The organism is Candidatus Nomurabacteria bacterium (genome assembly GCA_020631905.1).
Lineage (GTDB): Bacteria > Patescibacteriota > Saccharimonadia > Saccharimonadales > VXPC01 > JACKGQ01.
Window position 1 is genome coordinate 687267 of record JACKGQ010000001.1, and the last position, 57671, is coordinate 744937.

The 57671-nt window shown below is 44.2% G+C and carries 56 protein-coding genes and 3 tRNA genes (2 of these 59 cut by a window edge); 6 read left to right on the forward strand and 53 right to left on the reverse strand.

All coding sequences use genetic code 11. The features are described from left to right. A protein-coding gene (locus H6798_03610; protein ID MCB9821595.1) for an ATP-dependent DNA helicase RecG crosses the window boundary here: on the reverse strand, positions 1–864 show its 5' portion. Its footprint begins 1170 nt before the window's first position; only the first 864 of its 2034 coding nucleotides appear in the window; it begins with the start codon at positions 862–864; its stop codon lies beyond the left edge, outside the window. Positions 865–903: 39 nt separating this feature from the next. Here H6798_03610 and H6798_03615 point away from each other — a divergent pair, with 39 nt between their 5' ends. Together H6798_03615 and H6798_03620 are read left to right on the forward strand one after the other, a co-directional pair. After that, positions 904–1902, forward strand: a complete 999-nt coding sequence (locus H6798_03615) for a peptidoglycan bridge formation glycyltransferase FemA/FemB family protein (GenBank protein ID MCB9821596.1) — start codon at positions 904–906, stop codon at positions 1900–1902. Positions 1903–1935: 33 nt separating this feature from the next. Continuing rightward, the gene (locus H6798_03620) at positions 1936–4884 is read left to right on the forward strand and encodes a penicillin-binding protein (GenBank protein MCB9821597.1); all 2949 of its coding nucleotides are present in this window, start codon (positions 1936–1938) and stop codon (positions 4882–4884) included. Here H6798_03620 and radA read toward each other — a convergent pair. The 5 genes from radA to nusA all read right to left on the reverse strand — a co-directional run bounded on the left by radA (position 4877) and on the right by nusA (position 11605). Further along, positions 4877–6214, reverse strand: a complete 1338-nt coding sequence (gene radA / locus H6798_03625) for a DNA repair protein RadA (GenBank protein ID MCB9821598.1) — start codon at positions 6212–6214, stop codon at positions 4877–4879. The two genes, H6798_03620 and radA, sit on opposite strands and share 8 nt — an antisense overlap. Then, on the reverse strand, positions 6214–7173 hold the full coding sequence (locus H6798_03630; GenBank protein ID MCB9821599.1) for a hypothetical protein: 960 nt from the start codon (positions 7171–7173) through the stop codon (positions 6214–6216). The genes radA and H6798_03630 overlap by 1 nt, the downstream gene beginning before the upstream one ends. Positions 7174–7191: 18 nt before the next feature. Further along, positions 7192–9663, reverse strand: coding sequence for an ATP-dependent Clp protease ATP-binding subunit (locus tag H6798_03635; GenBank protein MCB9821600.1), 2472 nt, complete (start codon positions 9661–9663; stop codon positions 7192–7194). 96 nt (positions 9664–9759) lie between these two features. Next, complete coding sequence (locus tag H6798_03640) at positions 9760–10476, reverse strand: hypothetical protein (protein ID MCB9821601.1); 717 nt, start codon at positions 10474–10476, stop codon at positions 9760–9762. Then, entirely contained in the window at positions 10469–11605 is a 1137-nt protein-coding gene (nusA, locus tag H6798_03645; protein MCB9821602.1) for a transcription termination/antitermination protein NusA, read from the reverse strand. Before nusA ends, H6798_03640 begins: the two co-directional genes overlap by 8 nt. 92 nt (positions 11606–11697) lie before the next feature. On the opposite strand from nusA, the gene H6798_03650 reads away from it, so the two are divergent. Beyond that, complete coding sequence (locus tag H6798_03650) at positions 11698–13635, forward strand: M13 family metallopeptidase (protein ID MCB9821603.1); 1938 nt, start codon at positions 11698–11700, stop codon at positions 13633–13635. A gap of 1 nt (position 13636) precedes the next feature. Here the strand turns inward: H6798_03650 and H6798_03655 are convergent, their stop codons facing one another. The 4 genes from H6798_03655 to H6798_03670 form a co-directional block, all read right to left on the reverse strand. Beyond that, the gene (locus tag H6798_03655; protein MCB9821604.1) at positions 13637–13969 is read right to left on the reverse strand and encodes a YraN family protein; all 333 of its coding nucleotides are present in this window, start codon (positions 13967–13969) and stop codon (positions 13637–13639) included. Further along, positions 13966–14553 carry a ribonuclease HII gene (locus H6798_03660; protein MCB9821605.1) on the reverse strand — a complete coding sequence of 196 codons (588 nt, stop codon included), beginning with the start codon at positions 14551–14553 and terminating at the stop codon, positions 13966–13968. Before H6798_03660 ends, H6798_03655 begins: the two co-directional genes overlap by 4 nt. Positions 14554–14620: 67 nt before the next feature. Beyond that, a complete protein-coding gene (gene rplS / locus H6798_03665; protein ID MCB9821606.1) occupies positions 14621–15085 on the reverse strand; it encodes a 50S ribosomal protein L19 in 465 nt (154 codons plus the stop codon). A gap of 73 nt (positions 15086–15158) precedes the next feature. Beyond that, on the reverse strand, positions 15159–16757 hold the full coding sequence (locus tag H6798_03670; GenBank protein MCB9821607.1) for a type II/IV secretion system protein: 1599 nt from the start codon (positions 16755–16757) through the stop codon (positions 15159–15161). A 52-nt stretch (positions 16758–16809) separates the two neighbouring features. Here H6798_03670 and H6798_03675 point away from each other — a divergent pair, with 52 nt between their 5' ends. Then, positions 16810–17304 (forward strand): hypothetical protein, encoded by a 495-nt coding sequence (locus H6798_03675; protein MCB9821608.1) that lies wholly within the window; start codon positions 16810–16812, stop codon positions 17302–17304. Here H6798_03675 and H6798_03680 read toward each other — a convergent pair. The 37 genes from H6798_03680 to H6798_03860 all read right to left on the reverse strand — a co-directional run bounded on the left by H6798_03680 (position 17301) and on the right by H6798_03860 (position 52529). After that, positions 17301–18206 (reverse strand): hypothetical protein, encoded by a 906-nt coding sequence (locus H6798_03680; protein ID MCB9821609.1) that lies wholly within the window; start codon positions 18204–18206, stop codon positions 17301–17303. The two genes, H6798_03675 and H6798_03680, sit on opposite strands and share 4 nt — an antisense overlap. A 53-nt stretch (positions 18207–18259) precedes the next feature. Then, the gene (locus H6798_03685; GenBank protein ID MCB9821610.1) at positions 18260–18934 is read right to left on the reverse strand and encodes a hypothetical protein; all 675 of its coding nucleotides are present in this window, start codon (positions 18932–18934) and stop codon (positions 18260–18262) included. Positions 18935–19020: 86 nt separating this feature from the next. Continuing rightward, positions 19021–22644 (reverse strand): DNA polymerase III subunit alpha, encoded by a 3624-nt coding sequence (locus tag H6798_03690; protein ID MCB9821611.1) that lies wholly within the window; start codon positions 22642–22644, stop codon positions 19021–19023. A gap of 74 nt (positions 22645–22718) precedes the next feature. Beyond that, a complete protein-coding gene (locus H6798_03695) occupies positions 22719–22967 on the reverse strand; it encodes a hypothetical protein (GenBank protein ID MCB9821612.1) in 249 nt (82 codons plus the stop codon). Next, complete coding sequence (locus tag H6798_03700) at positions 22948–23214, reverse strand: hypothetical protein (protein ID MCB9821613.1); 267 nt, start codon at positions 23212–23214, stop codon at positions 22948–22950. The genes H6798_03695 and H6798_03700 overlap by 20 nt, the downstream gene beginning before the upstream one ends. A 30-nt stretch (positions 23215–23244) precedes the next feature. Next, positions 23245–23682 carry a hypothetical protein gene (locus H6798_03705; GenBank protein ID MCB9821614.1) on the reverse strand — a complete coding sequence of 146 codons (438 nt, stop codon included), beginning with the start codon at positions 23680–23682 and terminating at the stop codon, positions 23245–23247. A gap of 62 nt (positions 23683–23744) precedes the next feature. Further along, positions 23745–25193 carry an Asp-tRNA(Asn)/Glu-tRNA(Gln) amidotransferase subunit GatB gene (gatB, locus tag H6798_03710; GenBank protein ID MCB9821615.1) on the reverse strand — a complete coding sequence of 483 codons (1449 nt, stop codon included), beginning with the start codon at positions 25191–25193 and terminating at the stop codon, positions 23745–23747. Between the two features lie 8 nt (positions 25194–25201). Beyond that, a complete protein-coding gene (locus tag H6798_03715) occupies positions 25202–25606 on the reverse strand; it encodes a hypothetical protein (protein ID MCB9821616.1) in 405 nt (134 codons plus the stop codon). Continuing rightward, a complete protein-coding gene (gene gatA, locus H6798_03720) occupies positions 25603–27018 on the reverse strand; it encodes an Asp-tRNA(Asn)/Glu-tRNA(Gln) amidotransferase subunit GatA (GenBank protein ID MCB9821617.1) in 1416 nt (471 codons plus the stop codon). The genes H6798_03715 and gatA overlap by 4 nt, the downstream gene beginning before the upstream one ends. After that, positions 27015–27305, reverse strand: coding sequence for an Asp-tRNA(Asn)/Glu-tRNA(Gln) amidotransferase subunit GatC (gene gatC, locus H6798_03725; GenBank protein ID MCB9821618.1), 291 nt, complete (start codon positions 27303–27305; stop codon positions 27015–27017). Before gatC ends, gatA begins: the two co-directional genes overlap by 4 nt. 59 nt (positions 27306–27364) lie before the next feature. Continuing rightward, entirely contained in the window at positions 27365–29347 is a 1983-nt protein-coding gene (uvrB, locus tag H6798_03730; GenBank protein ID MCB9821619.1) for an excinuclease ABC subunit UvrB, read from the reverse strand. Between the two features lie 398 nt (positions 29348–29745). Beyond that, positions 29746–30384 (reverse strand): LOG family protein, encoded by a 639-nt coding sequence (locus H6798_03735; protein ID MCB9821620.1) that lies wholly within the window; start codon positions 30382–30384, stop codon positions 29746–29748. A gap of 2 nt (positions 30385–30386) precedes the next feature. Then, positions 30387–31625: a hypothetical protein gene (locus tag H6798_03740; protein MCB9821621.1), complete on the reverse strand. Its 1239-nt coding sequence runs from the start codon at positions 31623–31625 to the stop codon at positions 30387–30389. A gap of 86 nt (positions 31626–31711) precedes the next feature. Next, positions 31712–32080: a hypothetical protein gene (locus H6798_03745; GenBank protein ID MCB9821622.1), complete on the reverse strand. Its 369-nt coding sequence runs from the start codon at positions 32078–32080 to the stop codon at positions 31712–31714. Between the two features lie 15 nt (positions 32081–32095). Further along, entirely contained in the window at positions 32096–33073 is a 978-nt protein-coding gene (locus H6798_03750; GenBank protein ID MCB9821623.1) for a carbohydrate kinase family protein, read from the reverse strand. Then, positions 33073–33996 (reverse strand): class II fructose-bisphosphate aldolase, encoded by a 924-nt coding sequence (locus H6798_03755; protein MCB9821624.1) that lies wholly within the window; start codon positions 33994–33996, stop codon positions 33073–33075. Before H6798_03755 ends, H6798_03750 begins: the two co-directional genes overlap by 1 nt. Positions 33997–34057: 61 nt before the next feature. Next, positions 34058–35041 carry a transketolase family protein gene (locus H6798_03760; protein MCB9821625.1) on the reverse strand — a complete coding sequence of 328 codons (984 nt, stop codon included), beginning with the start codon at positions 35039–35041 and terminating at the stop codon, positions 34058–34060. Further along, positions 35041–35928 carry a transketolase gene (locus H6798_03765; protein ID MCB9821626.1) on the reverse strand — a complete coding sequence of 296 codons (888 nt, stop codon included), beginning with the start codon at positions 35926–35928 and terminating at the stop codon, positions 35041–35043. The genes H6798_03760 and H6798_03765 overlap by 1 nt, the downstream gene beginning before the upstream one ends. Positions 35929–35933: 5 nt before the next feature. After that, positions 35934–36566, reverse strand: coding sequence for a hypothetical protein (locus H6798_03770; GenBank protein ID MCB9821627.1), 633 nt, complete (start codon positions 36564–36566; stop codon positions 35934–35936). Between the two features lie 22 nt (positions 36567–36588). After that, positions 36589–37053, reverse strand: coding sequence for an RpiB/LacA/LacB family sugar-phosphate isomerase (locus H6798_03775; GenBank protein ID MCB9821628.1), 465 nt, complete (start codon positions 37051–37053; stop codon positions 36589–36591). Positions 37054–37062: 9 nt separating this feature from the next. Next, a complete protein-coding gene (gap, locus tag H6798_03780; GenBank protein MCB9821629.1) occupies positions 37063–38424 on the reverse strand; it encodes a type I glyceraldehyde-3-phosphate dehydrogenase in 1362 nt (453 codons plus the stop codon). 105 nt (positions 38425–38529) lie between these two features. Next, positions 38530–39060 (reverse strand): inorganic diphosphatase, encoded by a 531-nt coding sequence (locus tag H6798_03785; protein MCB9821630.1) that lies wholly within the window; start codon positions 39058–39060, stop codon positions 38530–38532. A 74-nt stretch (positions 39061–39134) separates the two neighbouring features. Continuing rightward, complete coding sequence (locus tag H6798_03790; protein MCB9821631.1) at positions 39135–40073, reverse strand: FAD-dependent oxidoreductase; 939 nt, start codon at positions 40071–40073, stop codon at positions 39135–39137. A gap of 6 nt (positions 40074–40079) precedes the next feature. Next, positions 40080–40346, reverse strand: coding sequence for a glutaredoxin family protein (locus tag H6798_03795; GenBank protein MCB9821632.1), 267 nt, complete (start codon positions 40344–40346; stop codon positions 40080–40082). A 21-nt stretch (positions 40347–40367) separates the two neighbouring features. After that, a complete protein-coding gene (locus H6798_03800; protein MCB9821633.1) occupies positions 40368–40877 on the reverse strand; it encodes an FKBP-type peptidyl-prolyl cis-trans isomerase in 510 nt (169 codons plus the stop codon). A 177-nt stretch (positions 40878–41054) separates the two neighbouring features. After that, complete coding sequence (locus tag H6798_03805; protein MCB9821634.1) at positions 41055–42833, reverse strand: ABC transporter ATP-binding protein; 1779 nt, start codon at positions 42831–42833, stop codon at positions 41055–41057. Beyond that, on the reverse strand, positions 42833–43468 hold the full coding sequence (locus tag H6798_03810; GenBank protein MCB9821635.1) for a 50S ribosomal protein L25: 636 nt from the start codon (positions 43466–43468) through the stop codon (positions 42833–42835). Before H6798_03810 ends, H6798_03805 begins: the two co-directional genes overlap by 1 nt. A gap of 1004 nt (positions 43469–44472) precedes the next feature. Further along, positions 44473–44547: transfer RNA gene (locus H6798_03815), tRNA-Val, on the reverse strand. Further along, positions 44547–44625: transfer RNA gene (locus H6798_03820), tRNA-Phe, on the reverse strand. Before H6798_03820 ends, H6798_03815 begins: the two co-directional genes overlap by 1 nt. Positions 44626–44871: 246 nt before the next feature. Further along, positions 44872–44945 (reverse strand) — tRNA-Glu (locus H6798_03825). Positions 44946–45406: 461 nt separating this feature from the next. Further along, positions 45407–47950 (reverse strand): phenylalanine--tRNA ligase subunit beta, encoded by a 2544-nt coding sequence (gene pheT, locus H6798_03830; GenBank protein ID MCB9821636.1) that lies wholly within the window; start codon positions 47948–47950, stop codon positions 45407–45409. Continuing rightward, complete coding sequence (gene pheS / locus H6798_03835) at positions 47947–48999, reverse strand: phenylalanine--tRNA ligase subunit alpha (GenBank protein MCB9821637.1); 1053 nt, start codon at positions 48997–48999, stop codon at positions 47947–47949. Before pheS ends, pheT begins: the two co-directional genes overlap by 4 nt. Positions 49000–49069: 70 nt before the next feature. Next, entirely contained in the window at positions 49070–49618 is a 549-nt protein-coding gene (locus H6798_03840) for a hypothetical protein (GenBank protein ID MCB9821638.1), read from the reverse strand. 139 nt (positions 49619–49757) lie between these two features. Further along, entirely contained in the window at positions 49758–50444 is a 687-nt protein-coding gene (locus tag H6798_03845) for a GNAT family N-acetyltransferase (protein MCB9821639.1), read from the reverse strand. Positions 50445–50720: 276 nt separating this feature from the next. Next, a complete protein-coding gene (locus tag H6798_03850; GenBank protein MCB9821640.1) occupies positions 50721–51362 on the reverse strand; it encodes a hypothetical protein in 642 nt (213 codons plus the stop codon). Continuing rightward, entirely contained in the window at positions 51359–52171 is an 813-nt protein-coding gene (locus H6798_03855; GenBank protein ID MCB9821641.1) for a histidine phosphatase family protein, read from the reverse strand. The genes H6798_03850 and H6798_03855 overlap by 4 nt, the downstream gene beginning before the upstream one ends. Then, positions 52161–52529, reverse strand: a complete 369-nt coding sequence (locus H6798_03860; GenBank protein MCB9821642.1) for a VOC family protein — start codon at positions 52527–52529, stop codon at positions 52161–52163. Before H6798_03860 ends, H6798_03855 begins: the two co-directional genes overlap by 11 nt. 21 nt (positions 52530–52550) lie before the next feature. Between H6798_03860 and H6798_03865 the strand changes: the two genes are divergently transcribed. Beyond that, a complete protein-coding gene (locus H6798_03865; GenBank protein ID MCB9821643.1) occupies positions 52551–53045 on the forward strand; it encodes a YajQ family cyclic di-GMP-binding protein in 495 nt (164 codons plus the stop codon). Here the strand turns inward: H6798_03865 and H6798_03870 are convergent. The 6 genes from H6798_03870 to H6798_03895 are packed head-to-tail and all read right to left on the reverse strand — an operon-like array spanning position 53042 to position 57307. After that, complete coding sequence (locus H6798_03870; GenBank protein ID MCB9821644.1) at positions 53042–53959, reverse strand: hypothetical protein; 918 nt, start codon at positions 53957–53959, stop codon at positions 53042–53044. The genes H6798_03865 and H6798_03870 overlap by 4 nt on opposite strands. 49 nt (positions 53960–54008) lie before the next feature. Next, on the reverse strand, positions 54009–54737 hold the full coding sequence (locus H6798_03875) for a hypothetical protein (protein ID MCB9821645.1): 729 nt from the start codon (positions 54735–54737) through the stop codon (positions 54009–54011). Beyond that, positions 54727–55881: a DNA recombination protein RmuC gene (locus tag H6798_03880; protein ID MCB9821646.1), complete on the reverse strand. Its 1155-nt coding sequence runs from the start codon at positions 55879–55881 to the stop codon at positions 54727–54729. The genes H6798_03875 and H6798_03880 overlap by 11 nt, the downstream gene beginning before the upstream one ends. A 12-nt stretch (positions 55882–55893) precedes the next feature. Next, positions 55894–56304, reverse strand: coding sequence for a metallopeptidase family protein (locus H6798_03885; GenBank protein MCB9821647.1), 411 nt, complete (start codon positions 56302–56304; stop codon positions 55894–55896). Positions 56305–56323: 19 nt separating this feature from the next. Beyond that, positions 56324–56605, reverse strand: a complete 282-nt coding sequence (locus H6798_03890; GenBank protein ID MCB9821648.1) for a hypothetical protein — start codon at positions 56603–56605, stop codon at positions 56324–56326. A 15-nt stretch (positions 56606–56620) separates the two neighbouring features. Further along, positions 56621–57307 (reverse strand): hypothetical protein, encoded by a 687-nt coding sequence (locus H6798_03895; protein ID MCB9821649.1) that lies wholly within the window; start codon positions 57305–57307, stop codon positions 56621–56623. A gap of 202 nt (positions 57308–57509) precedes the next feature. Here H6798_03895 and H6798_03900 point away from each other — a divergent pair, with 202 nt between their 5' ends. Further along, positions 57510–57671: the start of a tyrosine--tRNA ligase gene (locus tag H6798_03900; protein MCB9821650.1), read on the forward strand. Its footprint extends 1089 nt past the window's final position; the window shows 162 of its 1251 coding nt (coding positions 1–162); it begins with the start codon at positions 57510–57512; its stop codon lies off the right edge, out of view.

A 57671-nucleotide genomic window follows, 5' to 3' on the forward strand; every position in this document is an offset into this window, starting at 1 on the left:
GCCGACATCACCCTCCACCAGACGGTTCATAGGATGAGTGGCTTCAGACATATCTTTTAAAGCCTGCCAAGCTGTTAGTTTTTGTCCTGGTGTCAACTTAAATGGTAGACCGTCAACAAATCTTCTTAGCGAACTTTCCTTAATTTTTATATGTCGACTACGGTATTTTTGTAGATCGATTCTTAATAACTGACTAGCCAAAGTGACCTCAAAAAGTTCGCGAAAACCTAGATCTGCTATTGCCTCTTGCAGTTCTTGAGAATCATTCGGTAGATGAAGTTTCCTTAAAGTGTCTGCAAAGGATCCGATGCCAGCGAAATCGATGATTTCTTGCGGCAAATACTCCTTTACACTTTTGAAAACGCTCTCATTTTGAACCAGTAATTTACGCAACTTATGGCTAGTGATTCCTTTAGTCTCCGGATAAACTGGCAGAATTCTGGCAGTATTTGCTGGAAAATCACTAACTAGTTCGATACTAGGATTGAGTAAAGTCAGGAATGTCCCTGAAAAATCATACTTTCCAGATAGAAAATACTCTGCGTTTGCTTTGATACTTGCAGCTCGATACGGCTGATTGAACCAAGTTACATGCATACTTCCTGTGGCATCGCTCGCAAGCGCAGTTGTAACGTGTAGACCACGTTTTCGACCATAAAGCGACTTAATATTAGCCAAACGTGCACGGATACTAATCTGGCCAGCCTTAGCATCTTTTATTAAGGTTATTTTTGAATAATCTTCGTATCGCTTAGGATAATGATTAATTAAGTCGCCTAAGTTTTTTATGCCTAGTCGCCTTAAGGCTGAAGCGGTTGCTGATCCGACTCCATTCAGCTCTTCAACTTTTGTTGATAATTGCATATCTAGGATTGTACCGCATTCGAATGCTATAGTAACAAGGTGAATCAACAAACAGAGTATCTCGAAGCATGGAAGAAACTTCGTATGCATGTGCTCCAGTCTCCAGCATGGGCAAAAATTAAGCCTAACTCGCAGATGTATATCATAGAAGGTATTCCAACCTTAGTTCAGCTTAACCGAAACCCGATTAATCGATGTCCGTACGCTCAGGTTTTGAAAGCTGGCTATGACGGCATGCCTGCCGATAAATGGTTGGATTCACTCGGCGAAAAACTAAAAGCAGACTTCCCAAAATTAAGTCACATATATATCGAACCTAATGGTCACCTTACTAAGTTGCCAAAGAGCGTCTGCTACTGGGGCTTAAAACCGATTAATGCCCGGTATACTGTAGTCAATGACTTACAGAAAGACCAAGAATCTATCTTCGCCGCCTGTAGTAAATCTCACCGTCAGAACATCCGAAAGGCCGAACAGGCAGGTTTAATAGTAGAAACCTACGACAGTGGTGATTTAGCAGTTGATCGGTTTTGCGCAGTCATGAATGCTGTTTCGACGTCAAAAAATTACATAAAATTCGAGCTAGATTATTATCGAAAAGTCTGGCGAGAATTATCAGAAAATCAGATGGCTTATATTTCTGTTGGTAGCCTAAACTCTGAAGACATCGGAGCCTACATGGTCGCCTATGCAAATGGTGCAGCATACCAGTTCTACGGTGGACGAACCCAAAAAGGTCGCGATCTTAAGTTAGCCCAAGGCTTTGCTTATCAAACATTTATGCATGCTAAAAAACTTGGCTTAGGTAAGTACGATATGTGGGGTATTGCACAGTTTGATCAAAGTGGCCAACTTGACCCGAACGATGAATTATATGGCATTGGACAGTTTAAAGTCGCTTTTGGGGGCGAGAAGCAATCTAGTGGGCAAAGCTTTAGTGTTGTTTACAATCGGTTTAACTACCATGTTTTTGTGGTATCTAAATCACTTCAACAGCGAGTCATAAGTCTTCGGAAAAAGCTATTCATTAACCACTAGTCTGATATAATATTGTCACTCTAAGAGGTACAAATGAGTAAACTGAAAAATGTTAAGACTGGGTTTTCTAAGTTGTTCAAAAACGTCAAAAAGCGTTTTCAGAAAGTAAACAAGAGTCGTAAAACTAAAAAAGATGCTCGTGCTAGAAAAAAGGCCGAGTATTTAGCAACCTTACCTAAAGGCCGAGTAAAGAGATTCTTGTATCGTCTTCATCCTAAGCGGGTGATTAAGTATTGGTTTAGCCGCCAAGGCGCAATTATGGCACTTAAATTGACCGGTATCGGCATAGCTTCGATGGGCTTGTTAATATTTAGCCTATTTGCATATTATCGTAAAGACTTACCAACTAATTTTTCAGACTTGCAAGCATGTGTTCAGGGTCAGACTACCGAATATTACGACAGTACCGGTAAAACTCTCCTATGGGCGTCAAAAGGTAATGTCGAATGTACACCTGTTAGTCTTAAAAATGTCAGTAAGTATCTTGTAGATGCAGTTGTCGCAACTGAAGATAAAGATTTTTACACGCATGGTGGCTTTAAAAGTTCTTCGGTGCTGCGAGCGGCTGTGGCCAACTTTACAGGTGGTGGTCGAACCCAAGGTGGATCAACAATTACTCAGCAATATGTTAAAAATGCTATCTTAAAAAACACCGAAAAAGTGTATTCACGTAAAATTAAAGAACTAATCCTGTCAATTGAGCTTGAACGGTCATTTACCAAAGATGAGATATTAAACGCCTACTTAAACGTTGCCTCCTTTGGTTCGGTCTATGACGGTATTGAAGCCGCATCTCGGGGATACTTCGACAAATCAGCTAGCGAATTAACCCTCGATGAGGCAGCACTCTTGACTGCAGCTATACCTTCACCAACATATTACTGGAGCAATCCAGATGTCCATGTCGAAAGACAACATTATGTACTTAAATTAATGCGTGAACAAAACAAGATAACCCAAGAGGAGTATGAGCAGGCACTCGAGGTCGATACCTTAGCTAAAGTAATAACAGACCGCGACCAGTTTGAAGGAATTATCGCTCCACACTTCGTCTTAGAGGTTGAAAAGCGCTTAATTGCCGAATACGGCGAAGAAGTACGCAAACTAGGCTTTAAAGTCTACACAACCCTCGACTTAGACGCGCAAGCACTCGCCCAAAAAAGTGTTGATGCTGCTATACCAATGCTCGAATCTAGAGGCATGGACAACGCCGCTGCCGTGGCGGTAGATGTTGAAACAGGCAAAGTTATTGCTCATGTAGGTAGTCGTGACTTCCGATACCCGGAATTCGGACAGACAAATACAGTTACTACACCGCGCGATCCAGGTTCGGCATTTAAAATATTCGATTATTCCAGTGTAATCGAGAACACTACTGATTGGGGTGCCGGAAGTACTTTTTACGACTATCGGACTACCTTTGCTCCTGGTTACACACCAAAGAATTATGACGGTGGACACCGTGGTCCGGTTAGCATGCGATACGCTTTTGGTCAGTCGCTAAATATTCCCGCCATTAAAGCCATGTATATTGCTGGAATCGAAAAAACTCACGACATTGCGTATAAAGCGGGTCTTCGATCTGGCGTAAATTGTGGCGGATATTGTGGCTTAGCGAGTGCTATTGGTAGTGGCGTGGAGCTAAGACTCGACGAAATGGCTAATTCATACGCAACCTTCGGTCGACTCGGCAACTACCAACCTTTAACGTATATCGACAAGATATACGACAGCAACGATCAGCTAATTTCTGAGTGGACACCTGGGCCTGGAGAAGATGTAATAAATCCCGAAACAGCATATATCATCAATAATATTTTGTCTGACCCAAGTGTCAGATTTACCCAGGGCTTCAATATTAGTGGGGTCAAAATGGCGATCAAGACTGGAACAACAGATAACTTTAAGAACAACACTGTTTTTGGTTATACGAAAAAAGTAGCCTTTGGCGCGTGGATGGGCCATCATGATGTGACTCGCAGTTTCAACGAGTCGTACACAACCGCCATCAAAACCACCATGATTCAAGCCTTTATGAAGGACTTCAATTCAAAATTGCCCGAAGAACAGCGTAACGACTGGGAAAAACCAGAAGGTGTTAAATACGTTCGTATCGACAGAACTAGCGGCTACCAGTCAGACTCAGGACAGGCTGATCTCTTCCCATCATGGTACGTACCAAAACGCCAAGATAAGTCTCAGACAGCAGAGATTGACGTAGTTACCGGTTTACGTGCCACCGAATGTACGCCTGACCGCGCACGCCAGGTAGTTAACGGCGGCAATCTACTCGCAGAACTCCCAGAATCTGACCCAAATTATAGTGCCTGGATGAAACCAATTATTGCCGCACTCGGACCAGTAGTCGGGGGTGAAATTCCTAAAGATGAAGATGATCTGCATAACTGCGACGACATTAGACCAAGTATTAGTTTTGTCAGCTCACCGGCCTCGTGTGACGGAAGTTGCGTAATTACTGTCAAAGTCACCAAAGGTACGCACCCACTCGATACTGTAAACCTAAAAGTTGATGGTCAAATTATTCCAGGCGGTTCAAAAAATGTTACGAGTAATGGCAATGTCGACTTCTACTATACTGTTGCAGTCGATGGTAATAAACGTGTAACAGCCGAGGTTGTCGACAGCGCGTTGTATGACGCTTCGATAGATACGAACATAAATTTCTCAATCAGTGAGCCAGTACTTTTCGACCCAATTGGCAACGGGGTGAGTTTTACTGGTGGTCCTGGACCAACCTACGAAGTGACCGTCAACTGGTCGAAAGAGAGTTCTAATTTAAGCATTCAGTTTAGTGGTGACTGTTCGGGTAATGTCACCCTGCCCAGCGCTGGCACCAGCAGCAGCTTTAATTCTTCTGGAAAAGTAAACATCGGCTCAGAAGGAAACTATTGTTCGGCCAACCTATACGACGACGGTATTTTGGTTGATCAAGACAACTCGATATATATCCCAGCTACTTAGGTTTGGTAGATTTAAGGTGAGTATTTAGTGCCGAACGTAATTCGAGTATCTCACCTCGAACAGGACCGATGATAGTACTAAAACCAAGCTTCTTGGCCTCTTTGTTACGTTTATCTGCATATGTCACACTACGTACCTCACCACCCAGACCAACTTCACCATAGACAACCGTATCAGGATTAAGCGCTAAGCCCTTTACCGAACTAGCGATTGCCATGCATACGGCAAGGTCGGCGGCCGGATCGGTCAAATTTATGCCACTAGCAACGGATACATAGATGTCCGTTTTTGCTAAGGATAATTTCGTTCTTTTTTCTAGAACAGCCACTAGTAAATTCAGGCGATTTTGATTAATACCAACGGCAGTTCGTTTTGGATACCCAAACTCACTTGGATTTGTAAGTGCCTGTATCTCTACCAGCAGCGGGCGATTTCCCTCGACTGCCGCAAAAATTACAGATCCATCAACTAATATACGCTCAGCTAGCAATGCCTTCGAAGGATTATCTACAGCCACCAAACCGATTGGAGACATCTCTAATACGGCAACTTCATCGATGGAACCATAGCGATTCTTATTTGCGCGTAATAACTTAAATCCGGCGAACTTATCTCCTTCTAGTTGCATGACTACATCAACTATATGCTCAAGTATTTTAGGGCCAGCAATCGAACCTTCTTTTGTTACATGACCAACCAAAATTATACTTGTCTGAGTTTGTTTGGCTGCCGCGATAAGCATCTGTGCCGAACTAACAATTTGAGACACCCCACCTTGCGAACCAGTAACTGCGTTAGTAGATATAGTTTGGATTGAATCGACAACTACTAGTTTATAGTCAGAAGACTTGATTGTGACCGTAATATCATCAGTGCTATTCGTACTGACTATATCGAGTTGATTTTTATCTAGTTTCAGACGTGCTGCCCGGGCAGCTACCTGATGCTCCGATTCTTCGCCGCTGACATATAACACCTTTGAATCCCTCGATACTCCAGCCGCTAACTGCATTAATAGCGTACTTTTACCTATACCTGGTTGACCAGCTAATAGAATCACTGAACCTGCGACGATACCACCGCCAAGCACTTGATCAAGCTCTTCGAACTTTGTGGTTAACCGAGTAGTTTCGATCTGGGTTTTAGCTTCCGAGAGTTTGCTAACTTGAAGCGTTTTGCCAGACACTTGCTTGCCAGCCAGTACAAGATCAGACGTTTCAAGTTTGTCTAAAGTACCCCACTCACCGCAATCAAAACACTTACCGCTCCAAGTACTAGATTGTGAACCACAATTTGTGCAAATATATGTTGTTTTTGGTTGCCTGGCCATTACTTGGTCTCCAGTGATTTATAGTGACTATCTAAACTCTGGGCTAAGTTATTCTGTTGTACACCCAAAAGATTTCGCGCGTTAACAATGTCATTATAATCCGAGATTAGTTGTTTTAAATTTTCGACAGCCTGATTATATATCTCTACAAGCCGATTATACTCAGGAACAGAATCGTTATATTTGCCGTACTCTTCAGATGCATAAAACAGATCAAGTTTTTGGCGTTTCTGATCTAGCACCTCAACCTGGTTTTCTATCGTGGCTTCTACTGATCTAATATTCAGAGATAGACTAACTAGTTGTTCATCATACTGAGCTATTTGTTTCTCTAGTTTAAGAAACACACCCTCATATCTTTGACTAGCTGCGACAACCTCCGACCGATCGACAAAGTATTTAGAATAATAATCTTCCAGAAAGCTTGGCAAGTTCGCAACTTCTGTCCCAATAATTGAGTGTAGCTCATTAAAACGCGCCTCATCCGAAAGATCACCATAGCTCTTGATAATTTGTGTGATTCTAGAGTTTACAATATTTGCTTCGGCGACTTTTAGCCAATCGTTTACTGATTGCTTTTCATCACCACTGAGCCGAGCATAGGCAGCATGGAGCATTTCATGAGCTGCAGTTATTTGCTTTACATCTGAAAGTTCTGTCGCATCGACATTATATAGATAGATATTTGTCCCATTATAGCAACCTAGAACCACCGACTTTTCTTTTTCGGGGCAATGCAGGTTAAATTCATCGGCCGTTAAGAGTTCAGGATGATTTACATAAAAAAGCTTACGGCCATAATCGTTCAAGCTAGCTTTATCTGCTAAATCAACAATCTCTGATCCAGGCTGGTATCCGCGCAATCTATACCAATCACCTATCTGATATCTAAAAACGTAAATAATAAACGACAAAGTCAATGTCGTAATTAAACTAAATACGAATGCCAACCTCTTCATTAACAAATATATTATACTCTATTCTGAGAGCTTCTCGAGAGTCGGTTTACCTAGCTTAAGGGTAGCTTTTAATACAGAATTCTCTTCGATATTACCTGCCAGTAGACCTTCTGCTATTAAGTCTTCGAGTTCTTCTTGGATTAAACGTCGCAGTGGTCGCACACCATTTTTGATATCAAACCCTTTGTCTACTAGCCAATGCTTAAGACTGGTAGTTGGTTTAATGGCTAGCCTTCTTGCTAGTAGTCTCTGATTTAGGTTGTCTAGTTGAACATTAACTATCCTAGATACGTCTTTCTTTGTGAGTGCCCTGAATACAATGGTTTTATCAAACCTGTTTAATAACTCAGGTCTCATAAAACGTTTTAGTTCATCTTTAACTTTCGTCTGGTTTAGTTCGTGGAGTTTCTGAGACTCATCTAGTTCGCTTTTTGAATCAGCCGAGAAACCTAATGATACTTCTTTTTGTAATTTTTCCGCTCCAATATTGCTGGTTAATATGATTACTGTATTACTAAAATCTACAACCCGACCCTTAGCATCAGTTAAGCGTCCGTCTTCCAAGATTTGTAATAGCACATTAAAGACATCTGGATGTGCCTTTTCGATTTCGTCGAACAGAACCAAACTATACGGCTGTCGCCTAATTTTTTCTGTCAATTGACCAGACTCTTCATAACCAACATACCCTGCCGGCGCTCCGACAAGTCTAGCGACCGTATGCCGCTCGCCAAACTCACTCATATCAATTTTTATCAAGGACTCCTCTCGACCATAAAATTCTTTAGCCAACGCCCTTGCAAGCTCAGTTTTGCCAACTCCGGTTGGCCCCAAGAACATAAAGCTACCGATTGGTCTACCCGACGAAGCGATACCACTTCGGCTACGACGAATAGCTTTGGCGACTGCTTCGAGTGCTTCAGTCTGGCCTATCACATGTTTTTCTAATCTTTTCTCGAGGCTTAACAAACTTTTAGCTTCGGACTTGACTACTTGTGAAACCGGAACTTGTGTCCATAAAGAAATAACCGCAGCCAGATCATCAGAACTAAGCTGAAGTCGTTTACTTGATGGTTGTTGCCGCCGAGCGACCTGTAATGCCTCTTGGAGGTCTTTTATCTTCTGTTTGTAGCGAGCGGCCTTTTCGTAATCTTCTGAAGCGGCTGCTTCGTCCATGCGCATCGTCATTAGATGCAGATCTTTTAGTAGCTTGCGCTGTTTCGGATCAGATTTACCGCGATCAACGCGAAGATGCGCTGCCGACTCATCTAGCAAGTCGATCGCCTTATCGGGCATGTATCGGTCATTTATATACCGATCACTTAATGTAACTGCATCTTGTAAAACCTCATCACTCACGCTTATACCATGATAATCTTCATACTTGTGCTTCAGGCCACGGAGTATCGCCAAAGTTTCTTGCTTGTTGGTTTCGGGCACCATAATTGGCTGAAAACGTCTTTCAAGTGCAGCATCTTTTTCAATATGTTTTGTGTACTCATCAGTAGTGGTCGCACCAATTACCTGAATTTTGCCTCGGGCTAAAGCTGGTTTAAGAATATTGCCTGCATCGATGGCACCTTCAGCTGCACCAGCTCCGACAAGCAAATGCAGTTCGTCAATGAATGCAATTGTACGGTCATCACTAGTCAACTCTTCTATGACTTTTTTTAATCTTTCTTCGAATTCACCACGATATTTTGTACCAGCGATCATCCCAGGAAGATCGAGTAAGACTATTCTCTTGTCCAATAAACTATCAGGTACATCTTCTGTAATTATTTTTTGGGCTAGACCTTCAACGATTGCCGTCTTACCAACACCTGGCTCACCGATCAAAACTGGATTATTTTTGTTGCGTCGATTTAAGATTGTAATTGCTCGACGTATTTGTGATTCTCGTCCCACTACCGGATCTAGCTCGTTGGCTCTAGCTTTTGCAGTTAAGTCTGTGCCAAAGATATCTAAAGCAGTTTTTCCTTTTTTACTTTTTGAACTTTGGATTCCAGCCCTTTCGATTGTTTCAACACCTTGTTTGCCTAATAAACTTTCTACTACACTATTCAGACGATTTAAGTCGACATTCATGTCTTTTAGTAATAAGGACGCCCGTGCGTTTTTTTGACTAATAAGACTATACAAGATATGTTCTGTGCCACACATATCTTGGTTAAACTCTTGAGCTATATCCCAACTCATCTTTAAGGTCAGCTTGGCTGTTTCACTCAAACCCTTACTGCCAAGATTAATAACTAGTGTCCTAGGCGTTAAGTTAAGCGCCAATCTGGCACGATCATAAGTTACCCCGACATCGGATAGTAACTTGGCTCCGACCGACCCTCCTTGCCTTAACACACCCAGTAAGATATGTTCTGTACCTACATAAGCAGAACCAAGCTCAGTAGCAATTGCGTCAGCAAATCTCAAGCTCTTAAGCGCGTTATCGGTGAAGTTATTCAAAAACTCTTCGAAATCTGGATTAAACTGCATGTATATTTCGTACCCTTATCTATTGGTAGTTCAAGTATAGCTTAATTTAGCACTCATAGTCAATGAGTGCTAAGTAGTTTTATTTTTTCGTTAGTATTAATTTGTTGTTTGGTACCTAAAATTGATAGCCAATGCAGCTAGTTTGGCTAACTCAGAGTTATCACCAAGATGGTCTAATGCGTAATCGACAGCCTCAGCACCAGGAAATGTCCACCGTGCGTAACCATAAATTGCACCAGTAACTCCTAAACCGAGTATGCCCATGTTAGGGTACAAAGACATTAGTGCTATTGAGCCGACTCCAGTTAGTAGTGCAGACCGTTTATCTTGTCTTAATTGCTCACGAAGTTCTGGCATTGCCGCCACACCAAACCTCCGATAATATCCCAGATACATGGCTCGAAGTAGTTCAAATCTTACCGCTCCTTGGTAAATTTGTTTCGGGCTAACTCTCTCGGTATCCCTATTAGGAGTTAAACCATTAAATAAAGTCATCCCTATAAAACTAGGATTACTAGCTGACTCTAACTGAAACCTTAGATCCCAGAACCTACCCCAGAAGTTTGTTAGAATTGTGGGTTTAGAATCTAATGGTTTCTGATTGAATTTTTTTGTTTTACGCTGACTATCATCTACGATCCAGAGTGTCTGATCAGCCCGAACCAAGTTCATAGCTTGACCAAGTTTATGTACGTAATATTCATCATACACAACTAGACCGTGGCCGGGAATAATTAGTTCAAGCTGTTGACCAGGATGTTCGGGTTGTCCATCTACATAGTCGTACCAACCCGTTCCGGTTCGGCTACTCATCTGCTTTGGAATTAGACTCCAAGGCTTCGATCAAACTTTCCTCAAGTTCTTCTTTGCGCTTGAGCTTAGGTGCTTGAGCTTTAGGTACTTCATTCTCATCAATGATGTCTATTTCATAGCCGGTCAACTTACCAGCTAACCTAACGTTTTGACCAGCACGACCAATCGCTACACTCAGCTGCTCATGAGCCACCACTACCCTGGCTCGTTTATCGCTATCGTTTAAGGTCACACTCAGAACTTCTGTCGGACTTAGTGCGTTTGTAATATATTCCTTGATTTCACCCGACCAGACAATAATATCGATCTTTTCCTGATCGCCAATTTCAGAGTTAACTGACTGTACCCGAGTTCCATGACCGCCTACAAAAGTTCCTACTGGATCAATATTTGGCACATTACTAGCGACTGCCAGCTTGGTGCGAACGCCTGCTTCACGAGCAACATTCTTTATTTCAACAGATCCATTTTCCATTTCTGGAACTTCGGCCGCAAACAACAGCTTAATAAATTCAATTGATCCACGGCTTAAGACTAGTTGTGGGCCCTTAAAGCCTTTCTCAACGTCTTTTAGATATGCCTTGAGGCGTTGTCCCGGATAATACCGCTCACCTTGAATCTGTTCACTCTGAGGCATTATGCCCTGAGCCCTACCAAGTTCTAATCGAATAACTTTCGGCTCGACCCGAGTCACGACAGCGTTAACAATTTGGCCGATCTTGTTCTCGAACTCTGCCATTACAATCTCGCGCTCTGCTTCACGTAGACGTTGAAGGATGACTTGTTTTGCAGTCTGAGCCGCGACTCGACCAAAAGTTTCGGCTTTGTGGTGTGTTTCTAAAATATCACCAACTTTGGCGTCTTTTTTTCGTTCCTTGGCCTCGGCAAGAGTTATTTGATTGACTTCATCTTCAACTTCGTCGACTACTTCTGTAATTTCATAAACGTCAACCTCTCCAGTATTTAAGTTTATGCTAGCACGCACATTCTGATCGCGAACTCCGTAGTCGCGTCGCCATGCTGCGGCTAATGCTTGTTCTACAGCATCTTGAACTACCTCTTCGGGTAGATTTTTTTCTTCGGCAAGCGTGTGCAGTGCAAGTACCATTTGTTTAACATCTAAGTTCATTTTCACCTCATCTTTGATTAAAAAACCCGGGCCAATCGGTCCGGTTCTGATGAGCGTATTTTAGCAAATATGCTATCCTTTGTAAATCCTATATGAATTTAATCTACCAATTAGACAATAAAATCCTGCCAGGTGACGACTTATATCACCATGTAAATAACAATTGGCTTCATAAAAATCCACTGCCACCAAGTGAATCACGTTGGGGAACTTTTAGCGAACTCCGCGAAAAATCATTCAAAGACCTCAAAAAAATCATTGAGGAGCTCAAAAATGAAGGTCCAAAAAATTCTAAACAACAGAAAATCATAGATTTTTACATCTCTGGGGAAACTCGCGATAAATACCACCAAAAGTCTGTAGAGAAGATTAACGAATTAATTAATATTATCCAAAAAGCAGAAAACCCGAATCAACTTGGTCAAATCCTTGGGACTCTCCATCGTTACGGTATTAACCCTTTTTGGAATCTATTCGTAGATTTAGATGACAAAAATTCTCGCGTACAGGTTCTCAGATTGGACCAAGGTGGCTTAACCTTGCCAAGTAGAGATTATTATCTAGAAGATTCTACACACATGGCCAAAGTTCGCAACCAATACTCCATATTCGCACACAAACTATTAGAAAAACGAGATTTTACACCATTAAACTTTGAACCAATTTTCGAAATTGAACAGAGACTGGCTGAGTACAGCTGGACACCAGCAGCTTGTCGAGACTCAGTTAGAATGTATAACCCGTTCAATCTGAATCAGTTAGCTCAAACAATACCTTCATTTAATTGGATAGATTATTTTCAGGCAATTGGCTTACCTCGAACGGATCATTTAGTCCTCGACCAGCCAGATTTTTTCGAAAAAACTATCCAATTCGTAATCACTTCAGATTGGGGCGAGATCCAAGCTTACTTAATTTGGTCCGTGCTAATGTCTTACGCAGGTAAAATAAATACCGAATACTCCAACCTATTCTTTGAATTCTTTGGCAAGGTTGTGTCTGGCCAAGTAAAGCAGAAGCCCCTTTGGAAGCGTCTGTTGATAGCTGCAGACTCTGCTGTAGGTGAACTGCTCGGCGAGATGTATGTAGCAAGTGTTTTTCCGGAAACTAGCAAGCACACCATACTCGAGATGGTCGAAAAAATTAGAGATGTGTATTCCAAAAGAATTTCAAATTTAGATTGGATGTCACCTAAATCGCAGAAAATTGCAATCAGTAAACTTAATAACATTAAGGTCAGAGTCGGTTACCCAGACAAATGGCGAGATTACAGTCATCTAAAAATAGATCGATATAACTTTATAGGCAACTTACTCGCAGCCGCAGAACACGATACTAAATATAGCTTAGATAAAGTTGGTAAGCGGCCTCCGATCGAAGAGTGGCACATGACCCCACAAACTGTTAACGCATATCACGATCCAAATCGTCTAGAAATAGTTTTCCCGGCAGCAATTTTACAATATCCATTTTTTGATCCGAACTCTCACTACGCCGCAAACTTGGCAGGAATAGGCTACGTTATTGGTCACGAGTTCACACATGGATTCGATGATCAAGGTTCTTTGTTCGATGCTAACGGTGAGTTAAAACCATGGATGACAAAATCCGAAAAGCAGAGTTTTCATCTACGCTCAAAATATATCCGAGAATCAGCCAACAATTTTGAAGTTATCGATGGTGTCTTTATGATTGGAGATTTAGTTATTGGCGAAGCAATTGCTGATCTTGGTGGAGCAGAGCTTGCGTGGCAAGTGTTGCAGAATGAGTTAAGTGCTGGGGCAATCAGTCATACTGATTCAAATGGATTAGACGCAGAGCATGTTTTTTTCTACGCCCTCGCCACCGTCGAAAGACAAAACGAATCGGCAGAATCGGCGCTACAAGCCGCCAAGTCTGATCCACATCCAGATCCTAGATTTCGAGTTAACGGCATCGTACCTCATATGGACGCTTTTTATAACGTCTTCGAAATTAGCCCAAATGATCGACTTTATCGAGCCCCAAAGACTCGTTCAAAAATCTGGTAGTTTAACACTCCACCAAATTTATATAACCCGAAGAGTTAACTTCAGCCGCCAATAACTCGATCTTACCAGGCCACTTATTAACACTTAGCCAAATTTCGACAGATCGCTGCATCTGCTTAAGTTTTGCAGGTGTTATTGCCTCGAGTCCGCCGCCGCCTATACTGTTTTTACGATATTTTACTTCGACAAAATATATCGATTTTTTCTTTTTTGCGATTATGTCTATCTCGCAAGCCTTAGTTCGCCAGTTTTGCTTTAATATTTGGTAGCCAGACTCAATCAAATATTCGGCCACTAAATTCTCGGCTGATCTACCTTTATCGCTAGTGTTCATAACAACTTCTTAATTGGTGAGAACGATTTACGATGAATATCACTGATGCCATATCTACTTAAAGCATCTCGATGAGCTTTTGTCCCGTATCCGACGTGTTTTTCGAAACCATAGTTTTTATATGCGTTTGCAAGCTGACGCATACGCATATCCCGTTCAACTTTTGCTAGTATGCTTGCCGCCATTACTTCTGCAAAAATGGAATCAGCCTTGGCAATAACTCTAGTCTCCCATGCGTCACTCTGGCCAAGATAGTTTACGTTACCATCGATTATTAACTCTACTTCATCCGCCGAGCCAGGGTTAAGTGATTCTAAAACTTGTTTAACAGCTAATCCCATTGAGTATGTTTGTGCCCAAGTTAAGCCATATTTGTCGATGTCACAAGATTCTACAAAAACTACTGCTTTATGATCTTGGCGTTCGATTATCGTTTTATAGGCTGCTTGACGTTGATCAGAAGTCAGTTTTTTAGAGTCGTTAAGCCCAGCCGGTATGCTACCAACAAAACATATCGCCGCCGCCGTAAATGGACCTGCCCAGGCTCCGCGACCAGCTTCATCTACACCAATTACATATTTCATATGAATGTATTATATCGTACAAAAAAGACCTATATTGATAGGTCCTTTTTAGTGTCCTGCAGTATTTCTAGGCGGCTTGACTATCGGCAGTATCAGTAGTATCTACATCATCGCTAGCAGAATCTTCGGCTTGCTCTTCAGCTACGACCACATCTTCTTCTACGGTGTTAACTGCTATTTGATCAAAGTCGACACTAGACAAACGGGCCGATTTACCAGTAAGTTCACGGATATAAGTTAGGTAATTGCGGCGAACTTTGCTTCGCTTGACTACTTCAACTTTGACGATGCTTGGGCTATGCATCATAAAACCTTTTTCGACTCCAACGCCACTAGCAATTTTACGAACTGTAATGCGATAGGTAGGTGAGTTTTTTCGATCGACTCTAATTACTAGGCCTTCAAAAACCTGAACACGTTCTTTGTTGCCTTCTTTAATTTTCTGATGGACACGCACAACATCACCGCTACGTACTAGCACTACTGATTTTTTTGCATGCTTGGCACCAATTTGCTTAACAAGTTCACTCATAACCGGTTGATTTTACCAGACTACCTCTTATAAATCAACACTTTATATTCTCTGGTACGAATCGTGCTGGCAACTAGCCGACTACCCGATAGATCTCTTCGATTGTGGTCTCTCCAGCAATGGCCTTTAAGACCCCATCTTGCAGCATGGTCAACATGCCACCGTGTCTGATAGCCTCAGTTTCAATAGATTGTGAGGTGATATCGGTGTGTGATGCAAGCATAGCCTGTAAGCTGTCATTCATGACTAACATCTCACGAATTGCAATCTGACCAGAGTAGCCAAATGGATTTTCATCCGAGGCACCAGGATGGTATAGCGTAAGATTGTTGATATCTGGTTTCTGAACATTGTCTGGCAAACTTTCAAGCACATTTCTAATCTGTTCAACCACCGCCGGCTCGGGTTGATATGCTTGCTTCGTACTGTCATCGAGTCGCCGAACAAGTCGTTGTGCCTGGATGAGTCTGATCGAGCTCAAAAATAACGGATTTTCATTGGTCGCGTCCATGATTCTCGTCATCGCTGTAGCAGCCGAACTAGCGTGATAGGTGCTCAACACCAAGTGTCCGGTTAACGCAGCTTGTAGAGCTGTTTTGGCTGTGTCATCATCACGAATTTCTCCAACCATAATCACATCTGGATCAAGACGCAGTACTGCCCGTAAGCCCTCGTTGAACGATGCGCCACCTTGAGTGTTGATCGGAATCTGGGTTATACCTGGTATTTGGTATTCTACGGGATCTTCAAGTGTAATCAGTTTTCGTTCGGGATTAATTAATTCATTAAGTATGCTATAGAGTGTCGTACTCTTGCCGGAGCCGGTTGGTCCGACAATCATAACTAAACCTGATGGTTTATTAATAATATCGCGCAGGACACTTTCTTCGTATTCGTCTAGGCCTAGTTTTTCGAGATGCAGCATATCAGGATTGAAGTTAAATAAACGCATAACTACATTCATTCCATATATGCCTTGCACTGTTTCAATCCGCAGGTTAACTTTTACTTCCGATCCATCTTCCATGTGATATGTCTTACCAATGTGCCCTGTCTGTGGATCTGGTGAACTAGTCGACAAATTAGCCGCACTCGCTATTGCACTAATCAACATTCGATGTCTTTCGAGAGGCAGTTCTGCAATTGGATGTAAAACTCCATGAACACGGATTCGAATCCGCATAAACTTTTCTTCAACTTCTAAATGAATATCGCTAGCCCGTAACCGAAAGGCTTGTTGAACAATATAGGCAAGCATGTCGTCTGCCTTAACCTTTAAAAGTGTCTGGCTAATCTGCTCAATCCCGACTGCCCCAACGGCTTTTTCGAGCTTTATATCCTGATAGACCACTTCTTCTGGAGGGTCATAAAGTTTCATATATTCGCTATAAGCACTATCGGAGATAAGTACAAAATCGACTCGATGTTCGTTAAATCTGTTCCTAACTTCGTCGCGAACTCTCGGTGGAGTATTGGTGGTTATTGCAAATGTAATCCCATCTTTAGAAGAAACAATTGGAACCGTTCTAGTCCTGTACATCTCTTCGTTCGTTAGCAAGTCTTGATACAAGGGCTTTGACTGTAGGCTACGTACATCTAAATAGCGTAACCCGAGAATATTGGCTCTTCTAAGGGTGTTCGCTTCTTCAATTGATCTCGCATCTTGTGACATTATTTTAGATTTCCCACATTTATCTCGGACTATTATACTATGTGCTCGAAAGATGAGTAAGCCTAAAATTATATTAGTTATGGAAAACTTGCGTAGTATCTACAATGTAGGTGCTTTACTACGAACTTGCGAAGGTTTGGGAGTGAACCAGGTAGTCTACATCGGAACAACCCCTCACCCAATTGTGCAAGATGATCAGCGGCTACCATTTAAGGCCAAACAGCAAACAAATCAAATCGCCAAAACTGCTCTTGGTGCAGAAAACTCAGTCAGCGGTGATTACTATCGATACAGTAAAGATTTTTTAGAATCGAGAGACCAGAGCAAGCTTCTGCTAACGCTGGAGCAAAATAAGAAAAGCGTTCTTTTAGACGGGTTTTGCCTCTCAGAAGATGCCTATCTTGTAGTTGGGAACGAAGTCGACGGAGTGTCCAAATTACTAATTGAGGCAAGTGATGGTGTTTTAGAGATACCGATGCTTGGCCATAAAGAATCTTTAAACGTCGAGGTGGCTGGAGCGATCGCCATTTACAGTTTGCTACATTAGATGTGGATGTGCGGTAAGTGCATATCTAGATGGGCATGATGCCGGATATACCGAACCTCTAATAGCACACCTGCAGCCACAACACCAGCAGCAACTGTTGCCAATAATACCGCTAACCAAGGTTCCACGAGTGGCTTATCAACCTCGGCTACACTGGCCAGCGGAAAACCGCTAGCTTGTTCAGATAGGTCGGGTTCAGTCGATGATAACGCAGCTTGCTCAGTTTCAGTCTTAGGTGTATCTGAAACCTCAGCCTCTACACCTGTATCTGTCTCTGGAGTTGTATTGTTAGCACTTGACGGGCTCGAAGATGTGCTCGTAGGTTCGGTCGCAGACTGCTGCGCTGAATCGTTTGGCTCGGGGTTACTGGCTTGCGCCGTGCTAGCGGTTGGGGCAGCGTAGTGAGCAACCACAAAGTAAGTATTTGAATAAGTTACACCTTGGTAATTCCACTCGCCCACATAGACAACTCCATAGCCAACTTCTGTATAAGTCTTGCTTAGCAAATTAGCACGATGCCCGCTACTGTTCATCCAGCCTTGGACAATTGCATCTGCACCTTGGTTGCCAGCCGCCAAGTTTTCGCCTGCTCCGGCGTAGCTATAGCCGGCATTCACAATGAACGACCAAGGTGTCGTGCCATCAGGGGCTGTGTGCGCAAAATAACCATTAGCTAACATATGGTTTGCCTTGGCTTGAGCAGAGCTCGATAATTTACTATTGCTTCTATAAGCTACTAGACCGTTATTCAATCTTTCCTGATTAGATAAGCTAAAAAGTTCTCCGCTCGATACCGCAAAAGCTTTGCCTGGGACAAAATTTACCACGACTGCCAGAACAAGCCAGACATATACGCCTGCGGCTATCAAGTGGTGTCCGATACGCTTTTTCGGCAAATTCATATCTTCAAGCATTATATCAAACCATAACCAGCATGTTTAAAGATTCAGAACTACTATTTCTTGCGCGAAGTTTTGGTTTTGCGAGCTTTAACTGCCTCGCTTCCACCCAAGACATACCACATTGCTCCGATTGCCCCGCCACCGACAAACCACCAATACCAAGCTGCTGACTGGTCGGTACCTGCCACATCATCGGCAGATTCCTGAGTGCTTGCTTGATCACTACTAGTATTGTTATCAGAACTTGTATCAGCAGGATTTTCCGTATTTGGATTGCTTGTCTCGGTCTGAACATATGATGGCGCGCTTACTGGCGATATATCGACGAGATTACGCTTAATCGGCCCATACGCGTTCCAGCGTTGTTCGGCTGCCGTACTCAATAGTTTGGCAGATTCGACAGCTGTCATGACTGCCTGTTCGTCGATATCGACAGTTTGACCAATATTTAATTCATAAGCCCCCATGGCCTGAACAACTTCAGTTTCGGCAGCGATTGCTTGACCCTGGCTCAGGCTAATATCGGCATTTCCCGCATAAAGTTCGATGCTTCTTCTGACTAGCTTGGTTAGGTTATCGCCTGCCTTTACGCTATAGCTAAATCTAGCCTGAGGCTGATCGGCACCTGCTGCAGCATCCTGGGCGGAAACCCTACCACCAAACAATGCACATAAAACTAAAGTTAACAATATCCCCACATTGAGCTTTTTACTGATTGCATAGCTCACTGTTTTCCCTCCGAAATTATAGCCAAATCATACTATAAGTATGCATTCGTAACAACAAGCTTGTGTGAATAACACATCAGTCTTAACTAGCCAAACCTGACATTCGTCTTGCCAACGCTTTCGCCAAGAGCTTCGAGCAACGGTTCGGCAGGTTCAATCATTTGCGGCAAACGTAATATTTGCTTCTGTGTATCTTTACCGATCACTAGAACTACCTCAGTCTTACCTGGGTATTTATCTATCAGAAGTTTTATTGCAGTCAGTTGATCGGCATTATTGGTACTATCCAACCGAATGAATAGACGTCGAGTGCTATCATCTCGAGTTTGCGGAGTTGATTTGGATGTTGTTGTCTTTTTTGAGTTTGTTTTTTTGGTAAGGCTCAGTTTCTTACCCTTCGGACGGTACTCAAGCGCCTTATCATGCGAAATTTCCTTGATACTCGAAGCCATAATTTTTGCTGTTTCTTGTAGGTTACCAATTTGGTCGGTGCCAGATACTTTGCCCTTAACTTCGACTATTTTATCTACTTGCCAATTATCTGAAGTCTCCTTATAGGTGTTTGGAAAGACGATTACTTCAATATCGCCAGAAAAGTCTTCAATTTTGACAAAAGCCATCATTTGGCCATTCTTTGTAGTTATTGTTCGTACATCTTGAATAACTCCGCCAATTACTGCCCCACGACCATCATCTTGAGGTCTGATTTCTTGGCTAGGTATTGTATTTTCTTCGAGATATGCCCGATAGTCTTCTAGAGGGTGTTCGCTAAGGTAGAGACCCAGGAGTTCACGCTCCCAAGCCAGTACTTCGGACTTGCTAATCTCAGGCCCCTGACTCAAAGTGACGCTTATCTGCGAAGCTACTGCGGCTTTATCGTTAGCGTCTAGCGCGCCAAAGAGATCTGTCTGCCCGCTTGCGGCTTCTTTCTGTAGTCGGTGCGCAACATGAATAATATCATCCAGACTAGCCAGCAAATCTGTCCGTGAGCCCAGGGCATCAAACGCCCCAGCCTTAATTAGGCTTTCCCAAGATTTACGGTTTACAATACTACTGTTAACCCTAGCGACGAAATCATTAACATCTGCGAATGGCCCAGCTTCATCACGAGCTCGAATTATCTCTGCAACAGCACCATGGCCGACGTTCTTGACTGCATCCATGCCGAAACGAATTTCGTTCTGGCCGCCAATAATTGCAAATTCATGATACGAACTATTTATGTCTGGCGGCAATACTTTTATACCATGCTGTGAACACTCTGCTATTTCGATACCTAAACGATCTAAGTTATCAGCATCACTGGTCATTAGCGCAGCCATAAAGGCGTCAGGGTAGTGAGCCTTAAGATAGGCAGTCTGGTAGGCAATTAGTCCATAACAAACCGAGTGCGACTTATTGAAAGCATAGTCAGCAAACCCCATCAGGTCATCCCAAAACTTCTGCATTACTTCTTTGGGAACACCCGAATGTTCAATACCGCCTTCCACAAACCGCTTTTCCATTTTTTGCATAACTTCGCGGATTTTTTTACCAATAGCCTTACGTAATGTATCCGATTCACCACCAGTAAATCCACATACTTCACGACTAATCTGCATCACCTGTTCTTGGTAGACTAGAGTGCCATAAGTACTTGACAAGGCCGCCTCGAATGCCGGATGCGGTACCTTAACCTCTTCCTTGCCATTCTTACGATTTATAAAGGCGTCGGTTAGTCCAGCTCCAAGTGGACCCGGGCGATACAAGGCCGTCATTGCAGCAATATCTTCGAAAGTAGTTGGCTTGAGTCGTTTAAGGTACTGTTTCATGCCACTAGATTCCAATTGAAATACGCCTGTTGTATCGGCGTTCTGCAATAGCTCAAAAGTGGCTTGGTCGTCTAGCGGAATTGTGTCGATGTCAATCTCCTGGCCATAGACTTTGCGAATAATCCTCTGTGCATTGCGAATTATCGTTAAGTTAGATAGGCCTAAGAAGTCCATTTTCAGCAGACCTAGTTCTTCGACTGGACCCATCGGATACTGAGTTGCAACTACACCCTTCTGTGCCATTTCTAAAGGTGCAAACTTAACTAGTTCATCGGGTGCAATCACTACTCCGGCAGCATGGACACCATGACTCCTAATTGTACCCTCTAGGCGCACAGCCAAATCAAACACTCGTTTAGATTGAGGGCTACTACCATATTCTGTTTTTAGATCAGAATTATCTTCTAGACTCTTTTTTAATGGTATATGACGACCTTGGACTGGTGGCGGAATCAACTTGGCCATACGATCGGCATCTGCGTAAGGTACTTGGAGTACTCGCGCCACATCACGCACAGCGTTTCGGGCGGCCATCCGGCCAAATGTCACAATATTGGCTACTCTGTCGGCACCATACTTTTCGGTGACATATTTGATCACTTCGTCACGGCGAGAATCTTGTATATCGATGTCGATATCTGGCATGCTAATTCGGTCTGGATTTAAAAATCGCTCAAACAGTAAGTCATATCTGAGCGGTTCAACTGTAGTTATCTTTAGGGCGTAAGCAACAATCGACCCAGCCGCCGAGCCTCGCCCTGGCCCGAAAACTATTCCCTGTTCCTTGCCCCATTTTATAAAGTCCCAAACTATCAAAAAGTAGCCGTTAAAACCCATGCTATCAATCACGGCCAGCTCGTACTCGGCGCGTTCAAGCACCTGTTTCTCTAAAAGTTTTTTTGCCGACTCAACATCCAGCTTGGAGGCTTCTTGTTTGGTAAGGTTGGCATAATTAACACACAAGCCCTGGTAAACAAGTCGTTGTAGATAGCTTTTTTCATCGTCTTTACCTGGTGTAGGAAACTTAGGAATCAAAATTTTTCCAAGTTCGATATCAACATTACAAGAGTCGGCAATCTTACGAGTATTACTAATTGCATCTGGTCGGTGCTGCCAGCGTTCGATCACGTCTTTTGGGTCGGACACAAACAAGTGCCAACCCGAAAGACTCATCCTGTCGGTATCACTTAAAAACGAGCTGGTTTGAACACACAAGAGAATTTCGTGAACTTCGGCATCTTCTTCTTTTAAATAATGAGCGTCAGCGGAAACAACTACAGGAATATCTAGCTTATCAGCTAATTGGATTAATTTTTTATTAAGTTCTGCCTGCTTGGGTTGGGTATGGCTGTGGTCTTGAAGCTCGATGTAATATCTACCCGGGAAAGTTTGTTTATACCAACTAGCAACTTCTTCAGCCTTATCAACTTGATCTGCCAATATAAATTCACTTACCTCACCACCCATGCAACCAGAAAGAACTACTAATCCTTGGCCATACTGTTCTAGTAAATCGTGGTCAATCCGAGGTTTATAGTAAGTACCTTGAAGATTCGCAATCGTCGACAAACGCATTAAGTTTTCATAACCAACATTATCTTGGGCTAATAAGATAAGGTGATACCGGCCTTTGTCTAACTGCGGGTCGCGGTCGGTATGCTTCCGGGATGCGACATATGTTTCCATGCCAATAATCGGTTTTATGCCGACATCTTTGGCGGCTTTATAAAATTCTATTGTCCCACTTAAGGTGCCGTGATCGGTCTTGGCGATCGCATCCATACCAAGATTTTTGGCATGCTCAACCATCTCGGGAATCTTTTGCAATCCATCAAGCAAGCTATGATGCGTATGGTTGTGCAGATGCACAAAATCAGAACTAGACAGTTTACCTGCCACTGTGTAACTACCCTCCAAATTTAATCCATATTATACGTTAAATCGTGTTTGTATTTTGCTGTAAAAATTACGAGTTAGTTTGCGAGTGAGTTACGAATGGCGTCGATCAAGCCACCTAAAATCCACATATTATTAAACCAAGATAAAATCCAAGCGACCAAAGCAACAAGTACAGTCGCGCCGAGCACGCTCCCGAAACCAAACGATAAACCTCTTAAAAAGTTAACCTTAAATATGCTTTTATAGCTAACAAGTCCAGACTCAATAATTTTCTGAAGAGTTTGTTCGGCCTGGTCTTGCTGCTTAGTCTTTGTTTTTGGCATTATTTTCCTTTCGTCCGAAATGTTCAGCAGTAGCTTTGACAATTTTTGAAATTGCCAGTGGTACACTCATTGCGCTAGCAACTTTACTAACGCTAGTAAGGTTACTGGCGGCGTCCTCTGCCTTGTCGACAACATGTTGCACTTTCTTAAGAATCTTATAGATAGTCACGGCAATTACAATATCGATAATTAATAATATCGATACGATTACAAACAGAACTGTTACGAGTAGACTGCCGTCATTCATGATATTAATTATAGCTTAGTTGCCAATACCTTACACTGCAAGACCTGCTAGCAACCAAGTATACCCTCCGGGTATCTGTTTGCGGGCAGTAGTTTTAAAACCAGCGTTTTCGACAGCGTACCAGTAAGCAGTAAGGTCTGGCCGCAATGCCCCCGAATCATAAAATACGCCACTATCTTCTTGTTTCCTTAAGTCATCCCAAAATGCTGTTTCAGTAACCACACCTTCGGCTGTTCCTCGAACGCGAGTTAACCCTAGTCGTATTACCCAAATTCCAATCTTAGTGATGTCGGCCTCGTTGTTATGTCTTAGTTGCTGTTCGTAAACATGCCGAACTGCAGCCCCAACTATCGATTTAGTGCTGTCTAAGCTCATCATTTCATTAAGTCCGTCAGGCGATATACCGCGAGGCGTTAAAATCTGACCACCATCTAGCATAATCCCATCTTTGACCAACAATTCGCCCATAATAACATTATTATAGCATAACAATTATGCTTTGTCTATGAGTAAAAGCCGCTTGTGTATTTCTAAATATGCTCGCGCAGGATGTCGGAGACTACCTTAGGGTTGGCTTTGCCACCGGTTGCTTTCATAACTTGCCCCACCAGAAAACCGATAGCTTTCGGGTCGGCTTGGGCATCGGCAACCGCCTTAGGGTTCTCGGCAATTACCTGTTCGACAGCTAATATTAATTCGCTTTCGTCGGATACTTGCAGTAAATTGCGAGCTTCGGCAAGGCTCTGAGGGTCTTGGTTATCGTTTATGATTGGCTCGATCAATTCCTTGGCAGCAGTTGAGCTTAGCTGACTAGCGTCGTACATGCTAGCCAATTTGACTAGATTCTGAGCAGAATCTCCTAAACGGGCAAAGTCAAATCTGTTTTCCTTAACTAGGCGCAGAATTTCGCCAGTTATCCAGTTGGCGATCGTGTTTAGGGTCTTCTGATCGTGTTGATCGGCAACTTGCAGCAAATATTTGGCGGCTTCGGGATAGTCGAGGATTGTTTCGATTGTATCGTGGTTCAAGCCTGCCCCGCTCAAAACTTGACGAATTTCGGATGGACCGGCTGGCATATTTTTGGCAATTTCCTCGACAAGTTTTCGGTCGATTTCGAGTGGTGGAATGTCTGGATCGGGCATGTAACGATAATCGTGAGCGTTTTCTTTGCTGCGCTGCGAAAAAGTTTTCTGCTTTGTATCATCCCAGCCGCGTGTTTCTTGGACGATTACTTGGCCTTTTTCAATTTGGTCGATTTGACGCTCAATTTCAAAGGCAACCGCCCGCTCGACATTACGGAAGCTATTGAGGTTTTTTGTCTCGGTTCGAGTGCCTAAGGTAGCGGGATCTTTACTAACACTTACGTTGACATCAAATCTAATGTTGCCGTGGAACAGGTCGCAGTCAGACACTCCAGCGTAAAGCATGCGCAAGTAAAGTTCCTGGGCATAGGCCTTTGCCTCGGCAGCAGAATGCATGTCTGGGCGACTAACGATCTCTAAGAGTGGGGTGCCAGCTCGGTTGTAATCAATTAAGCTATAGTCTTTACCTACGGGGTGAGTTAGTTTACCGGCATCTGCCTCGAGATGAGCGCGTTCGATTCTAACACTCGTTTTTTGGCCATTAACCACAATTGGAATTTCGCCATCTAGTACTATTGGCTTGTCAAACTGTGAAATCTGATATCCCAACGGAAGGTCAGGATAAAAATAATGTTTGCGGTCGAATTTTGTAAATTCTGCAATTTTTGCGTTTAGGGCTATGCCAGCTCTAATCGCTTTCTCGACTGCAGCTTCGTTCAGTACCGGCAAGGTACCTGGCAAACCAACACACAGCGGACCAATCAGGCTATTTGGCAAAGCGTCTTTTGCATCGTTTAGAACACCGGTGAATAATTTGGTTTTGGTATTGAACTGTACGTGGCATTCAATTCCAATGGTTGGTAGATACCCGTTGACTAGATAGTCTTTTGTTGACAAGTTTGCCACTAGATCGCTCCTAGATCTTTTAGCGCCCGATGATAAGCTCCCAAAGCGATCTGAGTTTGTCGTTTGTTAACTTTAGTATCTGTCTCGTGAGCGATCTTATTACGTAACTTATGCGCCAACCAAACGTGATCTCGCTTACTAAAAACTTTTTTAGCCGACACCATTCTTTCGGCCATAGTAGCGCCTTTAAAGCGAAGTTCTTTCAGGGCCTTATCTAGTAATTTATCTGCTTCGATGATCGCTATACTGTATGTATCTTCACTGGCTAAATATGTGACGATTTTTTCCCATCTTTCGCGATACTCAGTAATTTTGAGCTTAGAGGTTCGCCTACTCAGTAATGAAACAAAAGTTAAAATTGCAATCCCAAAAACTACTGCAATAATTAACCAAGCAATTGTCATAACTTCTCCTCTAGGCTAGCAGCCAATGACATTATTAAACCATCCTCTTTATGGCCAGAAATTAATTGCAAGCCATACGGCAACTGATTAACAGATTTTCCCGGCAAGCTAATAGCAGGCGCACCAACTAAGTTTGCGAGTACTGTCATTATATCGGCCAAATACATCTGAACTGGATCGTCAATTTTGGCACCCAGATCGAAGGCTGCAAACGGGGCCACCGGACAAACAAGTACATTTGCCTGCTCTAAAGCTGTCTTAAATTCTTCGATTAGTTTCGTGCGTAATTGTTGGGCTTTTTTGTAATATGCATCGTAATATCCGGAGCTTAACACGTAAGTACCAATCATAATTCGACGTTTATTTTCTGCACCAAAACCTGCCGATCGAGACAAACTAATTGCCTCGTCGAGCTTCTTCGAATCTTTTGATTTATGACCATAAACTACTCCGTCGTACCGCGACAAGTTACTGCTCACTTCTGCTGGAACAAGTATGTAATAGCAAGCAAGGGCTAGCTCGATGCTTGGGATACTTACTTCGACTAGTTCGTGCCCGAGACTTTTAATTACATCAAGATACTCGTTAAAAGCCTTCTTGGCGGCAGGCTCTAGGTCGTATTCGGCAAACTCTTTAATGACACCTATATTTAGCTTAGTTTGCCGACTTGGTGTTAAATCGATCTCTGAAGAATCGATGGTTGTACCGTCAAATTCGTCTTGTCCTTTTATGATATTCATAACTGTTGCGGTATTTTCGACTGAATTACCAAGGACACCGATGCAGTCAGTACTGCTGGCCATGGCGACAACTCCATAGCGCGAGACCAAGCCGTAACTTGGTTTATAGCCAACAACTCCGCAAAAACTTGCTGGTAAGCGAATTGAGCCACCTGTGTCACTGCCGAGAGCAAATGGGACAATATCTAAAGCCACAGCTGCAGCGCTTCCTCCACTACTGCCACCGGGCACTTTCGTTGGATCGTGTGGATTTTTGGTCTGGCCAAAATCACTATTCTCGGTAGTGGTGCCATGTGCAAAAGCATCTAAGTTAACTTTGCCGATTAAGACACCGCCCGCATCGAGTACTTTTTGAACAGCGGTTGCAGTGTACGGCGAGCTAAAGCCTTTAAGCATATTACTGGCGGCAGTTGTGTGGCCAAAGTTCACTAGAAAATTATCTTTGATGGCAAAGGGTACACCGGCTAACTCGCCAGGATCTTTACCAGCTTCGATCATCGTGTCAATTTCGGCGGCTCTTTTTAGTGCGTCTGCTTCGCATATTTCTAAGAACACGTTGTAGTCTTGGCTATTTTTTGCTTTTTCTAGAGCTACTTTTGCTAAATCTACGGCTTTTAACTGCCCAGATTGAACCTGATAAACAATTTCTTTAATAGCTTGTGGACGGTTCATTCGATAACTCTCTCTACAATGAACTGATTATCTTCTATCCGACCACCCTTAAGTAGTCCAGCAGCATCAACTCCAAAATCTTGAGGCTGATCATTTCTGGTTATATTCTTGAGACCACTCACTTGGTCTGTTGGTTCGTAATCTGACACGTCAACTGATTGTAGTTGATCAACAAACTCAAATATTGCCTCAATCTCTGACTGGAATTTTTTTATCTCAATATCCGTTAAGCTCAGCCTCGCTAGTTTGGCGAGATGAGCCACATCACTCGCAGTTATTTTTGACATGGTTAAAGTATATTGTAGCAAACAACTCGCCGACATTGAAGTAATTGAACATAAGCAATTTATTTTGTTGCTTTTGATTCTAGTTCTGTGATGTAGTCGCGAATCTCTGCGGCTTTTTCGAATTCAAGATTAGCGGCATGTAGATGCATCTGAGCATTTAGCTGTTTAATTAAACTTGGTATTTCATCTAGCGGCACGCCTTTGAGATCGCGTTTTGCCTGCTTTTTGTGCTTATCTTCTTTCGACTCGCCGCGTGGCATGGAATCTTGAACTTGTTTGCTAACAGATTTGGGAACAATCTTATGCTGACGGTTATAGGCCTCCTGCACTTTCCGACGACGATCAGTTTCATCGATTGCCCGGCGCATACTGCCCGTTATCTGATCGGCATACATAATCACCCTACCTTCTTGGTGCCTGGCGGCTCGTCCGATAGTTTGGATTAGGGCTTGATCGCTGCGCAAAAATCCTTCTTTGTCGGCGTCGATAATCGCGACTAAGCTGACTTCTGGCAAATCGAGTCCTTCACGTAGTAAGTTTATGCCCACCAGCACATCGTAAACCCCGAGGCGCAGATCACGTAAAATATCACTTCGCTCTAGTGTATCGACTTCGCTATGCAAGTACTGTACCTTGATGTCGATATCTTTTAGGTAATCAGTTAGATCTTCAGCCATTCGCTTTGTGAGTGTGGTTACCAGCACACGCTGGTTTTTCTTGACAGTGTCTCTAATCTCGGCGATTAAATCATCAATTTGGCCAGCAATTGGTCGGACTTCGACAATCGGATCGAGTAAGCCTGTCGGTCGGATGATTTGTTCGACCGGCTTTGGTGAGCGGGCCAGCTCGTATTCGGCCGGCGTAGCAGATACATAAACAACTTGATTAACATGCTTTTCGAATTCAACAAAATTTAGTGGACGGTTATCGAGTGCACTCGGTAACCTAAAGCCATAGTCAACTAACACTTGTTTCCGAGCCCGGTCTCCGTTGTACATGCCCCGAACTTGGGGAATTGTCATGTGGCTTTCGTCGATCATCAACAAAAAGTCGTCTGGAAAATAGTCGAGCAGAGTTGCCGGCTGTTCGCCTTCTTCCCGATTTGTCAGGTAGCGGCTGTAGTTCTCAATCCCTTTTACAAATCCAGTCTCTTCAAGCATTTCCAAGTCGAACTTCGTTCTCTGAGAAAGCCGCTGGCTCTCTAGAATCATGTTGCGACTCTCAAACCAATTAGTGCGCTGATCGAGTTCTTGCTCTATTTTGCCCAGAGCACCTTTAAGTTTTTCTTGTGGGGTTACGAAGTGACTGCTCGGAAAAATAGTTATCGATTGCCTCTGGCCTTCGATTTCTCCAGTTAGCGGGTTTATCTGTGAAATTCTCTCAACTTCGTCTCCAAAAAACTCTATCCGGTATGCTGTTTCCTCTCCAGCTGGAAAAACATCGATTACATCACCTTTAACTCGAAAAGCACTTCGGGTAAAGTCGATATCATTTCGTCGATACTGGATATCTGTCAGATGTCGGATAAATTTGTCACGAACTTTACGTTCACCGATGGTTACAGTTTCGCTTAAGCCGCCATAGTCTTCGACTGATCCAATGCCATATATGCAGCTAACACTGGCTACGATTAACACGTCCCGTCTAGACAAAAGTGCATCGGTCGCCGCGTGGCGTAAACGGTCGATCTCTTCATTGATATCGCTGTCTTTTTCGATATAAGTATCACTCCGAGGTATGTATGCTTCTGGCTGATAATAGTCGAAATAACTTACAAAGTAGTGTACGGCGTTGTTAGGGAAGAAGTTTTTGAACTCGTTGTATAACTGAGCCGCCAAAGTTTTGTTGTGGACCAAAACCAGAGTAGGTTTCTGGACTGCTTGAACCACATTGGCCATTGTAAAAGTCTTGCCAGTACCCGTTGCACCTAGGAGCACCTGCTCTTTTACTCCATTGGAAACACCCCTAACTAAAGCCTGAATGGCCGTTGGTTGGTCGCCCGCAGGCTCATAACTCGAACTTAACTCAAACTTGTCAGACATCAAGTTATTTTACTACATATTAGGTATTTCTTGTAAATTATGTGGCATTAAGATAAAGTTGGAATTATGAAAATAAATATAGAGTCGTTCGACCCCCGACCCCATCTAAGCCCCGAAGCACGTACCTGCGCTTCAAGATATAGCACATCTACAGATGCCGGGCAAAACCCACCCCCAATCCACTGCTGCAATTGCATGCGGCGACCGTACGATAAGTTACAATTTACTGCATAGTTCAACAGAGCCTAGTGAAGTTATGCGTCAGTTATCGGCATCTGTAGGTAATATGGTAAGTGGCCTATGTATTGATTGTCCAAGAAACCTTGCACATAAAGCTAAGCAGCAAGATCCTGCGTAGTAACATTACATCATTAAATTTTGATAACTACACAAATAATTTAGCCAGCGCGGTTTTTGTGGTGATTTTCACTCGCACTACATGTTAGGGCGTCAAAGGTGGCCTCGTACTTTTTGAGCTGCTCGATATTAATATCTTTATATTCTTCTTCCATCATGGCGATGACTTGCTTAACTAGCCGGACAGGATCGTTATCGAAAACCACTCGTGTACCATTTGGCTCTTCAAGTTTTTCTAGCAAATGTGGAATGATATCAGCCGTACCACCGGATTCTAGTAATACACCACAGGGCATACGAGCTTCGATGGCGGTAGTAAACTCGTGCAGACTGCCCATCCGTCCACCGATAGTAATAACCGCGTCACTACTCTGAACAAGATGAATATCACGGCCTACATAGTGCATACCAGTAAAGTTTATGTAGTCGAACACGCCTACTGGTAGCCTATATTTACGAACGTGTTCGCGCAAGCTTGAAGCCGGACTAAAACCAATACTCCGGCCACCAGCCTCGTAAGCTCCTCGAGCTCCGAAATATGGCAGGCCCACTGTCGCACCTGTCGTTACAATATGGCCAGCCTCGGCAATTGCTTTACCTATTTCGTAAGCCATACTACACGCATTATCAACCGTATCACCACTCGCGGCACCGGATATACATATACTAAATCTAAGCATGTTTATTGAACCTCCAATTTTTCGGGTGCGATCATACTATTGTCTAGTTGTTTAAGAATCTGCTGTTCGAGCACTGGTTCACCCATGTAACGGATAAATATCTCGTTCCACAAGGCCTCGCGGAAGTGATAAATTTCGCGTTTTCCGTACGGTGTTTTATTAGTATAACTTGCGGCTACATCCATCATGTTGAAGGCGATCGGTCGTTTGCCGTACATTATGCCAACATAGTCTAGGTCACGCCAAAATTCTAATTCTGGAGCAATTTCATACAAAATACTCTCGGCATGTCGCCAGTGTAAGTCTTCTGGTTGAACATGTGGCTGAAAGATTTCGGGATGAACCTCGTTCTCAAGTTTACCAAAATAGCGCTGGATGACTCTCCAATGAACATTGTGTCCGGCCATAATTGCCCCTTGTGCAGGATCGGCAATTAAGGTATTTACAAATATCTCGCCAAAATCAGAGCGAACTTGCTTGAGTTTAAAGAAAGAGCTATAAAGTCGAATTTCGTTAATATAATGAAATAACAAGCTGAGTGCCCAGATAGATATACCTGGCATATGATCGAGCTTGACCGGCAACATAATCACCACGCCCATTTCTTTGCTATGAGTAATATTGTGCTTCTTCTTGTGAATAAAGCTCTCGGCCATATCTGCCCAGCGATCCGGCATAACAACAATCTCAACTTTGCGGGTTTCAAAATCACGTGGGGTAAGGGTTTTGTATTTTTCGTTAAAAGCATTTAGCCAGTCACTGCCTTCGCTAAAGCGTAAGGCACCAAAAATTTCGAAAATATTTTCTTGTTTGAGCATGCTGTCGATACTGGAATAGCCAAGTAGTTGCATCATATTTGGTGGCGGAGTTTCTTTTAAGAATCGCTTGGCCACACTCTTTTTGAGCACCCAACAATCTCGTGGAATATCAACTCGCTCACAAGCAGCTTTTATCTTTGGGATCAAATCGGCTGGATGATCCTTATCCGTGCCTCCAATTGCATGACGTAAATGATTATTATGCTCGTGTATCTTGTTAATCAGGGCTTTATAGAGTTCTGGCCCTTTTGTGTCGTCTGGGTCTAGGCCGAGCGACTTTAGCGTCATACGAACCTTACCGATAATCTCGGCAGTTAGCCGTACATCGACCGCCGGGTTTCCAGAAGATTTTTCGAGCTGTCTCAGGCTGATCGAGAACAACGGCTCATCAGCACCCAAAAGATCAGATATTAATTTCGACATACTTGATTAAAATTTTACCACAAGCATTAACATGGATAAACATATTGTTTTATATATTATTCTTTGTGCTTAGAACACAGTTATTCTTAACCAGCAATTTTTTGCGATGCATTGTGATTAAGTATGAATGGGTTGGTAGGGGCAGATCGGCAATATGGTACCCATAAACCGTCATGAAACAAAAATTCTATTGTACCGTCAGTAGCTAGTTTTACTTCTTCAATCATAACGCATTTACATGGATCTTCTTCTGCAGCCTCTACTAGCAGATCTAGCTCAGTATCTTCCACAACTACTAGACCGTTTAACATTTCTCCGAATATATGACTGTTCCGATGTGCGTAGGTACGCCCATCTCTAAGCATCATGAACAGACTTGGTGCTATTTCTTCGATTAAGCCACTCCCAGTATCTTTCTGCTGATCTACCCATGTTCCATATATTTTCTCTGACATGCTTTAGTCGCTGTTCTATAAATCCTTAACTTCGAGTGGCATGTCGTGCAGCACGGTATCTTCGTGCAAGATACCTGTCTTAGCGCCCATTTTTGTAACTACACTGGTGCTATTGGCTGCCGCAAATTTTACAGCCTCCACTAACCCCTCTCCTTGCGCAATCCGGCATGTGAAGCCACTACTAAAGGCGTCGCCTGCCCCAAGTCTGTCGACAACGGGCACATCCTCGTACATTCCACCAACGACCAGTTTTCCTTCAAGGCGGCTAGCAGCCACTTCGCCATTTGGGCCATCAGTAACTATCACTACTGGACAATCCTTGATAGCCGCTCGAACAAGCTCTTCTGGGGTACTACCTTCATAAAGCTGCTGCATCTCTTCTTTGTTTAGACTCACCAGATCTACTTCGCCGATAATATAGCGCATTCGATCGACATCGGTTAGTTCACCCTTACCGGGGTTTATGGCAACTTTTATTCCATGTTCGTGGGCGTACATAATTACTTTGTCGATAATTTCATAATGACCAGACAAGCTGCTGATATATATCCAGTCTGGAATATTATGCAGCTCGCTGAAGTCGAACTTATCGGAATCGAGATAATGTGAGGCTCCTCTGTATGTGAGTACCGTTCGCTCACCTTTTGGACTGACTAAGATTACAGAATAGCCGGTGCTTTTGTCGTCGACCATTATAATCGAGCCGGTATCGACTTGCTCACGATGAAGATCATCCAGAACGGCCCTTCCCGGTGCATCATCTGCAATTTGGCCCATAAAGCTAGCATGGAGACCTTGACGGGCAAATGTGACCGCTGCATTAGTGGCACCACCACCTGTAGAAAATGTCACACCATCAATTTCGAGCTTTTCACCCAAGATAAACTCTTCAACTAGTTGACCATCTTCTTGCTTTGCACGAAAAACTTCACCATGGAGCAAGACATCTTGAACGGCAGCCCCGACACATAAGATATGAATATCTTTTTTCATCAAACCTCGGCCTTACCAATGGAATTGAAGGCTTTTAGCTTATCTTCAACTACTGCTTGAACTGCCAATTTAACCTCGTCCATTAGTTTCATAACAGCAAACTCATCGGGATGCTTGGCAAGCTCGCGCTCGAGGACGGTTCGGAAGGCAAAGCGCATATCGCTGTTGATGTTGATTTTGGTCACACCAATTCGTACAGCTTCTTCAAAAAAGTGTAGTGGTGTCCCGCTACCTCCATGTAAGCTAATATTGACATCCTTTGGTAGTGCTTCACGAATGCGTTCGAGTAGTTTCAGATCAAGTATCTTTGGAACAGGATATTTACCGTGTAAGTTCCCAATCGCGGCCGCGAATGTGTCGATTCCAGTGTCTTTGACAAATTTTTTGCTACCAGCTGGGGTACTAAAAGTTTTCTTGATTTGCGCATAATCTATACTTTCGTGATGAACATTGCTCGATCCACCAAAGTAGTGCGGCTCACTTTCGACAAGCGCACCGGTAAATTTAGCATATTCGACTACTTCTTTGGTCGCCTCCACAATCGCTTTATCTGATATATGGTCATCTTTGTGGGCTTGTGATACGTCGATGTGAATAAACTCAAAACCAGCATCAATTCCTGCCTTGGCAGCCTCTACTGATGGTGAATGATCGAGATTAATGTAAATCTCTATCCCATATTCAATTTTGTAGTTATCAACCATATCACGTAAGTTATCTAAGCCGATTACTTCGACTTCTCCGTGACTAACTTCGACCAGCAACGGTGCACGTGTTTTTTTAGCCGCCCTAGCAATCGCGATTAGCGTTTCTTGGTTGTCGATATTAAAAGCTCCCAAGGCAAACTTCTGCTTACGTGCCCGCTCCATGGTTGCTCTAGCTTTTAGACAATTTGCTCGAATCTGAGCAATGGTTAAACTCATAGGATATATTGTTGCATAAAAGCATAAGCTTTTAAAGCATATCTACTTATATGCTAGCAATCTAAACTTTTTGAGTAGCTTTGAGTACATCATGAACAGCTAGCTGAATGTGTTTACTTGTTAGGCCAAAATGTTCCATGAGCTCATCTGGGGTTCCGCTTTCGCCAAATCTATCTTTAACCCCAATTCTACGCATAGGTACAGGTAGGTGTTCGATCAATAGTTCGGCAACCGCCCCACCTAAGCCACCTGTAATCTGGTGCTCTTCGGCGGTTACTACGCAACCTGTTTTCTGGACACTTGAAAGTATCGTAACAGCATCTAGAGGCTTAATTGTTGGGCAGTGGATTACTTCGACATCAATCCCGTCATTAAACATACTGGCTGCTGCTTTGAGGGCATGATAGGTCATCGTGCCGGTTGCAATAATTGTTACATCCGAACCAGGGGTTAAAACTAGCGCTTTACCAATTTCGAACGGGGTTTTGTCGGTCGTGAACGCTGGCACAGCCTCACGTGCTAAGCGGATATAGTTTGGTCGAGAATCACCAGCCATTGCCAAAGTAGCTTTGCGGGCCTCCTCGTAATCTGCTGGGGCAATCACCACCATATTCGGGAGTGTCCGCATAATTGCTAAATCTTCGAGGGCTTGATGGGTTGCACCATCTGGACCAACACTAATTCCGGCATGTGCACCGACAATTTTCACAGGCTGATTGTTTAAGCAAGCTGTGGTCCGGATTTGCTCCCAGTTACGACCAGGGCTAAAAGCCGCATAGCTGGCCGCAAACGGCACAAGCCCCTGCGATGCCAGTCCACTAGCTACGGTCGCTAAGTTTTGTTCTGCAATGCCAATTTCAAAGAATCTGTCAGGATGCGCTTCGGCAAATACATGCATATTTGTAGACTCAGTTAAGTCGGCGCATAATCCAACGACTTTGTCGCTTTTGTCGCCAGCTTGCTTTAAGCCGTCACCAAAGCCTGCTCGAATCTTCTTTGCTTCTAGATCGCCAGTTACATCTAATATGTGATGGTGCCAGATCATTATTGATGTTCCCCAGTTATTTTGCCGCCCAAGGTCCGAAGCTCATGCAGTGCCAACTTGGCTTCCTGGTGATTTGGTGGTTTGCCATGCCAATGGAAGTCATACTCCATAAAATCTACACCCTTTCCAGCTATCGTATGGGCAATGATTATAATCGGCTTATCTTTAATCGCTCGAGCCATTGCGCAGGCATCAATTACTGCTTCAATGTTGTTGCCATCGATTTCGATCACATGCCAACCAAACGCCTCCCACTTGGCGCTTAAATCTTCGAGAGGCATCACATCTTCGGTTGCTCCATCGATCTGAATGTAGTTGCGGTCGATAATCCCGACGATGTTACTCAGTTGATACTTGCCAGCTAGCATGGCGGCTTCCCAAACATTGCCTTCGTCGAGCTCACCATCGCCCATCACGGTATAAATCCAGCGATGTTTGATATCGTGCATACGCCAAGCTAACGCCATACCACAAGCCTGGCTTAGCCCACAGCCTAATGGGCCGCTTGTATGCTCAAGACCGGGTAGCTTGGTTCGCTCAGGATGGCCTTGGAGTCGACTACCAAATTTACGCAGAGTTTTTAGCTCTTTCTTGCTAAAGTAACCCGTCTCGGCCATGGTTGCATAGCGCACTGGCACAGTGTGGCCATTACTTAAAATCAAGACATCCCGCTCTTCCCAGTCTGGGTTGTCTGGGTCGTGCTTCATGACATCAAAATATAATGCTGCAAAAATATCGGCCAGACCCAAAGGTCCGGCGCTGTGGCCGCTACCAGCTTCTTCGAGCATGCTGATAATACTGACACGGATATTATTTGCGAGCTTTTCTAGCTCCAGCACAGACTTTTTTTTAGCTGTGAAATTTTTTGCTTGTTTGCTTGTGGCCATATTGCTTATGATTTTACCAGATTTACAAGTGAATCATAAGCTTTTTGCGGATCTTCGGCCTGTTGGATACAGCCACCCGCATTTAGCACTTGAACTCCTCCGTCTTTGAGCTGTTTGGCGTTTGACTCGTTAATTCCACCATCCCAGCTAATCTCGATATTTGGGTTTATCTGTCGGATTTGTTCGACTTTCGATAGCAAACTTAAGTCTACTTGACCCCCGTGGTGCCCAAGATGGCCACTAAATATTAATGCGTGCTCACACTCTTGAATAAGTTCCACGAAATCGAGTGGGTTTGTGGCCTGCAAGAATGCCACGCCGGGTATAATCCCATAATGTTTAAGATTTCGGGCAAACTCAACCAGATTATCCTCGGCTTCGGCATGGAAGATAACTCTGTCGGGAAGCATACTTTTAAGTGTGTCTAGGTGTAGATCTGGATACTTATACATGATATGAATATCGATTATTTTGCCTTGATCCCACCATGCTTGTGGCAGTGTGACCGAATGTACCCCGGTAAATTCTTCGTCCATTAAGTCAATATGAATCCGCTCGGCAAAACCACTCACAGTCTCCATCTCTTGTCGATAATCGTGAGGGTTATAAGCTGTTACTGTCGGGCAAATAACACACATAGGCTTATGTTAGCATAAGCCTTTAATTGAGTTCGTCTAAAAGTTTATTGCGCCGCAAGCGTTTAGGGATAGACTCAAACGGAGTTGCCAAATACGTATCGACGATATCACGCATAAGTTGGGGATTATCATTCAGTTTTATGGCTGGCAAGGCCAAGACGTTGATATCGTCGTCATTTCTGGCAAGCCTAGCTTCCTCTACAGTGTCTAATACTGCTGCTCGGATACCCTTAAACCGATTAGCTGCAATCGCCATACCTTGCCCACTACCACAAATCAGTATACCTTTTGCTTCACGATCACGATCGGCAAACAAGGCATGAACTAGCTTGCTGGCAAAAACTGGAAAATCGTCTTCTGGGTTTAGGGCTGTATCACCTGTATCAATAACTTCGAATCCAGCCGACTCTAAATACTCCTTTAACTTGGCTTTAAGCCTAAAGCCTTGATGGTCGGCACCTATATAAACTATCCCATGTTTGTTCATAAACAATGTCTAGTAATTTTGGTGTTCTTGGTCTTGTTGATGATTCTGCTCTGCCGCTACCTGAGCTTGGTCTGGATATGCTGGCTGTGCTGCTTGGTCTTGAGAGACTTGCGGTTCGGATGGTAGATCTGTTTGTACTTCGTCTGCAGGTTGAGACTGTACCTGGCCATAATCAGCATTATTAAATCCGCTCGGTTCAGAATTCATCTCTGGCTCAGTATGAACATTTTCTTCTGGCTGCCAGCTGCCAGTGTTTTCCATGGCCTCAACTTCGGCCACACCCGCATCTAGATCGTTGACAGTATCTTCGCTGACTTCAACTACAGGCACATCTGCATCTTGTTCTTCGGCCCGACGTCCATGCAAACTATTGCCAACATCAGCCACAAGTTCGACTAAACGGTTGCTGTAGCCCCATTCGTTGTCGTACCAAACTACAACCTTTAGCATGTTTCCGTCGACTACATTTGTTAATGCGCCGTCAACTGTGCCGCTATGGCTATTGCCAATATAGTCGCTACTAACTAGTTCTTCGTCGGTGTAATCGACAATACCTTGGTAATATAGATCTTTGCTGGCTTTTTTGAGGGTGGCGTTGACTTCTTCGGCAGTTACATCGCGCTTCATAAGCATCGTCACATCACTCAAAGACACTACGCTAGTCGGTACACGAACCGACATGCCATCAAACTTACCTAGCAAACTTGGCACCGTTTTAGCCACAGCAATTGCTGCACCTGTCGTGCTCGGTACAATATTCTGAGCAGCCGCCCGTGATTCACGCATTGCCTTGGCTGGGCCATCCTGAAGTACCTGACTAGCGGTGTAGCTATGTACAGTTGTTAGCATCGCTTTTTCAATCCCATATTCTTGATCGAGAATGTCCATAACCGCCGCCAGGCTGTTGGTGGTACAGCTGGCGTTACTAATAATGTCACCCTGATAACTTTCTAGATCATGTTCGTTGGCACCGAGTACAATTGTCTGAGTTTCATCGTCTTTAGCGGGGGCACTAATCACGACTTTTTTTGCTCCAGCTTTAATATGCGCAGAGGCTTTTTCGGCTGTCACAAACAGACCAGTCGACTCGATTACTACATCTACTTGGCGGTCTGCCCACGGTAAATTTGCGGGGTCCTTTTCGGCACTAACAGGCACTTTTTTGCCGTCTACGACAATACAGCCTTCTTCGAAGCTAACCTCGTGGTGATAGGCACCATAATTAGTGTCGTACTTCAGTAAATAGGCCAACATTTCGTTGTTTGTTAAGTCGTTGATAGCTACAATCTCGATATCGTCACGATCAAACGCCACCCTAAAAGCATTGCGCCCAATCCGTCCAAACCCATTAATTGCCACCCTTGTCTTCATATTCCCCCTCAAGTTTATCTTGCTTACGCTAATTATAACCTAGACAGGTACGAGCACCAATACAAAAGTTAGCGCCCCCGGCCCTTTCACATTTTAATGTCTTTTCTACCACCAAGGGTTGGCTTGGGCGCGTTCCTTGCATTCGCCGATTATCTTCCAGGCATCTTCCACACTGCCAAAACCAAGGACTTTGGTTGAGCCAGGCTTTTTGAGATCTTTGTAGTGATTAAAATGGTGCTCAATCTGTTTTTTCCAGGGCTCGCCAAGCTCATCGATATTATTGATTGGTCCGTAATGTCGATCATCGGCCGGCACGCAGACGACTTTGTGATCCATCTCGGCATCGTCTTCGAAATTAAGAATTCCGATAACCTTACACTCAACTACCACTCCCATTGGCAACGGCTCCCCAGTTACAACTAGCGTATCTAGTTCGTCACCGTCTTCGTCGAGAGTTTGGGGTATGAATCCATAATTTACTGGCTTAGCAAAAATACCGGGCTCTACTCGATCGAGTGCAAAATACTCATTTTTTCGATCCCACTCCACTTTGAGCATGCTGCCTTTTGGAATTTCAATAACTGTTGTGATGTTTGTGCCGTCATCGGCGCTCAACTGATTAAATGGATAACCCATTCGCTATACCTCACTTATCTTTTTTCTATACTAAACAGTATTATACCAAACGTTACAGCGATAAAGATATGGGACTAGGCTGCGGGCTTTTCGAGGTACTCACGAATCGACAGAGCCGCCGCTGCGCCTTCGCCAACTGCACTGGCAATCTGCATTGTCGCGCCACTGCGAACATCGCCAGCACAAAACATACCAGGAATATTAGTCGCCAGCTTAAGGTCGGTCATAACAAAACCGTAATCGTCAAGTTCAACACCGCTACCCGCTAGGAAATATGTGACCGGCTTTAAGCCGATAAACACAAAGACACCGTCGGTAGGAAAGTCTGTTCGCTGACCGTTTTTCGTTCCAACTACTTTGACTATTTTGTTGTCTTGGCCAACAATTTCGTCGGTAGTGGTATTAAAGTGAACGGTAATTTTATCGTTCTTGTCTATCTCGTGTTCGAGTACGTCGCTAGCTTTCCATTTATCTCCTCGGATCAAAATGTCGATATGGCTGGCAAACTTGGTCAAGAATAAAGCTTCTTGAGCTGCGCTGTTGCCACTGCCGACAACCACGAGTCGACGATCACGATAAAATGCACCGTCGCAAGTTGCGCAGTTGTGCACACCACGGCCATAAAATTCTTGCTCGCCCGGTATACCGAGTTTTTTCCATTCACTGCCCGTGCCAATCAGAACGGCCCGAGCTCGATAGCTATTCATACCACCCTCGACCTCGAAGATATCGCCATTTTTGTGGATATTTTTTACTTCGTCGAGCTCGATGACTGCCCCAAACCGCTTGGTCTGGGCTTCGAGCTGTTCGGCCAACCTTAGTCCCTCGATACCATCTGGAAAACCTGGGTAATTGTCGACCATATCGGTAATAGCTGCCAAACCACCAACAACTGCTTTCTCGATAATTAATGTCTCTAGGTCTTCGCGAGATGTATATATGGCACTGGCTAGGCTAGCCGGGCCGGCACCAATCATGACTACATCCCAGACTTTTGTAGCTTGCTCTGTCATCTTCGTTTACGCCAAACCTAACATTGAGCTAATTGCACTATAGTTTGGTCCAGTTACTGGAGGCATTTCAACACCTTGACCATCGGCTATAATAGTGACCGGGACGCTTAAAGTACCACTCTTTTCAAGCACCTCTTGCTGACGATCCGGGTTTTCATCTAGGTTAACACTCTCGTACGCCACACCCTTGGCATCTAGCCATTTTTTTAAGGCCGCACACGATGCACAGTATGTTGTACTAAAGACTGTAACTTTATGAGTTTGTGTATCCATATTGGCCTTTCTTATTTAATTTTATTGGGTTATCCCAATTAGCTCGATATCAAAAACTAGGTCCGATTTGGCGGGAATGTTACTGTTGCCAGTTTCGCCGTATGCTAGCGAATACGGGATAACGAGTCGGCGTGTTCCGCCGACTTTCATACCTGGAATTCCATCTTGCCAACCCTGAATTAAACCTTCTAATCCAAATGTAATCGGGCTACCACTGTCTAGGCTTGATTCAAAGATAATCCCATCTTTAACAAATGCACCAGTGTAATTTACGGTTACTTGATCGCCAGCGACTACTTCGGTCCCATCGCCTTCGACCAAATCGATTATTTCGAGTTTTTCTACCTGACTTGTTCGTGGCTCAAATCCCTGTAATTTTGTACCTTTTAACACATCGGCCTCCTGATTATTATTTTGATTTGTAGTATCTTGCGTTGTTTGATCAGTATTTGAGCTTTCGTCTTTATTCGCCTGAATTACAACATAAGCACTAAAACCAATCGTACTAACAAAAAATGCAACTGCTAACATTAGAGATACAACTCTTGTTGTCATGGTACCCTCCTTAAAAAGTTTAGCGACACTCTACTGGGCTTGGCCAGACTGTGCGAAAGAAGTCGTCACTAAAGAATATATTATCAACCCTCCGCTGCTCGAAATATATTTTACCTCATGCTTAACCGAGATGAAACTAAAAGGTAATGTCTTTTAGGCAACGATACCAAATTTGTTTAACGCCTGCTTACGCTGTTCGGCACTTTTTGCGCTTTGAACTGCCAACAATTGAGCGTAGATGCCTTTGGTTTTTGCCAGCTTTGTTGGACTCCCGATCTCGTCTACCTGGCCATTCTTAAGGGTAACGATTACATCGACATTTTGGATGGTGCTCAGACGGTGTGCGATGATAATAGTTGTCCGGGCATGCATTAAATTCTCGAGCGCCTCATGGACTAATAGTTCACTTTTACTGTCTAGGCTACTCGTTGCCTCGTCGAGTATTAAGATTGGGGCGTCTTTTAAGATAGCTCGGGCAATTGCAATCCGTTGCTTTTGACCACCACTCAACTTCAGCCCTCTTTCACCAATCAAAGATTCGTAGCCGTCATCGAAGCTGTTAATAAAATCATCTGCGTTGGCAGCTTTGGCGGCAGCGATAATCTGCTGCTTAGTGGCGGCTGGTTTGCCGTAAGCTATGTTCTCGGCGATGGAACCAGAAAATAAGTTGGGTTCCTGAAACACAACGCCAATATTTTTACGTAAGCTATGTTGCTTGACACCGGCGATGTCTTGGCCATCTACCGCAATGTTACCCTGACTCGGCTGATATAGCCTCAGAAGCAAGTTGGCGATTGTCGACTTACCCTCGCCGCTCTCACCCACTAAAGCGATCTTGCTGCCTGGTTCGATCGAAAAGTTTAAGCCCTTGATAACTGGTTTTTTATCGTAAGCAAAGTGTACATCTCTGAACTCCACTTTGCCTTTAGCCACACGCAAGTTTTTTGCAGCTGGCACGTCTTCGATGGCTGGTACGGTATCGAGTGCCATAAAGTAATCTTTACTATCTGCAACAGCTCTCTGGATATTCTCGACCAAAAAGCTAATTGTGAATACTGGCATACGGATCATCAGTGTTAACTGAAAAATCATAATTGTATCGGCTAGACTTAAACTGCCAGTTTTGGCCTGCCAAAACAGCAATAAGTAAACTATCCCAAAAATCACATTTAAGACAAGTTTGCGACGAAAATCCATCGTGTGCCACAGCCGACTCTGGGGCTTGGTGAGTTTAAGTGTTTGTTTAAGATGTTTGCTAAAAAAGTTAAGCTCCGATTGCTCCCGCACAAAACTCTTTACAGCCTTTACTTGTGAAATAGATTCTTGGAATCGGCCAAAAGCAATATCTTGGTTCTGGTTGATACCATCTTGATACTCAATCCATTTGCCGCTCGATCGAACAGTTAACCAGATAAAAATTGGGTATAGGCTAAAAAGGAGCAGAGCTATCAGCGGGCTAAAATAGGCCACAATTGCCAAACTAAAAACCGTCGTCAGTATAAAAGACGCAAAGTTGTTGCCCATCATCTTAACGAACTCAGTAATCTGAACTACGGAACGCGTCAGGCGAGCGGTAATTTTACCCGATAACTCTGTATCAAAATAACTCTGGGGCAATTGTAAGATGTGTTCGTAATAACGGTTACTCAAAAATATTTTTAGTTTTACCGATAAAACATCGCCATGATACTGCATGAAATTTACCAAGACATTGCTAACGACATCTTGGGCAAACAGTAGTCCGACGATAATTAAAATTGCCTTATCACTAGCAGCTGCGCTACCAACATTTTGAAGCTCAGCGACTAGCTGTCGAATCAGAATCGGCTGGAGCTGAACCAGTAGCGAAACAACTGCCGTAAAAATAAACAGCAGTAAATAATATGGCCACAGGTGTTTTGTGAACCTAATAATTTTTAAGAGTGGCTTCACTATTCTTCGCTAGATTCAGATTTATCGGTTGTAGATTCGGTGGTTTCGGCATCTGCAGGAGCTTCTTCTTCGGTCTCTTCAACGACACGAGGTGTTTCGACTTTTACGATACTTGCTTCTGGATCGGCCATCAATACCACGCCTTCTGGCAAGACGATATCTTTGGTGTGTACGCTGTCGCCGTCCTCGGTAAGACCAGATATGTCGACATCAAGGTGTTCGGGGATACTAAGCGCACCGGCCTCTACTTCTAGCGTATCCAAGATCTGCAACACAAGTAGGCCTTTGCTGGCAGCTGGAGCGTCACCAACAAGCACTAGTGGCACATTAGCATGTACTTTTTCACCTTTTTTAACTTCTTGGAATGTAACATGCTCGACAGTGTTTTTGGCTGGAACAAATTTAACTTCTGTTACTAAAACTGTATGATCGCTATCGCCAGCTTTAATTAAAACAGGCTGTGTATAGCCAACTTTTTGTAAAACCTTAAGCAGGTGATTGTACTCTGTTTGAATAGCCACCGACTCTTTGCCATGACTAACAATATTGGCAGGTACCAGCCCAGCTCTCCGCAAAGCTTTATTTTTTTTGCCAGCCGCCTGGCGAATTTCGACTGCAAGTTCAACAGCTTTCACTCTAATTAACCTCTTATCTGATTATTGTCTAAAATAGGCTGGTAGTATACCAGATAACACCTCTAAGGACAAGCCGAAATCACTATGGAACCCGGGCGTCTTTACCCGGGTTCTGGAAAGCGTTCCCTAGAGGTGTCCACCTCATCACTTCCGTAACTTAATTATACTCCCGATTGCAAGCCATGCCGTGATAAACAGCATAGCCATTTTATAATGATTGAGTTATTCCACAAAAACCACTAAAACTTAATGAATTTTGGGGAATCGGTGTTGGAAACCGATACTAAAAGTGGCTCAATTGTGAGGGAGCTTTGGTAGCTCAACCTCAAACAAGAACTCTACTTTTAGGAAGATTCATCCCCTTCACCTACCTACATGTACCTCAGGTCCTTGGGACGCTGATTATGCGCCTCCATTGATCGGACGTAAGCACCGTAGGCCTTCTGGACGTCAGGGTGACTGCGATCACCACCACACTTCTGGAGTGCGCGCTTGACCGCCTCTTCCTGGTTTCCTGCCATTTTGCTCACCTCCTTTCAAGAGGCTCGAGAAGTGCAGCTGGTTGCTGCATCTGGGGAAATGAATAAGAATCTTTGCCTAGAGAGCTGGCACCCGGTGCCAGTGATTGCCCGCTCGGGGCGCCAGCTCTACTAGGCTGTACGGCCGAAGCCATACGAGCCGCCGGGAGGAATCGAACCTCCGACTATCGGTCGATGTGTCCGCACGTGATGCGGTATGAATTTCCGGCCTTCCGTCTGCTAGCCTCCGTGGACAAGCAGACATACTGCAGGAGTCCTAAGGTAACTACAACGATCGACCGAAACTCTACCGACTGAGTTACGACGGCGAGTATCACGTGGTTGTGCCCGAGTGAACACCCGGGCACAACCACTTCGGGGCAGGCGCAAACCTTGCGAACGCAGAGCTGTGAAGGCGGTTAAACCTACTCTGTGAACTTGAATGAGGTCTGCATACGGGCGGAATCCGTTGCCATTGCACCCTAGCAGTCTCGACGGGATTTGAACCCGTGACCTCTGGCGTGTGATGCCAGCGTGAACTCCAGACTTCACCACGAGACTGGTGGTCGAGGTGGGTATCGATCCCACATACCTCCAGCTTTTCAGGCTGGTACTCTGAACCTCCTGAGCTACTCGACCGGGTGGAGTCTTACCGAACAACGCATGCATGCGGGTGTAACACCACAAGCCTGTACGGCGTCTCCGCCAGACAGTTGCGCCTTTCGGCAGTACTCCAATGGCGGTTACCCGCCACATTCAACTGGTACCACAAAGTGGGCCCAGCCGGAACATTTCCCAGTTCCTAACGTTTGATTCGGTCTCCAGCTGTCTGGAATAACCGTATCGGCACGCTAACCTCCCCCACCGGTTTCTACGGCGAGGTAGCACCCCTGACAGGATTCGAACCTGTGCTTACGCCTTGAGAGGGCGCTGTTTTAGACCAACTAAACTACAGGAGCATTGCTTGAGAGAACTGCGAAGCTAAACAACACATGTTGTATAGCTACAGCAACCCCTCTGTCGGGCGACCCCGTTTCGATCGGGGGACCTTGCGAGTTGTACTCGCATGCTCTGCCGGCTGAGCTACCGCCCGGTAAGGCTTGCCGATTCTGCTAGTGAGCTATTCCGCACTCCAACGTGCACTACGATCTGCGCAGCACACCCTAGCTATCTTTACCGGCCAACCCGTTCATTTGGGGCGGCAACACCTTCCCCAAACTAATCCAAATCACTATGTGGTGATCTCGATTAGCCTGGAGAATGTTGGTATTAAAAAATTCTTATTCTTTAATTTTAATGAATCTTTTCTCGTCAAAAAAACGAGAAGTTTCCAACACCTTGTAAAAAAACACCTCACCAGGAGCAAAGGCTCCTCAACGAGGATGCCACTATTATACACTCACCAGGGGTTAAAATCAAGTTAGATTTGCCTAGCCTGATACTTTTGCGAGCCGACTTGAGCTATTGACTCGATCACATCTGTAACTTCTTGGGTCGTAAGTGTCTTGTCGAGTGAACTCAATCTAATTCTGAAACTCGTATTCTTTAAGCCTGCTTCTGGCTCAAAAATACTGACAGTAGACAGTGTATATTTATAACCTGTCTGCTCAAGTACTTCAACGACTGTCGACTGTAGATCGCCAAAACTAACACTGTTTGTAGTTTGTAAAGTGATGTCCTGAGCAGAACTTGGAAAGCGACTTAGCTCTGTGTAAGGACTCTTCGCTTGCCAATTGGCAAGCGCTTGGGTTTCGATCTCGAAGCCGGCACAAGCCCCTGGCAATCGAAAGGCACGTTCAACACCTGGCTTGAACTCACCCACAATACCTAAGAAAGATCCATTTTTTATCGATATTAAACTCGACCGACTTAAATCGTATGGAGAAGTAATCGGAAAATCGGTTTCGGGAGGTACTGGTCGAAATTCTAGTTCGGCTCCAAAGGCATGCGCTAAGCGTCGCAAATACTCCTTTGCTTCGTAATATCCAGTGCCTGAACGTTGTTTCAATTTGCTGGCAAATACCAAGCCCGTAACTTCTATCTCGCCAGGCAATCCAGACTCGTCTAGTCCATGAACTTTATTATGGGTTTTCCCGACTTCGAACAGCGCGAACTCCTCGTAGCCAGCCTTAATATTCTGATGCACGCTGTCGAGTAAACTTGGCATCAGGCTCTGGCGATAAAAATGCAAGTCTGGGCTAATCGCATTGCTTATAGCATAAGAATCTTCTGGTTTCTGGCCGGCCTTCTCGAGCAAACTCCGGTGGACAAAGCTATAGGTTAGTAGCTCGTTAGCACCGATAGTCGCCAAACTTGAGCGAATCTTGGCTTTTGTTTTAAAAAGCTGGTTGACTTCGACTGGTTTGGTCGAGCGTTTTGGCAAACACAGGGCTAAATTATCGTAGCCATAGAGCCGACCAACTTCTTCGACAATGTCTTCTTTGATCTCGATATCGGTGCGCCAAAAGGGGGCGGTCACCGACAGCTCATCGGCCTCGGCTTCAACCACAAATTCCACATTAGTTAAGAGTTGTTGAATTTCGGTGGCTGATAAGCTTGAGCCAAGTCGACTGTTTAAAAACTCCGAACTTATGCTGACTGGTTTGTTTGTAGCTAAATTGGATTTAACATCGTACCATTTGTCGTACGACATACCGCTTGAACTGCAAACCACCTCTCCCGCCGCTATCGAGGCGCAGGCCAATGTTTGCCAAGGGCTCTGACCTTTGTTGAAGCGACTAGCGGCATCACTGAATAGTCCGTAGTGCATGCTTGTTCGACGGATCGAGTACATATCAAAGTTTGCCGCCTCGAGAACCACTTTTGTAGTGGAGTTGTCGACTTCGGTATCGGCACCACCCATAACTCCACCAACACCTACGATTTCTTGGTCGGTCGCAATTACAATCGCTGGCTGATTAAACTCAATCGTTTTGCCATTGAGCAATTTAAGCTGCTCGCCACTCTGGCTAAGCCGAGCAACCAATGTTGGCGTACCAGAACTTCGAGCAGCTAACTTGGCATAATCATAGGCGTGGAGTGGTTGGCCATAGGCGTGCATAATGTAGTTTGTAATATCGACGATGTTATTGATCGGTCGATAGCCGGCTTTAGTAAGATTTATTTGTACATCGAGTGAAGATGGCCGAACCTCGACATCTTCAACTATTAATGCCGAAAAACGACTCACCAAATCTGTTTCGATTCTTACTACCAGCTGTTCATCGGCAGTTATTGTCTGGCTAAACTCGGTTTGGTACCATTTAGGGCTTGTAAATTGTTTGCCAAATATTCCGGCCACTTCGCGAGCTACACCCAGCTCGCCAAAACAATCAGGACGGTGCGTGAACATTTTGTTCTCGATCTCGATCACGTAATCGTTTAGATCGAAGACTTCGGCAAAACTATCGCCCGGTTTATATTTTTCGGTACGTCTAAAATTGGCTAAGGCCTCTACGTGAGGTACTTCGTTGGCTGGTTTGATAGCTTCGAGCCTGGTTGACTCGGGTAGCTCGACAATGCCATTATGATCATCGCCAATCGCCAACTCTTTAAGGCTAGCTAGCATGCCGTTACTGATAACCCCACGAATTTCACGAGACTCTAAAACAAATGGTTCATCATCGGCAAAACTGGCCGGGACAGTTGCGCCAGGCTGTAGCCAAACTGCCCACATATCGGCATGAACATTTGGTGCTCCACAAACCACTTGAATGTAGCCATTTTCGTCTCGCTTTAGATCGGGGTTTTTGCCACCATCATCTACCGTGCATATACTAAGTTTATCGGCATCTGGGTGTTTTTCGCAGGTAATAACTTTTACAATTAGAGCCCCTTTATATTTGGCACCCCAGTCCTCGACTGCCTCGACCTCACCCAAGCGCGAGCCAATACGTGCCACCATTTCTTCGACACTTACATCTAGTCCTGTTAGGCGTTTGATTTCGTTATAACTTACCCTCATGCGAACTGCCTCAAGAAATCTAGCTTGCCGCTCTGGAAATGGCGGATATCTTCGATACCGTGCTTGATCATTACCATTCTCATAAAACCTATTCCCCATGCAAAACCAGTATATTTTTCGGGGTCGATACCTGCTTCGCTAAGCACATTCGGATGAATCATGCCGCAACCAAGTAGTTCAATCCAGCCTTCACCACAGACTTTACAGCCCTGCTTGTCGCAGAATGGGCAAGAAATAGCAAACTCAAACGATGGTTCGGTAAACGGAAAATAAAATGGCTGGGTTTTGATCTCGATCTCTTTCTGGTAGTACTCTTGCATAAACTCTTTGAGAGTCGCAATCAAGTGTGCAGTGGTTACACCCTCGGCTACATAAACTCCTTCGATCTGGTAGAAGGTGTGCTCGTGGCGAGCATCGAGATCTTCGTTACGAAAAACTCGGCCGGGCACTACCACGGCAATTGGCTCACCGGCTTCTAACTGTGCCTTGCGAGCTTTAAGGACTCGATTCTGCATGTTACTGGTATGGGCTGGCGCCACAAGCGGTCGACCATTTTTATCGACTTCGTCCAAAATAAAGGTGTCGTATTCGTCGCGAGCTGGGTGACCATCCGGGAAATTCAGGCTATCGAACATATAATATTGGTTATCTAACTGGCGCGACTCAACCGAAGTAAAGCCCATTCGGTAAAAAATATCGAGCATTTCATCTTGTGCCTGCATAATCGGGTGTTGGCTCCCCAAGCGACTATCGACTAAGGTTGGAGAATCATTTTCGCCGACGCTAAACGGAGCGGTTACATCGATCGGTTCCTTCTTCGGAGCGTCTTGCTCGGCTTGCCAATTGTCGACTTGTGCCTGGATTTCATTTTTTAGACGATTTAGCTCGGCCCCAAACTTACCACGCTCTTCTGGAGCACGATCTTTTATAGCTTTAAGCAGCTCACCTAATCGTCTATCTTTTAAGATGACTGTTTTATCTAGGCTAGACTCAAAATCTGCTTGCAGAGCAGTAGCCAGTTCGGCGATTTCAGAAAACTCATATTCCATTCGAGAATATTATAAGCATTTATAGGTGTAAGCTCAAGAAATGCAGATTATTTTTCGCGATCGACGATAATCATTCGCGCACTGTAGTTGTGGCCATATCCGAAACTACATCTCCGCAGCGAGCACATTCACAATGCTCACTACCCGGCATAACTGCGCCTTCGATGCCATGAGGTCGCTCGACAAGTCTGATGACCGGTGTTTCTGCCTCACACGATTGACAGTAGTGTTTAGTAGCTCCTGGTAGTCTGCCACCTTCAATATGTACTGCTAAACATGCCACGTACAGAACTCTTTCGGCTCGTCGAATAACTGCGTTATCTCGCTCGTATCTTTGTGGGTCAATGTCCAGTGGTTTACCGGCTGCGTATTTGATAGTGATGTAGTTAAGCGACCAAGGAATTCTTGGGTAGCCTGAATTCTTGTAGGGATGGTAGCCAACCCTGATATCTTCAATACCTTCTTGGCTCTGCCAGTCTCGACCCTTCACCCGCCAAGTATTAGATCCAATTACAGCTACACCTGCTGCGTGACCCCACTCCAGATTACCTAAAGCTGTATTATCAATTACCCAGTCCAGCTCTTCGATCGGAGTTCCCTGTTGTCTAACTTCTGCCATATACAACCTCACTTTATGATTATGATCATAGCCAACCAGAACTTCACTAGGCAAGCGTAAGCTCAAATTAATAGCCCTCGGATATACCGAGGGCTAAGTCTGCTGGTGGGCGGCGCCAGCACCGGCTAGAAAATTCTAGCTAGACGTAGATAACGTTGGCACGGGCCCACTCGAGGGCTGCTTGGGTGCGCTCGCGCGCCTCCAGCCACTTCTGCCCAGGCGAGCCGTCCCACCACCAGGCATTCCATGCCCAATCCGCTGGGTTAATGCACTCATAATGCATGTGGTGCAGAAACTGCCCTTGGTGCATGCCTTCGTTGCGGTTCACACCTGTCTGGACGTAGCCAACCTGCTCGAGCGCCTTAGCCGAGCCCTGATTGGGGCCGAAGACGCCGGAGTAGATGCAGCTGATGCCCAACTCGTCGAACGCATACATGGTGCGCGCTCGATGGCAGTGGCTAGCAATCCTCTTGCCCCAGTATTCGGGGCGGAAGATCAAGAAGCCACTGGTTGCCCGGCGGAACATGGTGTTGGTAGCCACATTATTGAAGCCACTGTTACCGATCACCTGCCATGTGTCACCCACCTTGACGTAAATGCCCCACCCAATCTGATCAGCAGCATTGCGCTGCTTGTCAAACCAGTCGTACTCATCTTCGAGCACAGGGGCAGTCTGCCTGCCAAGGTAGCGGTTCACAACACGGCTCTGCATCCCACCATTGAGAATGAACTCGGGCATATCCTCACGCCTGAGCGCAGCCATGCGGACCTCAATCGGATCCTCATCACACTGCTCGACGCTGAATTCCATAACCGATCCAAACATCACTTCTCCTTAATGTACTTGGGCTGGACACCCATTTTGGCCTTGAGAGAATTCCCAAGACTCGGTTTACTCCCGAAGATTGATTGATAACTTAAAAGCTCCCTGTTTCGGGAGCGTACCGCGACTTACGAATTGTCTAGATAATAGTTAACTCATGACACCTGTACGCTCAATATCTGCCTTGCCATTAGCAAGGACACCGGTAGACACCGACATCTGATACATACAAATTGTTGAGTTAAATCTACTCATAACCTTATTATAGCACATCTATGCTTATGCTTCAAGTACTTCTATGAACTTTGGAGCAATTTCGATCGCTGCTCGCTTGTTTGGATGATTGTCTAGCCAGATTAATCTTCGGTATTCTCTCTTCAAATAATTTTGCTTGTTGGCTAACAGATCAAAAAAGTCGAAGACCCCGATATTCTTGCCAAATTTTTGCCCAGCCAACCAGTTTGCCAATTTACGAGCGCGAGCAGCGTTTTCGGATGATGTAGAGCTGGGTCGTAAAGGTGGTGAAGTCATAATAATCAATTGCTTTTTGGTTTTAGTGAAATGCTTTTTAATTCGCAGGTAGTAATCTTTGATCTGCTGGAGTTCTTGGTCGTTCTTGATGTTTGAGTTTGGATAGCAAGATTTAATTATTATCCGGTCGTAACTCATGACAAGTTTATAGAGTTCGGAATACTCTTTAGCACCTAACTCCGAAAACAGCAGAGCATAATCGACTGGCCGAGTATTGTTATTAGGGAAACTTAGTCCCAACTTTAAACTGCTACTTATTGTACGTAAGATGCCCGTGTTGTTATCGTAGTCAGCGAATTGGCCAGCGTTTGATTTATATAATCGATTATATAATCTACTGTCGTTGATAAGATTATTACCGACCGATCGATGAATGAACAAGGTTTTCATCGAAACACACGCTCTCGCACGACCATTGTGTACAGTTGGGAGTTATTGATATTCTCGTTGTCACAAAAGCCATATGCCATTTTTTGTAAACATTTGATGGTTTGATTATGACTTATGAGTAAAACCCTGTTATTGCATAGTTCGTCTCTGCGCTCGAACAGAAAACTTCTTAGTCGCATCGATGTATCAACGTAACTTTCGATTTCTCCGCCAAAATCTAAATCAAGATAGGCATTCCAATCTAATTTATCCGAACCAAAATACCTATCCAGCTCTTCGATCGACCTCCCCTCCCACTTCTTAAAATCACCTTCGACAAGTCTTTTGTCTTGGTATATTTTTTTACCACCTAATTGTTGAGCAATTATTTCTGCAGTAGCAACCGCGCGAGCTATTGGTGAACAGATAATATAATCAAAGTCTTGTCCTTTTTCTTTCACATCTCTAGCTAGTTCGATTGCCTGCTGTACACCTTTATCGGTTAGTTTTGCTTGTGGGTAAGAGATTATCCCAGCTAGGTTATCGTCTGTTTGTCCATGCCTAGCAATATTTATCACCAAGCAACTAAGTTTGTACTCATACCCAGATCGATCGCGCTGCATGTAGCCGCGGTCGACTAGTTCTCTACGCAGCAGTGGCCAATCGCTAAATGTATGCCATAGTTTTAAGATCTCGTTAACCTCAAGCTCTGTATAGGTTTTGTTGGCATCAAACTTGGTTGCAAGATAGTCTAACACGAGCACTTTATCTGACTGCTTTTTTGGCCAGACTGTTACGCAACCATCTGTATCTAAAAATCTATTTATCATGTTTAGTAAAGAATGAGATGTTATAACCTTCTGGATCGATGATCCCAAAGGATCTGTCGCCCCATGGATTATTCCTTAATTCGTGCCCAATACTTACATCGTCTTTAAGCTTAAGATACAACGAATCGACATCCTCGACCTCCAATGAAAGACCACTGCCCGTTGCTATATCTTTTAAACCTTCTTCAACTGGCCACATAAATTCTAGGGTAGCGCCACCAATCTGGAACATTACACCCTTACTGTCTTGCCTGTCCCATTCATGAGTAATCTTAAATCCCAATGTATTTAAGTAATAATTTCTTTGTCTGTAATAATCTGCAGGATACAGCTTTAAACGAAATTCTTTGACTATCATGGGTATAGTATACTTGAGTTTATGGCTAACTTTAGTTTTGATATCGAGAGTACTTACGACGCCGGCGAGATGAATAATGTTTTCGACCAAGTAAAGCGCGAGCTGGCTAGCCGTTACGACCTTAAAGGTACCAGCGCAAGTATTGATTGGCTCGACGATAAACAGGGTTTTAAGTTTACGGCCGACCAGCAGTTTCAACTCGATGCCCTTATAGATATGGTCCGTAAAGTGGCTGCCAAACGTGGCCTCAACCAAAAAACTTTCGACACCAGTGCTGAACCGACCGAAACCAATCTGCAGATGTATTGGACTGTGCCGTTTAGAAGTGGCCTAAAGGGCGACGACGCCAAGAAGCTTACCAAGCTGTTTCGCGACGAAATGCCCAAGCTAAAAGTGATGATTCAGGGGGAAGCAGTGCGTGTAATGAGCCCTAAAAAAGATGAACTCCAAACAGCCATGCAGCTAGTCCGTAGTAAAGAGTTCGAGTTTCCTCTGAGCTTCAACAATTTCCGTTAGTCCTGATAAATCGTGTACCGATCTATCTCACCACCGACCAAATCATATAAAGCGTTGAGCCCAGGTAGTCCCTGACATCTATTGAGGTCGTAGACGAATGTTTTGATCGACCCAAAACCTCGCCGAGCGAGTATATTCGGCGCACTAGATAATAATTCCCAATTTTCATCATTAGCCTGAGTGAATTTGACATCAGCTCCAAACCAAGCAATAACTTCTTCTAAATTCAAAAATTCAAACTGCATATCGGCTGGGTACTCTTGTGGTGCCTCCGCGCTATACCATTCTGTATTAAAAACATTTAAGGCTTCGCGTATGGCGGCCCGGGAAGCTTCTCCAATTAATGGCTTACACCTCCTGATATCTTGAGGTATATGCCTGGCAACCGAGTAGTGTAAGCCGTCTCGAGTTCCGTTATCAATAACCCTCGGCACCAACTCTGTGCGTGCCGGCTCGATATAATCCACTCTTAGTCTCGGAACTACTATTTTTGGTAAAACTTTGTCGCCAACCGATGGATTATCTAAGAAGCGTCGAATTCGCATCTCGTGAATCTCAATCTCGCGCGATGAAGGTGGTGGACTTAGCTCGGGTAACTCGATCAAGGCGACCATCTGACTATTCTCCAAATTTATCCGACCATCGCTCGTAGACTGCAGTAAGTGCAAGACGAGTCTAATCGGATTTCCCCACAAACGCTCCAGCCGATAGCGTGCCCTTTCGTCAATTCTAGCTAAATCGGGGCTGGAAAATGTTCGACTTGCTTCGCCGGGTGCTATCGCTTGAAACATGTTTACAATCTGATGGTTTTGCCGGTGTTCCTCGACTAAATCGCGATAATACTGAAGACGATCGAGTTCGGTCACGTTGGCCGGCATACTCGGCTTCTTTAGCCATGGCAAGCTTTCTTTCATCTAGTAATTTTATTTCTTAGCTGTGAATATATGCAAGCAGAAGCAATTTCTAAGCTAGCTGTGTCGCGATTAATTCAGCAAGACTGGCTCGACTCGAGCCCGTAAAATTGTGGTCACTAGCTTGGAGTGTTATCGCACCACAAGCTGCAAGCATCTTGTCTTGGTCTGCTGTCCGCGCGTCGGACTCTGCCAAGATAATTGTATTATTTGGTTTATGTAGCTCTCGCTCATAGATTGTGTCCCAATCCCGGTCAAACTCTTGCATAAACCTGTTTGGCACCAGACTAATCGTGCCATCTTTACGATAAAACTTTAGCCCGTCTGCATCTTGCCAGGCATTATGTTTTCTAGCCATGTAGTTCATAAAACCACCATGGCGCATACCTACTGCAGGAGCCAAGAAAAATGCTTTGTAAATTAGTCTTTCTAATTCGGGATAAAGTGAAGCCAATACCCGACAACCAAGGCTATGCGCAACAAATGCAATCTTTACTCCTGGATATATACTTTGGACTAGTCCAATCACTGCCCTCAGCCTATCTTGCTGGTCTGTAAGCGGTAAAAACGTGGCGTTCCCTCCGGCATCAAAATCGCTCATATCAAATAATGCGCTAGTGTGGCCTTTTGTTGCCAAATAGCGCGCGATATCGACAAATAAACCCTTGCTCGGCCACTTGACTCCCCAACCATGGACGTACACTATTACTGTCTCTGGCTGTCCATCGGGATAATGAGCATCATCATACCCAGGACCGAACCAGTGAATCTCAGGCAGCATCTTGTTCGTCGCTTTTTTCTGGTGCTGCAATTCGCTGGACTTTGTTCAGCTTACCTTCTATGTTCCGGCTCTTGGCAGTCGCTGAGTCAATTACGTTACTCGCTTCGACCAGTTTTTTCTTGGCTTTATCCATAAGATCGCCAAACTTACTGAACTCTTCTCTTGTAGCCGTAAGTACCTGCCAAACCTCACTAGTGCGTTTTTGAATCGCTAGGGTTCTATAACCCATCTGCACAAAGTTTAGGATTGGTAAGATAGTTGTGGGACCCGCAATCGCGACATTATATTTCTTGCGCAAACTATCAACCATGCCTGTCTGCTGGACAACTTCAGCATACAGACCTTCGATGGGTAGATACATGACTGCGAAATCTGTTGTTGACGGAGGATCGATGTACTTCTCGCTAATCCGCTTTGCTTCTAACTTTATCTGATTCTCGAACGCTTTGAGTGCTTCACTATGAGCGACTTTATCGGCTTGCTCCTGAGCTTTTAGGAGTGCCTCGTAGCGATCAAGAGGTAGCTTGGCGTCAATTGGCAACAGTAATACTTGACTGTCTTTACCAGGTATTTTTAGCGCAAATTCGACTGGATCGTTCGATCCCTGCTTGGTTACTACATTGGTTAAATACTGTTCGGGATTTAGTATTTCTTCGAGCAATGCCCCTAACTGTGCTTCTCCCCAGGCACCGCGGGTTTTTACGTTACTTAAGACCCGTTGTAGATCTCCTACACCCGTAGCGAGTGTTTGCATTTCCCCAAGACCTTTATGAACGCTTTCGAGTTGTTTACCAACTTGCCTAAAACTTTCACCCAGACGTTTTTCTAGAGTACTTTGCAGCTTCTCATCGACAGTTTGACGCATTCGATCGAGCTGTTTGTTGTTATCTTCCTGAAGCGACATCAAACGACGCTCAATCTGCTCACCTAACTTACTCAAAGCGTCACTTTGAATTTTTGTAACTCCCAGCAACTGTTTGTTGATGCTGTCGGAACTATCTTTGAGGCTAGAGGCCAACTCCTTGCGATTGTCTTTTAGCTCTTCGGCGATATCTGGACTATTCGACTTTCTAGATGCCACAAAGAACGCCAGCAATATTAAGCCTGAGAGATTTGCAATTAGTAGCAAGCTAACACTGTCCATACTTAAACTATATTATAGCTTAGCCTGTTTGTTGGCTTGTTGTAGTTTTGCCATGTCGTGATGGTTTAGTCCATAATAATGGGCAATCTCGTGCCATAATGTCTGTTTTATCTTTGCCTGGAGTTCGCTAGACGATTTAGAAACTTTTAGTAAGGGGATCCTGAACAAAGTAATTTTGTCCGGGAGGGCCATCGTAGTACCTGTACCGCGGCGGCTGAGCGGGATACCTTCGTATAAACCAAGTAGTAACTGGCCATTTTTTAAGCTCGATTTTTTAGTTTGGTAAACGTCAGGATAATCTGCTGTTGTAATAGCTACATTATTTAAATTTGCTATATAGTCTTGCGGTAATTCGTCTAGGCTCTGTTTGATGTATAGTTCAAATAAGTCATCTAGTGGCTGATCAAGCTCAGTTTGGTTCAAGATATATAGACCTTACAGCTTATATTCCCTGAAGTTCGGCGTCTAAGTCGCTAGTGTCTAATTGACTATTTAAATCGACCTTCTCGATATCTTGGATACCTTTATCTATATCTTCCGTCGACTTAACTGGCTCGGTATCTGCAGACTGATCACTTGTCTGGCTAGTATAATCTCCAGTATCGACTACCTCGGGGTCTTCTTGATAGAAAACTACATATCCTGCGTAACCTACTACCGCTACCAAAAGTACTAGTAATATTGCTACAAAATGCGCTGTGCCTTTGTTGTTAAATTTTATCATTTGTCCCACCTATAGCTAATTAGTTTCCGAATCGTTGTCGTCTGCGAGGTTTAACTGCTCTTGTGCCGCTTGTTTAACAGCGTTAGCAAGAGCTTTTACCTCACTAATTACTGCTTTGGCATCGAGTTTTACCTGCGCTAAAGCTGCTTTATAGGCATCGACATCATCGAGTGCCTCGTCGGGGTCTTCACAACTAAAGCCCGTCCGTAGTTGTGCAGCAACCGTTAGCGATTCTGCCAATTTGGTCTGAGCCGACTCAACATTTGCCAGAAGTTGATCGTAGTTATCGACTACTAGGTTATTTGTGGTCACGAAATTATCGATACGTTTTACAAACGAATCAACTTTTTGGCCAAATGCTACGCCACGACCATGAAGGCCATTCATCTTATCGGCGATTCGATCTTTACGTTCCTCGCACTTCGTTTTTCGCTCTAGCAATCTTGCCTCGGTCCGCTCGGAGTCGTCTTGTCGTTCATGTCGAGCTTCTGCGGCATGTTCCTGATAGTCGTGAAGTCGTCGCTCAACTTCGCCCTCATCGACCGCGTGTTCGGTCTCCGATTCTGATTCAGTTTTAGAGCTATCATTAGAGTTATCGGCTCCTCCGTTATGCGCTTCTACCTTGGTCAGAGATGGCAATATAAGCGCAAATATGATCACTACCCCGAGTACTAAACTCTTAGTTGATACAGATTTGGTCATAAAGAACTCGCCCTTTCTTTAGAGATTTACTAAGTGCTTATGGATTATAGCGCGTCTCAGTTTTGTTGCAAGCTGACATGCGCTATTAAATGTTGTAAACTTAATCTGATGCAAACGTACCGAAACTCTTATCTAAACTATACCCCGTTGGGGTGACTAGAGATTTTTTTAGGGTTTTATTACGTAAATAAGGATATACAAAATGACATTATCAGAAGAACTCCAATGGCGCGGATTTGTCCAAGACTCAACCTATAGCGACCTAAGCCAGCTAGACAATCAGACCGTCACTTTCTATCATGGCTTCGATGCTTCTGCGCCTTCGCAAACCATCGGTAATTTAGCAGCTATGATGCTAGACCGA

Coding starts and splice junctions, on each gene's coding strand:
- H6798_03620 (MCB9821597.1), top strand. CDS start 1,936: ATGAGTAAACTGAAAAATGTTAAGACTGGGTTTTCTAAGTTGTTCAAA.
- radA (MCB9821598.1), bottom strand. CDS start 6,214: ATGGCCAGGCAACCAAAAACAACATATATTTGCACAAATTGTGGTTCA.
- H6798_03630 (MCB9821599.1), bottom strand. CDS start 7,173: ATGAAGAGGTTGGCATTCGTATTTAGTTTAATTACGACATTGACTTTG.
- H6798_03635 (MCB9821600.1), bottom strand. CDS start 9,663: ATGCAGTTTAATCCAGATTTCGAAGAGTTTTTGAATAACTTCACCGAT.
- H6798_03640 (MCB9821601.1), bottom strand. CDS start 10,476: ATGAGTAGCCGAACCGGAACGGGTTGGTACGACTATGTAGATGGACAA.
- nusA (MCB9821602.1), bottom strand. CDS start 11,605: ATGAACTTAGATGTTAAACAAATGGTACTTGCACTGCACACGCTTGCC.
- H6798_03650 (MCB9821603.1), top strand. CDS start 11,698: ATGAATTTAATCTACCAATTAGACAATAAAATCCTGCCAGGTGACGAC.
- H6798_03655 (MCB9821604.1), bottom strand. CDS start 13,969: ATGAACACTAGCGATAAAGGTAGATCAGCCGAGAATTTAGTGGCCGAA.
- H6798_03660 (MCB9821605.1), bottom strand. CDS start 14,553: ATGAAATATGTAATTGGTGTAGATGAAGCTGGTCGCGGAGCCTGGGCA.
- rplS (MCB9821606.1), bottom strand. CDS start 15,085: ATGAGTGAACTTGTTAAGCAAATTGGTGCCAAGCATGCAAAAAAATCA.
- H6798_03670 (MCB9821607.1), bottom strand. CDS start 16,757: ATGTCACAAGATGCGAGATCAATTGAAGAAGCGAACACCCTTAGAAGA.
- H6798_03675 (MCB9821608.1), top strand. CDS start 16,810: ATGAGTAAGCCTAAAATTATATTAGTTATGGAAAACTTGCGTAGTATC.
- H6798_03680 (MCB9821609.1), bottom strand. CDS start 18,206: ATGAATTTGCCGAAAAAGCGTATCGGACACCACTTGATAGCCGCAGGC.
- H6798_03695 (MCB9821612.1), bottom strand. CDS start 22,967: ATGCCAAAAACAAAGACTAAGCAGCAAGACCAGGCCGAACAAACTCTT.
- H6798_03700 (MCB9821613.1), bottom strand. CDS start 23,214: ATGAATGACGGCAGTCTACTCGTAACAGTTCTGTTTGTAATCGTATCG.
- H6798_03705 (MCB9821614.1), bottom strand. CDS start 23,682: ATGGGCGAATTGTTGGTCAAAGATGGGATTATGCTAGATGGTGGTCAG.
- H6798_03715 (MCB9821616.1), bottom strand. CDS start 25,606: ATGACAATTGCTTGGTTAATTATTGCAGTAGTTTTTGGGATTGCAATT.
- gatA (MCB9821617.1), bottom strand. CDS start 27,018: ATGAACCGTCCACAAGCTATTAAAGAAATTGTTTATCAGGTTCAATCT.
- gatC (MCB9821618.1), bottom strand. CDS start 27,305: ATGTCAAAAATAACTGCGAGTGATGTGGCTCATCTCGCCAAACTAGCG.
- uvrB (MCB9821619.1), bottom strand. CDS start 29,347: ATGTCTGACAAGTTTGAGTTAAGTTCGAGTTATGAGCCTGCGGGCGAC.
- H6798_03735 (MCB9821620.1), bottom strand. CDS start 30,384: ATGCTTAGATTTAGTATATGTATATCCGGTGCCGCGAGTGGTGATACG.
- H6798_03740 (MCB9821621.1), bottom strand. CDS start 31,625: ATGTCGAAATTAATATCTGATCTTTTGGGTGCTGATGAGCCGTTGTTC.
- H6798_03745 (MCB9821622.1), bottom strand. CDS start 32,080: ATGTCAGAGAAAATATATGGAACATGGGTAGATCAGCAGAAAGATACT.
- H6798_03750 (MCB9821623.1), bottom strand. CDS start 33,073: ATGAAAAAAGATATTCATATCTTATGTGTCGGGGCTGCCGTTCAAGAT.
- H6798_03755 (MCB9821624.1), bottom strand. CDS start 33,996: ATGAGTTTAACCATTGCTCAGATTCGAGCAAATTGTCTAAAAGCTAGA.
- H6798_03760 (MCB9821625.1), bottom strand. CDS start 35,041: ATGATCTGGCACCATCACATATTAGATGTAACTGGCGATCTAGAAGCA.
- H6798_03765 (MCB9821626.1), bottom strand. CDS start 35,928: ATGGCCACAAGCAAACAAGCAAAAAATTTCACAGCTAAAAAAAAGTCT.
- H6798_03770 (MCB9821627.1), bottom strand. CDS start 36,566: ATGTGTGTTATTTGCCCGACAGTAACAGCTTATAACCCTCACGATTAT.
- H6798_03775 (MCB9821628.1), bottom strand. CDS start 37,053: ATGAACAAACATGGGATAGTTTATATAGGTGCCGACCATCAAGGCTTT.
- gap (MCB9821629.1), bottom strand. CDS start 38,424: ATGAAGACAAGGGTGGCAATTAATGGGTTTGGACGGATTGGGCGCAAT.
- H6798_03785 (MCB9821630.1), bottom strand. CDS start 39,060: ATGGGTTATCCATTTAATCAGTTGAGCGCCGATGACGGCACAAACATC.
- H6798_03790 (MCB9821631.1), bottom strand. CDS start 40,073: ATGACAGAGCAAGCTACAAAAGTCTGGGATGTAGTCATGATTGGTGCC.
- H6798_03795 (MCB9821632.1), bottom strand. CDS start 40,346: ATGGATACACAAACTCATAAAGTTACAGTCTTTAGTACAACATACTGT.
- H6798_03800 (MCB9821633.1), bottom strand. CDS start 40,877: ATGTTAGCAGTTGCATTTTTTGTTAGTACGATTGGTTTTAGTGCTTAT.
- pheT (MCB9821636.1), bottom strand. CDS start 47,950: ATGAGGGTAAGTTATAACGAAATCAAACGCCTAACAGGACTAGATGTA.
- pheS (MCB9821637.1), bottom strand. CDS start 48,999: ATGGAATATGAGTTTTCTGAAATCGCCGAACTGGCTACTGCTCTGCAA.
- H6798_03840 (MCB9821638.1), bottom strand. CDS start 49,618: ATGGCAGAAGTTAGACAACAGGGAACTCCGATCGAAGAGCTGGACTGG.
- H6798_03845 (MCB9821639.1), bottom strand. CDS start 50,444: ATGTTTGGATCGGTTATGGAATTCAGCGTCGAGCAGTGTGATGAGGAT.
- H6798_03850 (MCB9821640.1), bottom strand. CDS start 51,362: ATGAAAACCTTGTTCATTCATCGATCGGTCGGTAATAATCTTATCAAC.
- H6798_03855 (MCB9821641.1), bottom strand. CDS start 52,171: ATGATAAATAGATTTTTAGATACAGATGGTTGCGTAACAGTCTGGCCA.
- H6798_03860 (MCB9821642.1), bottom strand. CDS start 52,529: ATGATAGTCAAAGAATTTCGTTTAAAGCTGTATCCTGCAGATTATTAC.
- H6798_03865 (MCB9821643.1), top strand. CDS start 52,551: ATGGCTAACTTTAGTTTTGATATCGAGAGTACTTACGACGCCGGCGAG.
- H6798_03870 (MCB9821644.1), bottom strand. CDS start 53,959: ATGAAAGAAAGCTTGCCATGGCTAAAGAAGCCGAGTATGCCGGCCAAC.
- H6798_03875 (MCB9821645.1), bottom strand. CDS start 54,737: ATGCTGCCTGAGATTCACTGGTTCGGTCCTGGGTATGATGATGCTCAT.
- H6798_03880 (MCB9821646.1), bottom strand. CDS start 55,881: ATGGACAGTGTTAGCTTGCTACTAATTGCAAATCTCTCAGGCTTAATA.
- H6798_03890 (MCB9821648.1), bottom strand. CDS start 56,605: ATGATAAAATTTAACAACAAAGGCACAGCGCATTTTGTAGCAATATTA.
- H6798_03895 (MCB9821649.1), bottom strand. CDS start 57,307: ATGACCAAATCTGTATCAACTAAGAGTTTAGTACTCGGGGTAGTGATC.